Origin of the sequence: Microbacterium bovistercoris, assembly GCF_003387575.1 — a bacterium.
Taxonomy (GTDB): Bacteria; Actinomycetota; Actinomycetes; order Actinomycetales; family Microbacteriaceae; genus Microbacterium; species Microbacterium bovistercoris.
In genome coordinates, this window is record NZ_QUAB01000010.1 from 1 (window position 1) to 56,020 (window position 56,020).

At 68.8% G+C, this 56,020-nt stretch carries 57 protein-coding genes (1 of these 57 cut by a window edge); 38 read left to right on the forward strand and 19 right to left on the reverse strand.

The window, feature by feature from the left end; all coding sequences use genetic code 11:
* Nucleotides 1–36: 36 nt before the first annotated feature.
* Nucleotides 37–855, reverse strand: a complete 819-nt coding sequence (locus tag DY023_RS00560) for a M57 family metalloprotease (protein WP_116240401.1) — start codon at nt 853–855, stop codon at nt 37–39.
* A 227-nt stretch (nt 856–1,082) separates the two neighbouring features.
* Here DY023_RS00560 and DY023_RS00565 point away from each other — a divergent pair, with 227 nt between their 5' ends.
* Both DY023_RS00565 and DY023_RS00570 read left to right on the forward strand, forming a co-directional pair.
* Entirely contained in the window at nt 1,083–2,327 is a 1,245-nt protein-coding gene (locus DY023_RS00565) for a sensor histidine kinase (protein ID WP_116240402.1), read from the forward strand.
* Nucleotides 2,324–2,950, forward strand: a complete 627-nt coding sequence (locus DY023_RS00570; protein ID WP_116240403.1) for a response regulator — start codon at nt 2,324–2,326, stop codon at nt 2,948–2,950. Before DY023_RS00565 ends, DY023_RS00570 begins: the two co-directional genes overlap by 4 nt.
* A gap of 188 nt (nt 2,951–3,138) precedes the next feature.
* Here DY023_RS00570 and DY023_RS00575 read toward each other — a convergent pair whose 3' ends face one another.
* From DY023_RS00575 to DY023_RS00585, 3 genes are all read right to left on the reverse strand, one after another.
* Nucleotides 3,139–5,079, reverse strand: coding sequence for a glycoside hydrolase family 36 protein (locus tag DY023_RS00575; RefSeq protein WP_220347214.1), 1,941 nt, complete (start codon nt 5,077–5,079; stop codon nt 3,139–3,141).
* 212 nt (nt 5,080–5,291) lie between these two features.
* Nucleotides 5,292–6,773: a GH1 family beta-glucosidase gene (locus DY023_RS00580; protein WP_116240405.1), complete on the reverse strand. Its 1,482-nt coding sequence runs from the start codon at nt 6,771–6,773 to the stop codon at nt 5,292–5,294.
* A gap of 26 nt (nt 6,774–6,799) precedes the next feature.
* Entirely contained in the window at nt 6,800–8,416 is a 1,617-nt protein-coding gene (locus DY023_RS00585; protein ID WP_116240406.1) for an FAD-dependent oxidoreductase, read from the reverse strand.
* Between the two features lie 110 nt (nt 8,417–8,526).
* On the opposite strand from DY023_RS00585, the gene DY023_RS00590 reads away from it, so the two are divergent.
* The 8 genes from DY023_RS00590 (at nt 8,527) to DY023_RS00625 (ending at nt 17,436) form a co-directional block, all read left to right on the forward strand.
* On the forward strand, nt 8,527–9,567 hold the full coding sequence (locus DY023_RS00590; RefSeq protein WP_116240407.1) for a LacI family DNA-binding transcriptional regulator: 1,041 nt from the start codon (nt 8,527–8,529) through the stop codon (nt 9,565–9,567).
* Nucleotides 9,568–9,734: 167 nt separating this feature from the next.
* Entirely contained in the window at nt 9,735–11,036 is a 1,302-nt protein-coding gene (locus DY023_RS00595) for an extracellular solute-binding protein (protein WP_147303232.1), read from the forward strand.
* Nucleotides 11,033–11,965, forward strand: a complete 933-nt coding sequence (locus DY023_RS00600; RefSeq protein WP_116240409.1) for a carbohydrate ABC transporter permease — start codon at nt 11,033–11,035, stop codon at nt 11,963–11,965. The genes DY023_RS00595 and DY023_RS00600 overlap by 4 nt, the downstream gene beginning before the upstream one ends.
* On the forward strand, nt 11,955–12,917 hold the full coding sequence (locus tag DY023_RS00605; RefSeq protein WP_116240410.1) for a carbohydrate ABC transporter permease: 963 nt from the start codon (nt 11,955–11,957) through the stop codon (nt 12,915–12,917). Before DY023_RS00600 ends, DY023_RS00605 begins: the two co-directional genes overlap by 11 nt.
* Before the next feature lie 48 nt (nt 12,918–12,965).
* Nucleotides 12,966–15,236: a carbohydrate-binding protein gene (locus DY023_RS00610; RefSeq protein ID WP_116240411.1), complete on the forward strand. Its 2,271-nt coding sequence runs from the start codon at nt 12,966–12,968 to the stop codon at nt 15,234–15,236.
* A complete protein-coding gene (locus tag DY023_RS00615; RefSeq protein ID WP_116240412.1) occupies nt 15,236–16,294 on the forward strand; it encodes a hydroxyacid dehydrogenase in 1,059 nt (352 codons plus the stop codon). The genes DY023_RS00610 and DY023_RS00615 overlap by 1 nt, the downstream gene beginning before the upstream one ends.
* Nucleotides 16,291–17,112, forward strand: a complete 822-nt coding sequence (locus DY023_RS00620) for an SGNH/GDSL hydrolase family protein (RefSeq protein WP_116240413.1) — start codon at nt 16,291–16,293, stop codon at nt 17,110–17,112. The genes DY023_RS00615 and DY023_RS00620 overlap by 4 nt, the downstream gene beginning before the upstream one ends.
* 132 nt (nt 17,113–17,244) lie before the next feature.
* Nucleotides 17,245–17,436 (forward strand): hypothetical protein, encoded by a 192-nt coding sequence (locus tag DY023_RS00625; RefSeq protein ID WP_116240414.1) that lies wholly within the window; start codon nt 17,245–17,247, stop codon nt 17,434–17,436.
* A 16-nt stretch (nt 17,437–17,452) separates the two neighbouring features.
* On the opposite strand, the gene DY023_RS00630 is transcribed toward DY023_RS00625, so the two are convergent.
* Nucleotides 17,453–18,091, reverse strand: coding sequence for a GntR family transcriptional regulator (locus DY023_RS00630; RefSeq protein WP_116240415.1), 639 nt, complete (start codon nt 18,089–18,091; stop codon nt 17,453–17,455).
* A 110-nt stretch (nt 18,092–18,201) separates the two neighbouring features.
* Here DY023_RS00630 and DY023_RS00635 point away from each other — a divergent pair, with 110 nt between their 5' ends.
* The 6 genes from DY023_RS00635 to DY023_RS00660 all read left to right on the forward strand — a co-directional run bounded on the left by DY023_RS00635 (nt 18,202) and on the right by DY023_RS00660 (nt 25,249).
* A complete protein-coding gene (locus tag DY023_RS00635; RefSeq protein WP_116240416.1) occupies nt 18,202–19,479 on the forward strand; it encodes an NRAMP family divalent metal transporter in 1,278 nt (425 codons plus the stop codon).
* A gap of 4 nt (nt 19,480–19,483) precedes the next feature.
* Entirely contained in the window at nt 19,484–20,248 is a 765-nt protein-coding gene (locus DY023_RS00640; RefSeq protein ID WP_116240417.1) for a LamB/YcsF family protein, read from the forward strand.
* Nucleotides 20,249–20,308: 60 nt separating this feature from the next.
* Complete coding sequence (locus tag DY023_RS00645; protein WP_116240418.1) at nt 20,309–21,922, forward strand: 5-oxoprolinase subunit B/C family protein; 1,614 nt, start codon at nt 20,309–20,311, stop codon at nt 21,920–21,922.
* A complete protein-coding gene (locus DY023_RS00650; protein ID WP_116240419.1) occupies nt 21,919–23,631 on the forward strand; it encodes an acetyl/propionyl/methylcrotonyl-CoA carboxylase subunit alpha in 1,713 nt (570 codons plus the stop codon). Before DY023_RS00645 ends, DY023_RS00650 begins: the two co-directional genes overlap by 4 nt.
* Nucleotides 23,632–23,656: 25 nt before the next feature.
* Nucleotides 23,657–24,304, forward strand: a complete 648-nt coding sequence (locus DY023_RS00655) for an NAD(P)-dependent oxidoreductase (RefSeq protein WP_116240420.1) — start codon at nt 23,657–23,659, stop codon at nt 24,302–24,304.
* Nucleotides 24,305–24,601: 297 nt separating this feature from the next.
* On the forward strand, nt 24,602–25,249 hold the full coding sequence (locus DY023_RS00660) for a TetR/AcrR family transcriptional regulator (RefSeq protein ID WP_116240421.1): 648 nt from the start codon (nt 24,602–24,604) through the stop codon (nt 25,247–25,249).
* A 78-nt stretch (nt 25,250–25,327) separates the two neighbouring features.
* Here the strand turns inward: DY023_RS00660 and DY023_RS00665 are convergent, their stop codons facing one another.
* Together DY023_RS00665 and DY023_RS00670 are read right to left on the reverse strand one after the other, a co-directional pair.
* Nucleotides 25,328–26,656: a uracil-xanthine permease family protein gene (locus DY023_RS00665; RefSeq protein ID WP_116240422.1), complete on the reverse strand. Its 1,329-nt coding sequence runs from the start codon at nt 26,654–26,656 to the stop codon at nt 25,328–25,330.
* A gap of 74 nt (nt 26,657–26,730) precedes the next feature.
* The gene (locus DY023_RS00670) at nt 26,731–27,591 is read right to left on the reverse strand and encodes a phosphoribosylaminoimidazolesuccinocarboxamide synthase (protein ID WP_245958516.1); all 861 of its coding nucleotides are present in this window, start codon (nt 27,589–27,591) and stop codon (nt 26,731–26,733) included.
* Nucleotides 27,592–27,643: 52 nt separating this feature from the next.
* On the opposite strand from DY023_RS00670, the gene DY023_RS00675 reads away from it, so the two are divergent.
* From DY023_RS00675 to DY023_RS00685, 3 genes are all read left to right on the forward strand, one after another.
* The gene (locus DY023_RS00675; RefSeq protein ID WP_116240475.1) at nt 27,644–28,207 is read left to right on the forward strand and encodes a GNAT family N-acetyltransferase; all 564 of its coding nucleotides are present in this window, start codon (nt 27,644–27,646) and stop codon (nt 28,205–28,207) included.
* A gap of 211 nt (nt 28,208–28,418) precedes the next feature.
* Nucleotides 28,419–29,045 carry a PadR family transcriptional regulator gene (locus DY023_RS00680; protein WP_116240424.1) on the forward strand — a complete coding sequence of 209 codons (627 nt, stop codon included), beginning with the start codon at nt 28,419–28,421 and terminating at the stop codon, nt 29,043–29,045.
* 152 nt (nt 29,046–29,197) lie between these two features.
* Entirely contained in the window at nt 29,198–30,613 is a 1,416-nt protein-coding gene (locus DY023_RS00685) for a DHA2 family efflux MFS transporter permease subunit (protein ID WP_245958524.1), read from the forward strand.
* 101 nt (nt 30,614–30,714) lie between these two features.
* On the opposite strand, the gene DY023_RS00690 is transcribed toward DY023_RS00685, so the two are convergent.
* On the reverse strand, nt 30,715–31,206 hold the full coding sequence (locus tag DY023_RS00690; RefSeq protein WP_116240426.1) for a hypothetical protein: 492 nt from the start codon (nt 31,204–31,206) through the stop codon (nt 30,715–30,717).
* A 105-nt stretch (nt 31,207–31,311) separates the two neighbouring features.
* Here DY023_RS00690 and DY023_RS00695 point away from each other — a divergent pair, with 105 nt between their 5' ends.
* Together DY023_RS00695 and DY023_RS00700 are read left to right on the forward strand one after the other, a co-directional pair.
* Nucleotides 31,312–31,506 (forward strand): helix-turn-helix transcriptional regulator, encoded by a 195-nt coding sequence (locus tag DY023_RS00695; RefSeq protein WP_116240427.1) that lies wholly within the window; start codon nt 31,312–31,314, stop codon nt 31,504–31,506.
* On the forward strand, nt 31,493–31,921 hold the full coding sequence (locus tag DY023_RS00700; RefSeq protein ID WP_147303233.1) for a hypothetical protein: 429 nt from the start codon (nt 31,493–31,495) through the stop codon (nt 31,919–31,921). The genes DY023_RS00695 and DY023_RS00700 overlap by 14 nt, the downstream gene beginning before the upstream one ends.
* 172 nt (nt 31,922–32,093) lie before the next feature.
* On the opposite strand, the gene purD is transcribed toward DY023_RS00700, so the two are convergent.
* Entirely contained in the window at nt 32,094–33,371 is a 1,278-nt protein-coding gene (gene purD / locus DY023_RS00705) for a phosphoribosylamine--glycine ligase (protein WP_116240429.1), read from the reverse strand.
* A gap of 130 nt (nt 33,372–33,501) precedes the next feature.
* Complete coding sequence (locus DY023_RS00710) at nt 33,502–34,179, reverse strand: NUDIX hydrolase (RefSeq protein ID WP_116240430.1); 678 nt, start codon at nt 34,177–34,179, stop codon at nt 33,502–33,504.
* Nucleotides 34,180–34,346: 167 nt separating this feature from the next.
* On the opposite strand from DY023_RS00710, the gene DY023_RS00715 reads away from it, so the two are divergent.
* The gene (locus DY023_RS00715; RefSeq protein ID WP_116240431.1) at nt 34,347–34,703 is read left to right on the forward strand and encodes a sterol carrier family protein; all 357 of its coding nucleotides are present in this window, start codon (nt 34,347–34,349) and stop codon (nt 34,701–34,703) included.
* A gap of 46 nt (nt 34,704–34,749) precedes the next feature.
* A complete protein-coding gene (locus DY023_RS00720) occupies nt 34,750–35,067 on the forward strand; it encodes a potassium transporter Trk (RefSeq protein WP_116240432.1) in 318 nt (105 codons plus the stop codon).
* Here the strand turns inward: DY023_RS00720 and DY023_RS00725 are convergent.
* On the reverse strand, nt 35,064–35,663 hold the full coding sequence (locus DY023_RS00725; protein ID WP_116240433.1) for a zinc-binding alcohol dehydrogenase: 600 nt from the start codon (nt 35,661–35,663) through the stop codon (nt 35,064–35,066). The two genes, DY023_RS00720 and DY023_RS00725, sit on opposite strands and share 4 nt — an antisense overlap.
* 140 nt (nt 35,664–35,803) lie before the next feature.
* Between DY023_RS00725 and purM the strand changes: the two genes are divergently transcribed.
* From purM to DY023_RS00740, 3 genes are read left to right on the forward strand one after another with little or no spacing between them, the layout of a single operon-like run.
* Nucleotides 35,804–36,919 carry a phosphoribosylformylglycinamidine cyclo-ligase gene (gene purM / locus DY023_RS00730; RefSeq protein WP_116240434.1) on the forward strand — a complete coding sequence of 372 codons (1,116 nt, stop codon included), beginning with the start codon at nt 35,804–35,806 and terminating at the stop codon, nt 36,917–36,919.
* Between the two features lie 6 nt (nt 36,920–36,925).
* Entirely contained in the window at nt 36,926–38,410 is a 1,485-nt protein-coding gene (gene purF, locus DY023_RS00735) for an amidophosphoribosyltransferase (protein WP_116240435.1), read from the forward strand.
* Between the two features lie 54 nt (nt 38,411–38,464).
* Nucleotides 38,465–39,784 (forward strand): MFS transporter, encoded by a 1,320-nt coding sequence (locus DY023_RS00740; protein ID WP_116240436.1) that lies wholly within the window; start codon nt 38,465–38,467, stop codon nt 39,782–39,784.
* 28 nt (nt 39,785–39,812) lie between these two features.
* On the opposite strand, the gene DY023_RS00745 is transcribed toward DY023_RS00740, so the two are convergent.
* Together DY023_RS00745 and DY023_RS00750 are read right to left on the reverse strand one after the other, a co-directional pair.
* The gene (locus DY023_RS00745; RefSeq protein ID WP_116240437.1) at nt 39,813–40,274 is read right to left on the reverse strand and encodes a hypothetical protein; all 462 of its coding nucleotides are present in this window, start codon (nt 40,272–40,274) and stop codon (nt 39,813–39,815) included.
* Between the two features lie 12 nt (nt 40,275–40,286).
* Entirely contained in the window at nt 40,287–40,850 is a 564-nt protein-coding gene (locus DY023_RS00750) for an RNA polymerase sigma factor (RefSeq protein WP_116240438.1), read from the reverse strand.
* A gap of 103 nt (nt 40,851–40,953) precedes the next feature.
* Between DY023_RS00750 and DY023_RS00755 the strand changes: the two genes are divergently transcribed.
* From DY023_RS00755 to DY023_RS00765, 3 genes are read left to right on the forward strand one after another with little or no spacing between them, the layout of a single operon-like run.
* A complete protein-coding gene (locus tag DY023_RS00755; RefSeq protein ID WP_116240439.1) occupies nt 40,954–41,514 on the forward strand; it encodes a hypothetical protein in 561 nt (186 codons plus the stop codon).
* Nucleotides 41,515–41,565: 51 nt separating this feature from the next.
* Nucleotides 41,566–41,838 carry a type II toxin-antitoxin system Phd/YefM family antitoxin gene (locus DY023_RS00760; protein ID WP_116240440.1) on the forward strand — a complete coding sequence of 91 codons (273 nt, stop codon included), beginning with the start codon at nt 41,566–41,568 and terminating at the stop codon, nt 41,836–41,838.
* On the forward strand, nt 41,835–42,230 hold the full coding sequence (locus DY023_RS00765; RefSeq protein ID WP_116240441.1) for a type II toxin-antitoxin system VapC family toxin: 396 nt from the start codon (nt 41,835–41,837) through the stop codon (nt 42,228–42,230). The genes DY023_RS00760 and DY023_RS00765 overlap by 4 nt, the downstream gene beginning before the upstream one ends.
* Before the next feature lie 30 nt (nt 42,231–42,260).
* On the opposite strand, the gene DY023_RS00770 is transcribed toward DY023_RS00765, so the two are convergent.
* Together DY023_RS00770 and DY023_RS00775 are read right to left on the reverse strand one after the other, a co-directional pair.
* A complete protein-coding gene (locus DY023_RS00770) occupies nt 42,261–43,100 on the reverse strand; it encodes an MOSC domain-containing protein (RefSeq protein WP_116240442.1) in 840 nt (279 codons plus the stop codon).
* A gap of 112 nt (nt 43,101–43,212) precedes the next feature.
* Entirely contained in the window at nt 43,213–43,401 is a 189-nt protein-coding gene (locus DY023_RS00775) for a DUF3073 domain-containing protein (protein ID WP_116240443.1), read from the reverse strand.
* A 154-nt stretch (nt 43,402–43,555) separates the two neighbouring features.
* Between DY023_RS00775 and DY023_RS00780 the strand changes: the two genes are divergently transcribed.
* On the forward strand, nt 43,556–44,101 hold the full coding sequence (locus tag DY023_RS00780) for a universal stress protein (protein ID WP_116240476.1): 546 nt from the start codon (nt 43,556–43,558) through the stop codon (nt 44,099–44,101).
* Between the two features lie 118 nt (nt 44,102–44,219).
* On the opposite strand, the gene DY023_RS00785 is transcribed toward DY023_RS00780, so the two are convergent.
* From DY023_RS00785 to DY023_RS00795, 3 genes are all read right to left on the reverse strand, one after another.
* A complete protein-coding gene (locus tag DY023_RS00785) occupies nt 44,220–44,855 on the reverse strand; it encodes a PadR family transcriptional regulator (RefSeq protein WP_116240444.1) in 636 nt (211 codons plus the stop codon).
* On the reverse strand, nt 44,852–45,697 hold the full coding sequence (locus tag DY023_RS00790) for a DUF4097 family beta strand repeat-containing protein (RefSeq protein WP_116240445.1): 846 nt from the start codon (nt 45,695–45,697) through the stop codon (nt 44,852–44,854). Before DY023_RS00790 ends, DY023_RS00785 begins: the two co-directional genes overlap by 4 nt.
* A 109-nt stretch (nt 45,698–45,806) precedes the next feature.
* Nucleotides 45,807–48,218: a glycogen/starch/alpha-glucan phosphorylase gene (locus DY023_RS00795; RefSeq protein WP_245958517.1), complete on the reverse strand. Its 2,412-nt coding sequence runs from the start codon at nt 48,216–48,218 to the stop codon at nt 45,807–45,809.
* 41 nt (nt 48,219–48,259) lie between these two features.
* Between DY023_RS00795 and DY023_RS00800 the strand changes: the two genes are divergently transcribed.
* The 6 genes from DY023_RS00800 (at nt 48,260) to DY023_RS00825 (ending at nt 54,787) form a co-directional block, all read left to right on the forward strand.
* Complete coding sequence (locus DY023_RS00800) at nt 48,260–48,775, forward strand: hypothetical protein (protein ID WP_245958518.1); 516 nt, start codon at nt 48,260–48,262, stop codon at nt 48,773–48,775.
* 60 nt (nt 48,776–48,835) lie between these two features.
* Nucleotides 48,836–49,597 (forward strand): MerR family transcriptional regulator, encoded by a 762-nt coding sequence (locus DY023_RS00805; protein WP_116240447.1) that lies wholly within the window; start codon nt 48,836–48,838, stop codon nt 49,595–49,597.
* Nucleotides 49,598–49,739: 142 nt separating this feature from the next.
* Nucleotides 49,740–50,573 (forward strand): hypothetical protein, encoded by an 834-nt coding sequence (locus DY023_RS00810; RefSeq protein WP_116240448.1) that lies wholly within the window; start codon nt 49,740–49,742, stop codon nt 50,571–50,573.
* Nucleotides 50,574–50,646: 73 nt separating this feature from the next.
* Nucleotides 50,647–52,089: an alpha-L-fucosidase gene (locus DY023_RS00815; RefSeq protein ID WP_116240449.1), complete on the forward strand. Its 1,443-nt coding sequence runs from the start codon at nt 50,647–50,649 to the stop codon at nt 52,087–52,089.
* A gap of 19 nt (nt 52,090–52,108) precedes the next feature.
* On the forward strand, nt 52,109–53,293 hold the full coding sequence (locus tag DY023_RS00820; RefSeq protein WP_116240450.1) for a Gfo/Idh/MocA family protein: 1,185 nt from the start codon (nt 52,109–52,111) through the stop codon (nt 53,291–53,293).
* Between the two features lie 96 nt (nt 53,294–53,389).
* Complete coding sequence (locus DY023_RS00825; RefSeq protein WP_116240451.1) at nt 53,390–54,787, forward strand: flavin monoamine oxidase family protein; 1,398 nt, start codon at nt 53,390–53,392, stop codon at nt 54,785–54,787.
* A gap of 6 nt (nt 54,788–54,793) precedes the next feature.
* Here the strand turns inward: DY023_RS00825 and DY023_RS00830 are convergent, their stop codons facing one another.
* Entirely contained in the window at nt 54,794–55,432 is a 639-nt protein-coding gene (locus tag DY023_RS00830; RefSeq protein WP_116240452.1) for a Pr6Pr family membrane protein, read from the reverse strand.
* Nucleotides 55,433–55,513: 81 nt separating this feature from the next.
* On the opposite strand from DY023_RS00830, the gene DY023_RS00835 reads away from it, so the two are divergent.
* Together DY023_RS00835 and DY023_RS00840 are read left to right on the forward strand one after the other, a co-directional pair.
* Nucleotides 55,514–55,885 (forward strand): fluoride efflux transporter FluC, encoded by a 372-nt coding sequence (locus DY023_RS00835; protein ID WP_245958519.1) that lies wholly within the window; start codon nt 55,514–55,516, stop codon nt 55,883–55,885.
* Nucleotides 55,882–56,020 carry the start of a fluoride efflux transporter FluC gene (locus DY023_RS00840; protein ID WP_116240453.1) on the forward strand. 221 nt of this gene lie beyond the right edge of the window, so 139 of the gene's 360 nt are visible here — the first part of the coding sequence; it begins with the start codon at nt 55,882–55,884; the stop codon falls past the right edge of the window. Before DY023_RS00835 ends, DY023_RS00840 begins: the two co-directional genes overlap by 4 nt.

Here is a 56,020-nt window from a genome sequence, read left to right on the forward strand (position 1 = left end):
GGCCGCGTGCGCGGCCGGGCCCGGGGTCCTGATCGGTCAGTTGCCGTAGAGCGCGACGACCCCGGCACGGTCCGTGCTGGTCATCGACAGGTCGCCCGAGGTGCCGTTGCACTGCGGGTAGTGCATGATCGACGACGAGTCGTACGGGGTCAGCGGACGCCAGTTGCTGTCCTCGAAGCACGTGCCGGACTCGGGGCGGGTGTGCTCGTGCCGGAAGCCGAGGGTGTGCCCCAGCTCGTGGCCGATGATGTTGGTCGGCGTCCAGGCGCCGGAGCTCCAGATCGAGTCGTCGACGAGCACGTTCATCTGACGGTCGGGGGAGCTGGGGAAGAACGCCCGCGCGATGTACTGCGAGGTGTTCACCGGCTCGACCGAGAACAGCACGGACTTGTTGCGCGTGGTGCAGCTGCTGTCGGCACTGCTGACGTGGACGAAGTCGATCTTCGACGACGCCGACTCCCAGAGGGCGGCACCGCTCTGCATGGCCGCGACGACGTCGTCGTGGCGGGTGCCGAACTTCGTGCTCACGCAGTAGGTGAGGTTGCCCACCTGCGACGCGGACCACTTGTCGTCGGCGCCGTTCACCGTGTTGACGATCAGCCCGTCGGTGGGTGTATCGAGCCCGATGAGCCGGTCGTAGAACGCGCGCAGGTCCGTCTGGCTGGAGATCAGCTCGTCGCCGTTGACGACGTAGCCGCCGTCGACGTCCCGATACGTGGATGACGCGAACTCCTGGTAGCTGGGGGCGCCGGAGTCGACATCGGTCGGGGCCGCGACAGCGGCGGGGATACCGGCGCCGAGGCTGATCGCAGCAGCCGCGGTGGCGGCGAGCGCGAGTGTTCTGGTGAATCGCATGCACTGCTCCTTCTGGGGTGAGCGAATCGCCTCGCCGGAGCGGCGAGGAGACCTCGGCAGGAGGGCCGCGCATCCTCGCGGGGTCCTTCCGATGCCGAAGTGCGCCAAACGTAGCCGTGCGGTTTTAACGCTGTCAAGGGTTCCGCCGAAGGACGAGACGGATGCGTCCGACACCGGTAGCCGAACGGATGATGCCGCTCGCGGCGCGGCATCCGTAGGCTGTCGCCATGACAACGCCCGCAGCACCCGAGACCGACGGAGCGCGCGGCATCCTCGCGCCGGTCCGGTTCGGACCTGCGCTGCAGGTGGTGCTGATCGGCCTGATCATCGTCAGCGCCGTGCGCTACGTGCTGCGGCACGTGATCGGCGAGGCGGCCGACCAGGGGCCCTCCGGGTGGATCGTGCTCGCCGGCGCGGTGCTGCTCGCGGTCGTCGCCCTGCTGCAGCGGTTCGTGCCGCGCCGCGGCGCATGGCCGGCCGCGTGGACACTCGTGGTGTGCGTGCTGTGGGCGGTGCTCACGCTGATCGCGCCGTCGTTCGCCTGGTGCGCGGTGCCGCTGGCTTTCGCGGTGCTGCAGATCCTGCCGTTCTGGCCCGCCGCCGCGGTCGTGACCGGGATGACGGTGGTCGTGATCGCCGCGGAGCTGCGCATCGCGGCGCTGTTCGATCCGACGATCGTCGCCGGCCCCATCGGCATCGCCTTCGCGACGATCGTCGCCTACCGGGCGCTCGACCGTGAGGCCACCGCCAGGCAGCAGCTGCTCGACGAGCTGACCTCGACCCAGGCCGATCTGTCGGCCGCCCAGCACCGTGCGGGTGCCCTGACCGAGCGCGCCCGGCTGTCGCGCGAGATCCACGACTCGGTCGGGCAGGACCTGTCCAGCATCAACCTGCTGCTGCAGGCGGCCGAACAGGGCTGGGAGCGCCGTCCCGACGCCGCGCGCGATCAGGTGCGTGCGGCGGCCGATACCGCCCGGTCCGCCCTCGACGAGGTGCGGCGCGTGGTGCGCGACCTCGCGCCGACCGAGCTGGACGGCACCGCAGGGTCGCTGCGGGTCGCCGTGGAACGCGTCGTGACGGATGCGACTCAGCGGGGCCTCGCTGTCGAGTTCCGCAGTCATGGCGAAGCCGGCGACGTGCCGCTGCCGGTGGCATCCGCCATCATCCGCACCGTGCGAGGGGCGCTCGCGAACGTGGCCGAGCACGCGCGGGCGAGCCGCACGGTGGTGAGCCTGACCGCGCAGCCCGACGAGCTGCGCCTGGACATCCGCGACGACGGCGTGGGCTTCGACGCCCGTCCCGCGGCTCTGCGCGCCCGCACACAGCAGCGACGCAGCACCGGTCGCGGCCACGGCCTCCAGGGGATCGCCGAGCGCATCGCCGCGCTCGGCGGCACACTGGCGATCGAAAGTGCGCCGGGGGAGGGCACGACGCTGTCCGCGGTGTTCCCGGTGAGCGAGGGGGAGAGATGACACTGCGCCTGGTGCTGGTCGACGACCATCCGGTGGTGCGCGCCGGGCTGCGCGCGCTCGTCGAGTCGCAGGACGACCTGCGCGTGGTCGGCGAGGCCGGCGGCGCAGACCAGGCCGTCGAGGTCGTTCAGGCGGAGCATCCGGATGTCGTGCTGATGGACCTCAGCATGGGCGAAGGGCCCGGTGGCATCGAGGCCACGACCCGCCTGCGCGCGCTGCCCGAGCCGCCGGCGGTGCTCGTGCTGACCACCTACGACAGCGAGTCCGACATCCTGCGCGCGCTGGATGCCGGAGCGGGAGGCTACCTCTTGAAGGACTCCCCGCCGGATCAGTTGTTCGCCGGCATCCGCGCCGTGGCCGCCGGGCAGCCGGCGCTCGCGCCGTCGGTCGCGGCGGTGCTGATGCGCCGTGCCGCGTCGCCGGAGCCGCGGATGACCGAGCGCGAGGTCGAGGTGCTCGAGCTGCTCGCCGACGGGCTGGGCAACCGCGAGCTCGCGAAGGCGCTGTTCGTGTCGGAGGCGACGGTGAAGTCGCACCTCTCGCACATCTACACGAAGCTCGGGGTCGACACCCGCGCCGGCGCGGTCGCGGCGGCGATCGAGCAGCGCATCATCCGGCGCTGACCGCCGCCAACGGTGGACAAGCGCCTGTTCGCTACCGGTGGGACGCGCAGCGGCGAACCAGAGGAAGCGAACCCGGCACGGGCAAGAAGAACCCCTGGAAAGACGCCGGCGTCTGCTGACGTACCAGGTTGTGCGCGTGGGCGGATCCTCACCGGGGTCCGCCCACGGTTCGCCCGTGGTCCTCTCGGTCAGCAGCCGCGGATGAGTTCGACCACGACGCCTTCGAAGTCGACGAGGTCTTCGAAGCTCACCCCGTCTGAGGCGACGCTCACGTCACCGCCCGTCGAGCGAAGCACACCTGCGACGGACCATCCGCCTCCCTCAAGCGGAACTTCCGCACGGTTCGGTGCGTTCCTGAAGGAATGCAGCACGATGAGCGCGCGTCGGCCATCATCGCTGAGCCGGCGGACGGCTTGCCACCCTTCCGGCCGGCGCCATGAGTGACCTCGCTGACCGAACCGTCGGCTGGTACCCCGTTTGAGGATCGGGGTCGTCTTCCGATAGAGATGGATCGCTCGGCGCACGAGCGCCCATTGCTCCTCCCCGAGATCGGTGAGTGCTCCGGACAGGCATAGACGTCCCAGGAAACCGGCAGCGAGGCTGTAGGTGAGTCGATCTGGAGAGTCCTCCGCATGGATCACAGCCCACACCTGTGCCTGGCGCGGCAGAATGACTCGCTGCACTTCTGCCGCGATGATCGGGATCTCGACGACCTCGTGGGCATCTGAGCAGGACGTCATGGCAGTCCGCCCGACGAAGGACGGCTCCAGCCGATGCCCTCCGCTGGCGCAGTTCTCCACGACCAGATCCGGCATTCGATCCTGGATCCTTCGAAGCAGCCTATGACTCCCGAGGATCTGCTGTCGCAGGCCTTCTCCGAGTCCGTCCGCGTGGTCGCTGCCAAGGCCGATCGTCTCGTTGTAGTCGATCTTAAGGTAGCCGAACCCGGCGCCCTCGAGCAACTCGACGGCGGTGTCGACCAGATGATCGACGACCTCCGGTCGCGCGAGATTCCAGAACCGGCGTGAACCGACCGTCAGCGGAACGCCGTCGCGGTGGAGCAGCCGATCGACGCATTGGTATGCCATCGAGTCGGATCCCACGGTCTCCAGCTCGAACCAGAGCCCCGGGATGAGACCGCGTTCTCGAAGGGCGTCCGCGACTCCCTTCAATCCGGACGGGAACTGCTCGGTGTTGGGGATCCAGTCGCCGTGGGCACGCGCCCAGTCCTTCTCACCCTCGGGACGGAACCATCCCGCATCGATGACGAGATAGCGGACGCCCGATCCCACGAGGCGGTCTGCGAGAGCAACCAGGCTCTCGTGGCTCGGATTTCCCCAGCTCGAGCACCATTCGTTCACGACGATGGGAAGGTCGGCTTCTTCCCCCGGAGCGTCACCAGCGCTCCCGTCCTGCGCCTCGAGCAGTGCGTCGTGGAGCTCATCGACACCCCCGGACACCACGGCCACGATCGCGTCGGGAGAGGTCAGGGATTGACCAGGGGCGATCATCTTCGTCCAGTGCCCGAACTCCCGGTCAGCCAGGCCGCCGGCGAGTGCAACGTCGTCGCCCAGGCGTGCGACCTCGAGCTGCCAGCTGCCTCCCCAGGCGAGTTGCGCTCCCCAGGTGACGCCCGCGGCACGATCCTCGACGGCCACGAACGGCATCCAGCCACGCACAGGCATCGAACCGACCTGCCCGAACCGCTCGCTCATCCCCGCCACACCGAGCCAGGAGCGCTCGAGATGCAGGTCTTCCAGAGACTCGGAGACGAGTCGGCCCTCTGCACTCCATGCGCTGCGCATCCGGTGCAGGACAAGGCGCCCACTGGCGTCGTCTCGGGCGAACGGCGTGATCGCCGACAGGCAGAAGCTCGACAGGGCCTCGATGACCACCGGTTCTTCGGAAAGGTTCTCCACGGTGCAACGGAACACGAGCGCGCCGCCGGCGACCAGCTCGACCCTGTGCACGATCTGCAGACCGTCGGGGCTTCGCAGGACGGTGGAGACGGCGTCAAGCGAGGCTGTCTGCTCGAGCAGCGTGAACCGGCTCCCCGCGGGTGCCCAGCGCGTCGAGCGCCCCTGCGTGAACATCCCGGAAGCCGAATCCCCGCGAAGCTGCAGGGTCACCAGAGGATCGATCCTTCCGGCGGGCAGTTCCCCGCCGAATGGCAGAGCGTCCACTGCAGGCACATCGTCGATCCTCGATCGGCGGGGACGCCGGTCCCTGCTCCTCGCGGCAGGGACGATCTCCAGCCCGACGATCCCGCTCTGGCGGACGTACCGAAGTTCGGTGGGGCCCAGAGCATGCGCCAGAATCTCTTCCCGGTCCTCCACGACGCTCATTCCGCAGCCGGTTGCACGCGCAGCACGTCCTCCCCTTCCACCGGCGGGAGTGCTGCGGTGCGGCAGAGCTCGGAGTACCAGTACGCGCTCCTCTTCGGCGTTCGCACGAGTGTCTCGTAGTCCACATGGACCAGGCCGAAGCGCCGCTCGTAACCATGGGCCCACTCGAAGTTGTCCAGCAGCGACCAGGCGAAGTACCCGCGGATGTCGATGCCATCCTCGATGCCGCGATTCACCGCAGCGAGGTGCCTGTGAAGGTAGTCGACCCGCTCAGGGTCATCGACACATCCGTCGATGACACGGTCGTCCCTCGCCGCGCCGTTCTCGGTGATCGCCAACGGAGTGCCCGGATATCGCGTGCTGAGCGTCCGCAACAGCTCATCCAGCCCATCGGGCGCGATATTCCATCCCATCTGGGTATACGGTCCGGCCTGCGGGAGGAACTCCACATCCTCCGCCCCCACCCAGGGCGAGGCGCCCGGCTTGTGCCCGTCTTCCCCGAGCCGCGGCGAATGGCCGTCCCACATCCGAACGGAAAGCGTCGAGTAGTAGTTCACCCCGAGGAAGTCCAAGGGCTGGTGGATCGTCCCCAGATCACCGTCCTCGATGAAGCCCCAGTCAGTCACATGCGATGTGATGTCGAACAGTCGCTCCGGATACTGCCCGAGCAGGATCGGGTCGGCGAACGACCGGTTCGACATGACGTCGATACGCTCGACCGCCTCGCTTCCGGTCGGGCCCGAACCGCGAGCGCACTGGAAGTTGAGGGTCACGGACACCTCCCCGCCGGGCGCAATGGCAGAGCGAAGCTCCCGAGCGGCGCGTCCGTGCGCGAGGTTCAGATGGTGAAGCGCCTCCAGCGCCGCCAGCGGCTCGGTGATTCCGGGCGCCATCACCCCGGACGCGTGACCGAGATATGCGGCACACCAGGGTTCGTTGAGCGTGGTCCACTGGCGCACCCGGTCACCGAAATGGCGCCCCATGAACCCCGCATACTCCGCGAATCGTTCCGCTGTCTCGCGGTTCCGCCATCCGCCCCGTTCCTGGAGCGCCTGCGGCAGATCCCAGTGATACAGCGTCAGGTAGGGCACGATACCTCGCGCCAGGAGACCGTCCACGAGCCGGTCGTAGAAGTCGACCCCCGCTGCGTTGACCGGTCCGCGACCGTCGGGAAAGATGCGGGACCAGGAGGTGGAGAACCGGTACGCGGGAATGTCCAGAGCCGAGAGCAGATCGAGATCCTCGTCGAGGCGGTGGTAGTGATCCGCGGCGACGTCGCCGGTGTCCCCGTTGAGGATGCGGCCCGGCTGATGGGAGTACACATCCCAGATCGACGCTCCCCGGCCGTCCTCCGCGGCCGCTCCCTCGATCTGGTAGGCCGCTGTTGCCGCACCGAAGACGAAAGACGCGGGGAACGCGACGTTCTGATCACGGTAGTCAGCGCTGCGCTGTGCGCGCGCCAAGCGGAGATCGTGCATTGGTTCCTCTTTCCAGACGTGAAGACTCAGGCCAGCAGGGAGCGGTTCCAGCGCAGCTGTGCGCCACCGCGGGTCAGATCGTCCTGAAGGTCATCCAGGCGCCCCTCGTCGTCCAAGACCGCATGGGGTTCGCTTCGCTCACGAAGGCAGAAAGCTGCGAGCGCACCGGCCGCCTCGCCGATGCTCCATTCGACCGGATGCAGCCGGTAGCAGCCGTTCGTGATCTGAGTGGTGCCGATGTTCTTGCAGGCCGGGATGAGGTTCCTGACTCGCTGCGGGACAAGAGCGCCGAGTGGGATCTCGAACGGCTGCGGGAGACTCCCCGGATAGCTGTGGCCGCCTGTGGTCGGGTGGCGGTCGATCCAGAAATAGTGGCCGGTGCCGACCGTATCCCGATACTGCACGGCACCCTCGGGCCGGTAGGTGAGCGAAACCTCCTGCTCAAGGATCGTCTTGCGCGCGCGAATGCGACGTGATTCTCGGACATAGGGCATCATCGCGAACCCATCCGCGGTCCCTGCGACGTCCGGACGCAGCCGCAATCCAGGCCAGCCGGTGCCGCCATCGGGGCGTGCTGCTTCGGTCTGCAGCCAGTAGAGCGTCGCGGCACTCAGGTCCTTTGCGCCCTGCCAGTGCTGCTGCGCATCCGGCACACCGAACAGCGGGCCGTCCGTGTAGTCGTTCTGCAGCCAGTTCACTACGACGATGTCACTGGCGAAGAAGCCCGGCGTGAACTGTCGACGCGCGGTGACCCGACGATAGTTCCAGAGTTCGGGTGCTGCGCCCATATGGTGATGATCGAGGTCGATCGCGGACGGATCATCATCCATGTCAGGGTGGAATCCGTAGGTCACGGTTGGCGCTCCCGCGGCGTCGACCGCGGTGACGAAACTGAGCTGGCGGCGCGGGGTCGTGGCATGCGATGGAATTGCATCGCGGTACCGCTCGTAGTTCGCCGGGCGGTCGATCGTGTGGTCTTCGCCCGCTCGGTGATCCATCACGAAGCACCACGTCGCGCCCTGCATGTCGGTGGGATCCGCTGTCTCGGCCGCTCCCGGTTCGCCGGTCTCAGCCTGGGACTCGCGCCCGCTGGTGAACTCGACGCCGCCCAGTTCCAACAGCTCGCCGAGTTCGGTCGCGTCGAGGACGTACGTGCCGGTCAGCGTGGTTCGCTCGGCTGTGCCGATCCCCTCCACCACAACGGCGCGCACGATGTCTCCGTCACTCTCCACTGCGACCGGCCGAGTGCGGCGGAGGATCTGGAGCCGCCCGCTTGCCTCATAGGGAAGCAGCATCGACTCGATCACCGAGAGTGCCACTCTTGGTTCGACGGAGACCGGGCTGACCCAGGCAGCGCCCGGGTTCAGGTGCGCGTCGGCTCTCGCCGCGGGTGTCAGCGGATACCAGCGACGATAGTGATCGCGCAGAGCCTCGCGGAAGTCGCGATAACTCTGGTTCGCCCCGGTGCGCTCGATGTAGATGTGTTCGTCGGTCGGCACGAGCTGGCTGGTCAGCTGGCCGCCGAGCCAGGCGGTCTGCTCCGTCAGAATGACGCTGTACCCGCGACGGAGCACCGCCAGTGCCGCAGAGACTCCGCCGAAGCCCCCTCCGATGACCAGCACATCCGCATTCGTGTCAAGCATGGGTCTCCATTGGCGCAAGTTTTTCGAAAAGTTATCGGCAACGTTCGCAGAACCTGGGGCATAATGCAAGTCAGTGCGGAACAAGATCTTCTCCACACAGTAAGGACGTCATGAAGAGTCAGGCCGGCCCGTTGAGTCCCGTCGAGCCACAGCGGAGGCCCTCCCTGGCCGATATCGCGGAGCAGACGGGCGTATCGATATCAACGGTCTCCAAAGTGGTGAACGGGAAGTCCGATGTCTCTGAGGCGACCCGCCGGAGAGTTGAACAGGCGCTCCGCAACCGCCAGTACGTGCCGCCTCGCGACCGACGAGGCGACAGTCGCCTGTCCATCGCCGTGCTCGCGCGCAGTATGACCTCGCCATACACGCTGGAGATCCTCCGCGGTGCCGCAACCGCGGCCGAGTCTGCCGATGCAGATCTGGTGCTCTCGCTGTACCACGATGACAGCGACGACCGATCCTGGATCGAGTCGATGGTTCGTGGCGGCCGCGACGCCGTGATCGCTGTCACATCGATGCTCGACGGCGAGGAGATCGATCGGTTGAACGAAGTCGGACTCCCGCTGGTGATCGTCGACCCGTTCAACGATCCGCAGCCGGACACCGTGAGCGTCGGCAGCACGAACTGGAACGGTGGACTCGCCGGGACGGAGCACCTGCTTGCCCTGGGGCACAGTCGGATCGGCCTGCTCATCGGCGTCCGTCACGCGCTGGCGTCACGCGCGCGCGAGCACGGTTATGTCGCGGCGCTGACCGCGGCCGGCATCGCCGTGGACCCGGGCCTGATCCTGCCCGGGGAGTACACCTTCGAATCCGGAGTCGAGAGGGCGCTGGAGTTGCTGGCGCTGCCTGAGCCGCCTACTGCGATCTTCGCCGCGAGCGACCATCAGGCGCTCGGCGTCATCGAGGCGGCCAGGCGGCGCGCCGTCCGTGTTCCTGAGGACCTCAGCGTGGTCGGGTTCGATGATCTCCCGATCGCGCTGTCCGCATCCCCGCCGCTCACGACCGTGCGCCAGCCTCTCTCCGAGATGGGAGCACTTGCCATGCGCACGGCTATCGCGATGACCGAAGGCGAGGAACCTGCGACGCACCATACGGAACTCGCCACGTCTCTCGTCGTCCGGGCGTCCTCACGGAGCACGTCAGACTGACGATTCGAAATATTTGTCGCAAATTTGGCTTGCGATTATCGGGAACATCGGTACAGTGGATTTCGGAGCGCCGTGATCCTTCCGGAACAGGATGTTTCGAGCGATCAGGCTGCTCCGCTCGTCAGGCCCCCGCCTGCGAGGGATGACAGTACAAAGGAGCACTGATCGTGAACAAGAGCCCTCGTGGCATGCGATACGCGGCCGCGGCCGCCATCGCCTGCGGCGCGCTGACGATGTCAGCCTGCGCCGGCGGCACAGATCCCGCGGCCGACGGCCCCGTCGACCTCGTGATGGCGGTGTGGACGACGAACGAAGCGCATCTCGCCCTCTTCGATGAGATCGCCGACGCATACGTCGCCGATCACGGTGACGAAGTCTCGTCGATCACCTTCCAGCCCCTCGCCGGAAACTACCTGACCACCCTCACCACGCAGATAGCCGGCGGAAGCACCCCCGATCTGGCCTGGGTCGCCGAGGCCAACGCCACTGAGTTCGTCAAGAACGGTGTGCTGCTCGATGTCGCCGACTACTTCAAGGAGTCGAAGGACTTCGACCTCGACGATGTTGTGCCGAGCTCGCTGGAACTCTGGAGCGACGACGGTGGAATCTACGCCTACCCCTTCTCCACCAGCCCGTTCGGCGTGTTCGTCAACCGCGACCTCGTCGCGGCCGCCGGACAGCCGCAGCCGGCTGACCTCCTCGCCGAGAACAAATGGACTTGGGACGCCGCGGCAGAGATCGCCGCTGCCACGGCCGCAGCCACGCCCGGCACCGGCCCGATCGTCATCGGCACTGCCCCGGACAAGCAGTGGGACGGTCTGACGACGGTCTGGGCCGGCTGGGGCGCGGCCCCCTGGGATGCGGCCGGCACGACCTGCACCTTCGACTCCAAGGAGATGACGGATGCGGTCAGCTGGTATCACGACCAGATCTACTCCGCATCGGCGTTCGCCAAGCCGGGCGAGACCTTCTCCTTCGGCTCGGGTGGCTCTGCGATGCTCATCGCTCAGATGAGTTCGTCGGGTGGGATCGATGAATCCATGCAGTGGGACTTCCTCCCACTGCCCGCCGGTCCGGCAGGACAGACCGACGTCGTCGGCCAGGCGGCCATCGGCGTGATCGCGAAGAGTGCGCACCCGGAAGCAGCCGCGAACTTCCTCACTTACTTCACCGATGCCCAGAACGCTGCAAAGCTCGCACAGTTCTTCCCCGCTCCGCGCACCTCGCTGTTGACGGTCGATACCTTGCAGCAAGCGGCGCCGGCGTTGTCCCCCGAGCAGATCCAGCAGACCGTGATCGATGCGATCCCTGACGCGATCACGAAGGCCAACTCGAGCATCTACAGCCAGGTGAGCCCAGTGATCCAGACCAACTTCGACTCGCTCTGGACCCCGGATGCCGATGCTGCTCAGGTGCTCGGCGATGTATGCACGGCAATCCAGCCGGCACTGGAGAAGAGCGCGGGATGACGTCCGTGAAAGCGCCCGGCGTCGGGCGAGCAGCCCGCGCCGGGCGCCTTCTTCCCGACGCGAGGGCGGATCGCGTTCTCGGGCTCGCCTTCGTCGCTCCTCAGGTGCTGGGCATCATTCTGCTGGGGATCATCCCCTTCGGTTTCGTGATCTGGTACAGCTTCCACGACTGGAACGTCTTCCTCGGCTCGTTCGACTTCATCGGCCTGGACAACTACGTCCGCATGTTCACGGACAAGACGGTGGCCCAGTCGCTTCAGGCGACCGGCATCTTCGCCCTGGGGTTGGTCATGACGAACGTCGCGGTCGCACTGGCGCTGGCGTCTCTCCTGAACCAGGGACTGCGTGGGACCGTGGCGTTCCGATCGTTCTTCTTCTCGCCGGTGGTGGTTTCCATCGTCGCGTGGGTCATCATCTGGAACTTCCTGCTCGCGTCGAACGGCGGCATCAACGGTGCGCTCGCCATGTTCGGAATACAGGGACCCAACTGGCTCGCCGAGCCAGGCTGGGCCATGGTCTCCCTCATCGTCGTCCAGGTGTCCAAGGGCGTCGGAATGAACATGATCCTGTTCCTGGCGGCACTGCAGGGGGTTCCGTCGGAGCTGAAGGAGAGCGCCCGCCTCGACGGTGCGAGCCCGTGGCGGACCTACCGTTCGATCACGCTGCCATTGATCAGCCCGACCATTCTCATGGTCCTGATCATCACGACGATCTCCGCCTTCGACGTGTTCGCACCGGTCCAGCTCCTCACCGGTGGCGGGCCCGGAAACTCCACGCTGGTGTTCTCGTACTACATCTACCAGACCGCTTTCGGCCAGCAGCAGTTCGGCTACGGCGCGACGCTGGGTGTGCTTCTCTTCGTGATCACGCTCGCTATCACCGCGCTGCAGTGGAAGGTGCGCAAGACATGGGTACAGGATGAGGTCTGACGTGCTCGACACTGCCACAGACGCAGTTCCCGTCATCGCGGAGGCGCGGCCCCGCACGCGATCGCAGCCGCGACAGCCCCGACAGGCGCGCCCGCAGCGGGACTCGCAGAGCGCACGGCGCCGACGGATCATCAGCAGGGTCATCCTTTACGGCCTGCTCGTCGTGCTGGCCATTCCCTTCCTCTACCCGACGCTGTGGATGGTCTTCTCCTCCTTCAAACCGACCAGCGAGATCTTCGCGATTCCGCCGACGCTGTTGCCGCAGACGTGGACCCTGGACGGCTGGTCCAAAGTGTTCACCGCGAATCCATTCGCGCGTCAGTACGCGAATTCGCTGGGGCTGGCCGCGATCATCACCGCAGGCACCGTGCTGGTGTCCGCGCTCGCCGGCTATGCGTTCGCGCGAATGAAGTTCCCGCTCGCCGGGCCACTGTTCATCCTGACGCTCGCCGGAATCATGGTGCCCGCGGATGTGACCATCATTCCGATCTTCCAGGTGGTGAACTCCTGGGGCCTGGTCGACACCTACTGGCCGTTGGTCATCCTGCCGATCTTCGGCCCCGGCGCCGTGGTCTCGACGTTCATCTTCCGACAGTTCTTCCTCGGCCTCCCCTTCGAACTCGAAGAGGCGGCCCGGTTGGACGGGTTGGGGCGGGTGGGGATCTTCGCCCGGGTGGCGATGCCGTTGGCCGGTCCGGCGATCGCCACGGTCACGATCATGACGTTCTTGAAGAGCTTCAACATGTACTTCGAGCCGCTCATCTTCCTCCGCTCGGCCGAACTGTTCCCGATCGGCCTGGGCTTGACCCGGTACCAGGACGGCTACGGCGAACCGCTGTGGACGACGCAGCTGGGCGCCACCACTCTGAGCGTCATCCCCGTGCTGATCGTGTTCTTCTTCGCGCAGAAGCAGTTCGTCGAAGGACTCACCCGGTCTGGTCTCAAGGGCTGACCGGATCCAGCAACATCCATCTCGCAAGTCACGACAAAGGAGTCATCGATGACCGATCCGTCCCCCTCTGCCGAAGCTCCGCTGCTTCAGCCGATCTCACGCCGTACTCTCCTGCTCGCCGGCCTCGGCGCGGCAGCGGTCACCGCACTGGGCGTCTTCGAACGCTCGCCTGCTGCGTCAGCAAGTGCCGGGACGGTGCTCCCGCTCGTCGCTCCACTGCCAGCAGCACCCGACCGGACCCTGTTCGCTCCCCAGGAGCAGGTGCTCGCCGCCTACCTGATGATCGTCGCGCCGATGGCGAACGACATCGTCGACGACGACCCGGACCGATTCGGGTTCATGGGCGGAGGCTGGTGGCGCACCCCGAGCGAGCCATTCAACGCGCGGGTGCAGGAGCACGTAGCCACGCTCAGCTGGTTCTACGCGAACGAGCGCTCGTGGAACCCCTACTACCTCGACGGCGCTCTGCTCGGTCGGCTAGACGCCGCCATCGGGCACTATCTGCGCATCCAGCACCCCAACGGTTCGTTTCCCGAGTACACGACGACAGAATTCTCCCGTGCGGCGACCGCGTTCGGCATGGTGGCGTTGTCCGAAGCTCTCGCGAACCTCCGAGCCACGAATGCACTGCCCGAGCGTCAGGTCGAGCTGGAGGCATCGTTGCGCCGTGCGGCCGTCTGGTTCATGGATCTGACCAACGGCCATTGGAAGATCCCCCTCCCGTTCGTGAATCAGACGGTGGGCGGGCTCGCCGGCATCGCGCGAGCGGCACGCGTTCTGGACGACGCGGATCTGGCGGCCGATCTGAGCGATCGGATCGACTTCATCGCCGAGCACGGGCAGGCGCCAGCCGGGTTCTTCCACGAGCCGTTCGGCTTCGACTTCGGGTACAACTTCTTCGTCATGCTCCCCGACCTCGCCGACCTGCACGCCATCACGGGCAATCCCGTGGTCCTCGACATGGCCCAGAAGTGGACGGACTTCGCTCGACACGCCGTGGTGCGCGAGCCGGACGTGTCCGGCTACATCGCGCACTCCGCCGCGTGCTCGCGGACGGCGGACTGGAACTTCCTGACGAACTTCGCAGACGATGCCGACCGCGGCGCGCTGAGCGCGGCGCTCGCCCCCGATGCCCCGGAGCTCGCGGCCTTCCTCACGACTCTCGAGGAGAAGCTCGCGTCGCGGGGTGCGTGGGCCGCAACACCGGATCCCGTTGTCGCCCGTGCCAAACAGGGGACTTCGCCGCGGCTCTGGATGCACGTCATCGAGCGACCCGATGTGCCGTCGGATGCCGACCGCGCTGCGTCCGAGGCATCGCTGCCATACATCATGTCCGAGAGGTTCACCGAGCGACGGGTGGGCACACTGGCCCAGGACTATGTCTTCGCCCGGCGCCCTGCGTACTACCTCTCTTCGTTCTTCGGCACGCGCTCCCAACCGATGAACCGAATGGGGCCGGGCCTGCTCTGGCACCCGCAGATGGGCACGGTCCTTGCAGCGACGAACACATCGGTCGGTGCGGCCTCGTGGGGGTTCGCCGACACCGCTGGAACCGAATCGGCCATGTCCGACATGGCGGTCGTGTATCGCCGCGGCAGCAGCGGTTCCGGCGCGGTGATCGTCCCGGATGCCCTCGACGCGGAGACGGGCGTCATCACCTTCGACGCGACCAGCTCTGCGAGCGGCGTCAGGACCCTGACCACGCTGCGAGACACAGGGGCGACGCTGCGTACGGAATCCGCCGTCACAGGTACGTTCCGGCTGCCTCTCGTACTACGCGCGACAGACGAGGTCATCTACTCGGATGGTGCGACGGGACAGTTCAACGCAACGAGCGCCGCGGAGGCGACGTGGCTCAGCGTGCAACGCAACGGAGTACGCATGCAGATCTCCTGGGGCATCGAGTCTGCGGTGACGCTCTCCGCTACTCCGATGAGCATGCTGGGCGGCACCCGGCGCGTTCACCAGCTGTCCATCCCGGTGGGTGTCAGCGCCCAGATCGAGATCGAGTTCGCGGCCCCATGGTCGTCGACCAGCACGTACACCACGGGGGACAGAGTGAGCTTCGACGGCAGCTTCTGGGTCGCCCAGTGGTGGACGAGAGATCTCCGGCCAGGGGACCCCACAGGACCCTGGTCGCAGCTGGGCCGCGAACTCGAAACAGCTGACGGCCCGGTACGGACCTGGACTGCGAGCTGGATCTATGGGGGTGGCGAGAAGGTGCTCCACAATGGCGTGATCTATCTCGCCCGCTGGTGGTCACGCAACCAGGCCCCGGACGGCACCGGAGGCGCATGGCAAAGGGTCGGTGAGATCTGATGGCGGAGGCCGGCCGGGACGACAGGCGCGGAAACGCGTTGTGGGGCAGCTCCCGTGCCGGCAGCGACAGAAAGGACGCTGTCGTGCGGCCGCGGGCGGTTCTGTACGCAAGTGACGAGGATGCCGACGGGGCATTCTCGCCGGACCTGCTGGAGAGAATGACGGAGCTCGTCGACTGGATCCACATCCGTCCCGGCGAAGCTCCGAGCCGCACCGACCACACCTTTCTGCTGACAGGCTGGGGTGCTGGCAGAATCCCGGCGGAGCTGATCATGCCTGGAGTCTCGGCGGTCTTCCATATCGGAGGCAGCCTTCACGGCCTCATCCCGGAGGACGCCTGGCATCCCGACCTGATCGCGGTCTCTGCGAGGAGGGCCAACGCCGTTTCCGTCGCCGAGTACGCCCTCGCGTGCGTGATCATGGCAGCGAAGCGCGCTACCCTGTTCGCGCATCGGCTCCGCACGGGGGACGACTATTGGAGTACTGCGGTTCGACCCACCACCGGACTTTACGGCTCCCGGATCGGCATCGTCGGGCTATCCGCGACGGCTCGGCATCTGCTGACCTTGCTGCAGCATCTCGACGTGAGTATCTCCGTGTACGATCCGACGCTCAGCGAGGGAGAGATCGCGACCGCCGGCGCCGAACCTCGAGATCTCGACGAGCTCATTCGCTGGTGCGACATCCTGTCGCTGCATGCGCCATCTGTCCCTGTCACACGAGGGATGATCGATGCCCGTCGCCTCGCAGCGCTTCACGACGGCGGAACCGTGATCAACACCGCGAGAGGGGACTTGATCGACACCGAGGCGCTGGCCGCGGAGTGCGCCAGCGGGCGCCTCTTCGCCTATCTCGATGTGACCGAACCGGAGCCCCTTCCCTCGGACAGCGCGCTGCTCACGATGGAGAGTTGCTTCGTCACCCCTCACATCGCGGGCGCTATGGGGCGTGATGTCCACCGGCTGACCACATTCATCCTTGAAGAACTGAACAGGGTGATCGCCACGGGCTCGACGCCATATGCCACGAGCCGCGACGAGCAAAGGCTCCTCGCATGATCGCCGCCTCCGCCGAGAACGCACCAGGATCCCGTCGACCGACGATCGTCCGGTGGGGCGACTCGCTCACGCAGCAGGGAGACGACGCTCGGCTGAGCGCACTGACTCGCGCTGCCGTGCTGAACGCTGGCGTGGGTGGCGAGACTTCGACGACAGTCGCCGCGCGCATGGGAGCCATTCCGGTCACGGCTCACGTCTCGGCGGGGTCCCGACCCGGTGAACATCTTCTCTCGTTCATCTCGCCCGCAGACTTTCGCCCGCTGCTGCAAGGGAGCGGCACTGCGAACAGCCTTCTGGCTGGCTGGCTGGACGGCGTGCCCGGGGTGGTCTTCCCTCGCGAAGACGTCGCGGGGGATCATGTCTTCGTTGCAGACGACGAATCACGAACACCTCGCGCCGGGCGCGCCGCGTTCATTCCAGATGTGCACGATGCCTATCTCTCGGGCATCGGAGTCCTATGGGTCGGCAGGAACAACTTCAGTGACATGCGCACAGTGATCGAGGACCTCGGCGCCATGGTCGCGAGGTTGACGACAGATCGCTTCCTCGTTCTTACAGTCCTCCACGGCGAGGGAGATCATCCGTTGTCAACGACGGGGCGAGCCATCACCACTCTCAACGCTGCCATCTCGGCAACCTGGACAGATCATGTGCTGGATGTGGACGAGGAACTGCGACGGGTCTACGCGGTTCAGGAGGAGGAGGCCTGGGTGGTTCCAGCGCGCATCCGGAAGGATGCTGTGCATCTGACCGCCGAGGGCCAGTCCGCAGTCTCGGAGCTCATTGCGGCTGCCTGCCGTCAGCGGGGCTGGGTGTAGCTGCCTAGCTATCGTGGGCGCTTCGGCCCGGCACTGCGGATCCCCATCCCGCATGGCGAAGGCGCCCATGGTGGCGGCGATGCACAGCTGCTCCGCGATCTGTTCGCGGGCGGCGCTGATCCGGCGGGCCGGGTGGCATCCTGGGCCGACGGTGTCAGGTCGATGGCGGTCGGGCTTGCCGGCAACCGTTCGCTCGCGACCGGTCAAGCGGTCGCCGTCGTCGACCTCGATCTCAGGGAGGGAGCGACGGCACTCGAGGGAGCGACGGCACTCGAGGAAGCGACGGCACTCGAGGAAGCGACGACGCGAGTCGCCCGGATCTAGCGCGGCACGTCGCCGTTCAGATGCGGCCCATGCGGGCGAATGCGCCCAGTACAGTGCGCTCCGAGCGGATCAGATACTTCTCCAGCTCGTCGGCCGCGGCATCGGGTCCGTGCTGCAGGAACGCGTCGAGCACCGCGCGGTTCTTCCGCACGAACGGTTCATGCAGGGCGCGCGGATCGTCGATCTCGAGGAACGCCAGGCGCAGCTCGGCGGCCACGTCGCGGTAGGTTCGGGCCAGGCGCGGACTGTCGGCGAGGGCGACGATCGCGTCGTGGAACGCCATGTTCGCGCTGCCGATCAGGCGCCAGTCGGTGCCGGTCAGGTGAGTCTCGGCCTCGTCCACGGCCGCGCGCATCAGTTCGACGGCCGGATGCTCGGGCTCGGCCTGCCGCAGGGCGGCGCACTCGATCACGCGGCGGGCTCGGTAGATGTCGACCACGTCGGCCATCGAGGGCGACGCCACGGAGACGCCGCGGTGGGGCACGTGTTCGATGAGCCCCTGCTCGGCGAGTACCCGGAAGGCCTCGCGCAGCGTGTTCCGCGACACATCGAGGCGCTCGGCGAGTGCAGCCTCGGACAGCCGGGAGCCTGGAGCGAAGTCGCCGTCGATGATGCTCTGCCGCAGTACATCGGCGAGCGGAGCCGCGTTGGTCATGGATCCAGCGTATGCGTCAGTCGGTGAGAAATATTGTTCAACAATCAATCTCTGCTTGCCCTACAATCATGAGAATCCCCTACCCGCCCACCAAAGACGATGGGATCCCCATGTCCGACTCCTCCCGCACTCCCGCGAGCACCGAAGACGCTCCACGCCTGGCCGCGACCAAGAAGCGCGTCGGCCGCAGCGCCGTGATCGGCGCGATCTTCCTGATGGCCACCAGCGCCATCGGCCCCGGATTCATCACCCAGACCGCCACCTTCACCGCCACCCTCGGCGCTTCCTTCGCCTTCGCGATCCTCGTCTCGGTGATCATCGACATCGCCGTGCAGCTGAACGTGTGGCGCATGATCACCTCCTCCGGCAAGCGCGCCGGCGAGCTCGCGAACAGCGCCATCCCGTTCTCCGGTCACGTGATCGCCGTGCTGGTGATCATCGGCGGCCTGGCGTTCAACATCGGAAACATCGCCGGCGGCGGGCTCGGTCTGAACGCCCTGCTCGGCATCGACCCGAAGCTCGGCGGCCTGGTCACCGCGGCGATCGCCATCACGATCTTCCTCATCAAGAAGGCCGGCAAGGTGATGGACGTCGTGCTCGTCATCCTCGGCGTCGGCATGATCGTGATGACCGTCATCGTCGCATTCATCTCGCAGCCGCCGGTCGGCGATGCGCTGCGCCAGACGTTCCTGCCCGACACCATCAACTTCGCGACGATCACCACGATCGTCGGTGGTACCGTCGGCGGGTACATCACCTACTCCGGCGCACACCGGTACCTCGATTCCGGCAACACCGGTCCCGAGCACGCAGGCCCCGTCATGCGGGCCGCCTCGAACGGCATCTTCGTCACCGGCATCATGCGGTACGTGCTCTTCCTCGCGATCCTCGGCGTCGTGGCATCCGGCGTCACGCTCGATCTGACCACCCAGGCGGCCAACCCCGCCGGACAGGCCTTCGGCGCCGTGCTCGGCGATGCCGGCATGCGCATCTTCGGTGCGATCTTCTGGGCCGCCGCGATCAGTTCGGTGATCGGCGCCGCCTACACGTCGGCGACGTTCCTCTCCACGTTCCACAAGCGGTTCCTCGGCGGCTGGTCGCTGCAGTGGGCGACCGTGGTGTTCATCGTCGTGTCGCTGATCGTGTACCTCTCGATCGGCACCGCTCCCGCCGCGATCCTCGTGTTCGTGGGAGGCTTCAACGGACTGATCCTGCCGATCGGTCTCACGGTGTTCATGTACATCGGATGGTTCCGCGCCGACCTGCTCGGCGTGAAGCGGTACCCGCGCTGGCTGCTCATCGCCGGCACCCTGGTCACCGCCCTCACCTGGTACATGGGCGCGGTCTCGATCGGCCCGATCTTCGCCTTCCTCGGGATAGGAGCATAGGAACATGGCATCCATCGACCTGAACTCGGACCTGGGCGAGAACGTGCCCGACCGCATCGTGTCGGACGACGAGAGCATGCTCGCGATCGTCACCAGCGCGAACGTGTCGTGCGGCTTCCACGCCGGCAGCCCGGAGGGCATCCGGCGTACCCTCGCCGCGGCCGTCGCGAACGGCGTCACGATCGGCGCGCACCCCGGCTACCGCGACTACGAGAACTTCGGCCGCACGAAGGTCGACATCGACTCGGCCACCTTGCAGGCGCACGTGGAGTACCAGCTCGGGGCGCTCGCCGGCCTGACGAGGGCCGTCGGCGGCGCAGTCGCCTACGTCAAGCCGCACGGCGCGCTGTACAACACGATCGCCCGCGATGAGCGGCAGGCGAAGGACGTCGTCGCCGCGATCCGCGCGATCGACCCGAGCCTCGTGCTGCTCGGCCTCGCCGGTGGCGTCGTGCTCGACGTCGCCGAGCGCGCCGGCCTGGCGGTCGCGGCCGAGGCGTTCGCCGACCGCGCCTACCTGCCCGACGGACAGTTGGTCTCGCGCACCGAGGCGGGGTCGGTGCTGCACGACGCGAACGCCGTCGCCGAGCGGATGCTGCGCCTCGCCGAGTCCGGCGTCATCCGCGCGATCGACGGCACCGACGTGCACGTCGAGGCGCAGTCGATCTGCGTGCACGGCGACAGTGAGGGATCGGTCGCCATGGCGGCCGAGACCCGGCGCCTGCTCGAGGCCTCCGGCGTGACGATCGCCCCGTTCGCCGGGGCCTGAGATGACCGTCGTCGCCGCCCCCGCCCGCACCGACATCCCCGATGCGGAGTACGTGATCTGATGCGCATCCTCACCGCCTCCGACCGAGCGCTGCTCGTCGAGGCCGCCGACCTCGACGAGGCGATGCGGCTGAACCTGGCTTGGGCCGGGACGCCCGGCGTCGTCGAGCTGATCCCCGGGGCGCGCACGGTGCTGGTGCGCTTCGACCCGCTGCGGGTCGAAGCCGAGACGCTCGCCGACGTGCTGTCGTCGACGACGGTGGATGCCGCACACGTGCCGCACGTCGGCGAGGTGGCCATCCCGGTGCGTTACGACGGCGAGGACCTCACCGACGTGGCCGCACTGCTCGGCGTCTCGGTCGATGAGGTCATCGCCCGGCATCTCGCCGCGGAGTGGCAGGTCGCGTTCTCGGGCTTCGCTCCCGGGTTCGGGTACGCGGTCGGCTCGGACCCGCTCTTCGACGTGCCTCGGCGGTCCTCGCCGCGCACACGGGTGCCCGCCGGTTCGGTCGCCCTCGCCGGCCACTTCACCGGCGTGTACCCGCGCGAGAGCCCCGGCGGCTGGCAGCTGATCGGTCGCACGGATGCGGTGATGTGGGACATCGACCGCGACCCGCCCGCGCTGTTCTCGCCCGGAACCCTGGTGCGGTTCGAGCGAGCCGAGCGTGAGGTGGTGTCCTCTCCTCCGGGTCCTGAGCGCCCTTCGTCTCGCTTCGCTCGCTCAGGATCCGCGGAACAGCGAGACGAAGGGCGCCCCGCGCCCGGCACCCTGGAGGTCCTCCGCCCAGCCCTCCAGCTGCTCGTGCAGGACTTCGGTCGCCCGGGCCACGCCGCGCTCGGCGTCTCCGCCTCCGGCGCCGCCGACCGCACGGCGATGCGCGACGGGAACCGCGCCGTGGGCAACACCTCGGATGCCGCGGTGCTGGAGATCGTCGGAGGGGCCGCGCTGCGCTATCGCGGCGTCCCCACCGTCGCCGCGATCGCAGGGGCTTCCGGCGAGATGAGGCTGTATGCCGCGGACGGCATGGAACGCGGCATCCGCCTGGGTGCTCCGTTCGCACTCGACGACGGGGACGAGATGCGGCTCGGACACCCCGACCGCGGACTGCGGTACGCGCTCGCCGTGCGGGGCGGCATCCTGACCGCGCCGGCGCTCGGCAGCGCGGCATCCGACACCCTCGCCGGACTGGGACCCGCGCCGCTCGCCGCGGGCGACGTCATCGCGGTGGGAGATCCGCGCACAGCCCCGCATCCGGTCGATCCCGAGCCGCTCGTCCGCGAACTGCCGGCAGTCGGGGAGGCCGTCGAGCTGGGCATCGTGCTCGGCCCGCGGGACGACTGGTTCACCGACGCGGCGATCGCCGCGCTGACCGGCCAGGAGTGGGACGTCACTCCGCGGTCCGACCGTGTCGGCATCCGCCTGCACGGCGAGACTCCGCTGGAGCGCGCCGTCGCGGGGGAACTGCCCAGCGAGGGCGCCGTGACCGGGGCGATCCAGGTACCGCCGGACGGCCAGCCGGTGCTGTTCCTGCCCGACCATCCGCTCACCGGCGGCTATCCGATCATCGGCGCGGTCATCGATCGCGACCTCGACATCGCCGGACAGCTGCCGCCTGGGGTGCGGGTGCGGTTCCGGGTGCTGGGGACCACCACGAGGGAAGGGACCCCATCATGAAGAAGATCCTGATCGCGAACCGCGGCGAGATCGCCGTGCGCGTCATCCGCGCATGCACCGAGGCCGGCTACGCCTCGATCGCCGTATACGCCGACCAGGACGCCGACGCACTCCATGTGCGCCTGGCCGACGAGGCGGTGGGACTGGGGGGCTCCACCGCCTCGTCGACATACCTGTCGATCGACGCGCTGCTCGACGCGGCCCGCACGAGCGGTGCCGACGCCGTGCACCCCGGCTACGGCTTCCTGTCGGAGAGCGCGGCGTTCGCCCGCGCCGTGGAAGACGCGGGACTGGTCTGGATCGGGCCGTCGCCCGAGAGCATCGAAGCGCTCGGCGACAAGATGACCGCTCGCCGCATCGCGCAGAAGGTCGGCGCACCGCTCGCCGCGGGCACCGACCACGCTCTCGAGGGCCCCGCCGAGGCAGTCGCCTTCGCCGAGGAGCACGGCCTGCCGATCGCGATCAAGGCCGCGTTCGGCGGCGGCGGCCGCGGGCTGAAGGTCGTCCGCGAGCTGGACGAGGTCGCCGACGCGTTCGACGCGGCCACGCGCGAGGCGATCGTCGCCTTCGGGCGGGGGGAGTGCTTCGTGGAGCGGTTCCTCGAGTCGCCCCGGCACGTCGAGGTGCAGGTGCTCGGCGACGGACAGGGCGGAGTCGTCGTGGTCGGCGACCGGGACTGCTCGATGCAGCGCCGCAACCAGAAGCTCATCGAGGAGGCGCCGGCGCCCGGGCTCACCGACGAGCAGCGCGAACGCATCCACGAGGCCGCGCGGCGGATCTGTGCCGAGGCCGGCTACCGCAGCGCCGGCACGGTCGAGTTCCTGCTCGCAGCCGACGGTACCATCTCATTCCTCGAGGTGAACACGCGGCTGCAGGTCGAGCACCCTGTGACCGAGGAGGTCACCGGCGTCGACCTGGTGCGCGAGCAGTTCCGTATCGCCTTCGGTGACGGCCCCTCGCTCAGGGAGACCCCTCGGCCGCTGGGTCACGCATTCGAGTTCCGCATCAACGCCGAGGACCCGGGGCGCGGATTCCTGCCGAGCCCAGCCCGCATCGACGTCCTCCGCATCCCCGGCGGCCCCGGCGTGCGCTGGGACTCCGGCGTCGAGGCCGGCGACACCGTACAGCCCGCCTTCGACTCGATGATCGCCAAGCTCATCGTGTACGCCGACTCCCGCGAAGCGGCATTGGTCCGCGCGCGCCGGGCGCTGCGCGAGCTGCACGTCGAGGGCCCGGCGACAGTGGTCGGCTTCGGCCGCCTCGCCGTGGACGCGCCGGAGTTCTCGACCGACGGCTTCGCGGTGCACACGCAGTGGATCGAGCAGGTGCTGCTGCCGCGGCTCGAGCCGCAGCTGCGGCCCGCGCCGGTCGAGGATGCCGGACTGGCGCGCTTCCCCGTCGAGATCGACGGTCGCCGTGTGATGCTCGGCCTTCCGACGGCCCTGCTGTCCGGGTTCGCCGGCGCGGCGGCATCCGCTCCGCAGCAGCCGACGGCCGACCCGGCTGAGCTGCGCGCTCCGTCGCCGGGCACGCTCGTGCGCTGGCTGGTGGACGACGGCGCGGATGTCGCAGAGGGCGACGCGGTCGCCGTGCTGGACGCCATGAAGATGGAGACTCAGGTGATCGCGCATCGCAGCGGGACCATCGCGCACCGCGCGGAGGTCGGCGCGGCGCTGGCACCGGACGGGCTGCTCGCGACGATCGCGTAGCGGCGGACTGCGGGAAGGGGCTGACATGCGGATCGCTGTATTGGGCGCAACCGGGCGGACCGGGCGCGCCGTGGTCTCGGCAGCGCTCGACGCGGGCCACGAGATCGTCGCGTACGTGCGCCGACCGGAGGCGGTCGTCCGTGCAGACGGTGTGCGCGCGGTCGGCGGAGCGCTGGACGACGTCGACGCGATGGCTGCGGCGCTGACCGACTGCGACGCGGTGGCCGTGGCACTCGGCACGACGGTCACCCGGCCGATGGCACCGGTCCTGCGCACGGCGATGCCTGCCGTGATCGAGGCGTGCCGGGTGGCCGGCGTCAGGAGGGTCATCGTGCTCTCCGCGCTCGGGGTGGGTGAGACGCTCATCTCCGTCCGCTTCCCCTATCGGCTCGTCGTCAGGACGGCGCTCCTCGCGCCGTTCCACGACCACGTCGCCGGCGAGGGCCTGCTCGCCGGGAGCGGCCTGGAGTGGACGACGATCCACCCTGGACTGCTCGGAGACGGTGCGGCTACGACCGATCCGGTGGTGGTCGACGCCGCGACGCGACGCGCGATGCCCGGCTGGCCGCGTACCGAGAGAGCGGATGTCGCCGCGGTGATGCTGCGCGTCATCGACGATGGCAAGACGTTCGGCAGGCGGCTCATCGTGCTGTCGGGGTCGCACGCATCCTGATCCGGGCTGTCCGGGAGGAGGGGAGAGGACTCCCCATCCTTCCCCCCTCCCGGTGCCGCGGGCAGGGCCCCCATGCCTCGCAGCCACTCCTCGCGGACGCACGCCGAAGCGGCCACGGAGAGTTTCCCTGTTCCTCGGAGCACGATCCCGTCGGGTGCCGGGCGTCGTCGGAACGATCGGACGGCGATCCCCATCGCCGACCATTGATTTGTTGATTGAGGGTCCAATCAATGAACACGATAGCATCATCGGGGAACATGGAGGAGCAGCGTTCGAGCATCGGGAAGGAGGCCGAGGATGCCGCGTTCCGCGGAGCAGAACCGCGACGCCCGCGAGCGATCGCAGGCCGCCATCCTGGAGGCCGCTCTCGAGGTGTTCGGGGAGAGGGGCTATCACGAGGCGAGCCTCGCCGAGATCGCCCGTCATGCGGGTGTCGCGCAGGGGCTCGTGAGCTACTACTTCGGCGGCAAGGAGCAGCTCGTCGGGGCCGTGCTCGACGCGTACTTCGAGAAGATGACCGCGATGGCGTTCGGCGACGAGAGCGCCGACGACCGGCTGCGCATGCTCATCGACATGTCACTGATCGGCGCCGACCAGACCCTGCCGCAGCAGCGGATCACGCTCGGCCTGTCGATCCTGCCGACGACGCATCGCATCTATGCGGAGTCCGAGCAGCGCAACCTCGAAGCGGTGCTCGCCGCGGGCGGGCTGATGCAGGACCTGTTCCGCGAGCGCGGAGCATCCGATCCTGCGCTCGAAGAGGTCATGCTGCGCAGCGTGATCGAGGGCGTGATCGTGAAGCGAGCCGTGTATGGGAAGACCTACCCGCTGCAGGCCGCGCGCCGCTGGCTGCACCGGATGTACGGACTCGGCGACCCCGCCGAGCCGCTGCCCTTCGTAGCGGCCGATGCCCCGCAGATCGCGCTGCGCGCGATCGACGCGTAGCCCTCACCTGCTCCGGAGCTCCGGGGGCCTGAGCGAGCGAGGAACGAGCGAGACGAAGGGCGTTCGACGGTCGGGAGGTCACTCCTCCGGGTCGCCGCCGATCGGGCCGACCGCTGCGAGCGGCTTCGGGTCGTCCGCCCCGGTCCTGCGCAGCCGGGCGATCGCGTTGCCGCCGTGGTAGATGACGATCGCGGCGACCGTGGCGATGACGATGCCGCCCAGCTCGAAGCCGTTCTCGCCCTTGATGGCGAAGCCGCCGACCGCGACGATCAGCGCGACCGCGGCGGTGTACTGGTTCACCGGGCGGGCGAAGTCGACCCTGTTGTCGACCCAGATCTTGACGCCGATGACGCCGATCAGACCGTACAGGGCGGTGGTCACGCCGCCGAGCACGCCGGCCGGCACCGAGTTGATGACGGCGCCGAACTTCGGCGACATGCTCAGCAGGATGGCGGTGATGCCGGCCACCCAGTACGCGGCGGTGGAGTACACCCGGGTGGATGCCATGACGCCGATGTTCTCGCCGTAGGTCGTGGTGCCCGATCCGCCGAAGAAGCCGGCGAGCGTGGTCGAGATTCCGTCGGCGATCAGCGCCTTGCCGGTGTTCTCATTGATCGCAGGGTCGCCGACCATGGTGGCGACGCCGCGCACATGGCCGACGTTCTCTGCGATGAGCACGAGCACGACAGGCAGGAACATCGCCATCGCCGACCAGGTGCCAGGGGTGGCGAAGTCGGGCAGCTGGAAGGTGGGCAGGCCCACCCAGTCGGCCTTCTCGACCGCGGTGAAGTCGAGTTCGCCGCGGATGCCGGCGAAGATGTAACCCGCGATCACGCCGAGGAAGATCGAGATGCGGCCGAGGAACCCGCGGAAGACGACCGCGAACAGAATGGTCAGTGCGAGTGTGACGGACGCGGTGACCGGCGCCTGGGAGAAGTTGTTGTGCGCGGCGCCCGCGAGGTTGAACCCGATCAGCGCGACGATCGTGCCCGCCAGCACCGGCGGCAGGAATCGGTCGACCCAGGCGACGCCGGCGGTGTGCACCACCACGCCGATGATCGCCAGCAGGACGCCGACCGCGACGATGCCGGCCAGCGCCGATCCCGTCCCGGCGCTCGTCGTCGCCGCCGTGACCGGCGCGATGAACGCGAACGACGAGCCGAGGTAGCTGGGGAGCTTGTTGCGCGTGACCAGTAGGAACAGGATCGTTCCCACGCCGCTGAACAGCAGCGTCGTCGGCACCGGGAAACCGGTGAGGATGGGCACCAGGAACGTGGCGCCGAACATCGCGACGACGTGCTGCACGCCGATCGCGATCGTGGCGGGCCAGTTCAGGCGCTCATCGGGACGGACGACGGCGTCGGGCGCGACAGCGCGGCCGTTGCCGTGGATCTTCCACAGCGACATGCGGGCTCCTCGGGGGTAGGGGTGGAGGCTGGGGAAACACTATCGGTTCCCCCGTCCCGGCCGAGAAGGTGCGATCAGGTCGTCAGGCGCTCGATGAGCTCGCGGTAGCGCGCGGCCGTCTGCTCGACGATCTCCTCCGGCAGCGCCGGAGGCTCGCCCTGCTTGTCCCAGTTGGCGGCGAGCCAGTTGCGCACGATCTGCTTGTCGAAGCTCGCCATCCGCTCGGCCGGCGTCGTCCCGGTGCGCCACGCCTCGGCATCCCAGTACCGCGACGAGTCGCTGGTGAGCACCTCGTCGGCGAGGCGCAGGGTGCCGTCGGCATCCGTGCCGAACTCGAACTTCGTGTCGGCGAGGATCAGGCCCTTCGCCTCGGCGATCTCGGCCGCACGGCGGTAGATCGCGAGGGACACGTCGCGCAGCTGCTCTGCGCGCTCCCGTCCGACGATCTCGACGGCGCGCTCGAAGGAGATGTTCTCGTCGTGCTCGCCCATCGGCGCCTTGTAGGCCGGGGTGAACAACGGTTCGGGCAGGCGGTCGCCGTCCTGCAGGCCGGACGGAAGCGGGATGCCGCAGACGGTGCCGGATGCCTGGTACTCGGCCCATCCGGAGCCGGTGAGGTAACCGCGCACGACGCACTCGATCGGCAGCATCTCCAGCGACTGCGCGAGCATCGCGCGCCCGGCGACCACTTCGGGCACATCGCCCTCGATGAGGTGGTTGGGGAAGTCGAGCTGGTCGAACCACCAGTTGCTCAGCGTGGTGAGCAGTGCGCCCTTCTGCGGGATGGCGGGGGAGAGCATGAAGTCGAACGCGCTCACCCGGTCGGACGCCACCATCAGCCGGCGCGTGTCGCCCGGGTCCTCCGAGGCGTACAGGTCGCGGACCTTCCCTGAGTAGAGGTGCCGCCAGCCGGGGATGCTCAATGCTTCGCTCACGCGTACATCATCGCATCCCCGACGTCGGAGGCCAGGCGTACTGTCGGAGACGATGCCTGACGAGAGACTGACCGACCGACTGATCCTGCGCCGACCGACCGATGACGACATCGATCCGATCCATGAGATCTTCTCCGACCCGCGGGTCTGGGAGCACTTCCCGACCCTGCGTCACGTCGAGCGTGCGACGACCGCGCACATGCTGGCGCGCTGGCAGGAGCGGTGGGACGAGACGGGGCTCGCATCATGGACCGTGCGGCTGCGGGAGACAGGTGAGGTGATCGGCACGGGCGGATGCACGGTGCTCGCCGGGGCATCCCCTGACGCCGATGTGTGGAACCTCGGCTATCGGATCTCGGCGGACCACCACCGCCGCGGCTACGCCACCGAGATCTCGCGGGCCGGCATCGCCGCCGCGCGCAACCTGCGCCCCGAGACGCCGATCATCGCGTTCCTCGTCGAGCACAACACGGCCTCGGCGGCGGTCGCCGAGAAGGTCGGGTTCTCGCTCGTCCATCGAGCGCCGGATGCCGGAAATCCCGGCCCCGCGGTGATGCGGCTGATCTACGCCGACCGGCCGCTGACCGACGCCCAGCTCGCCACTGCACTGCGCTGATCCCGCTCGCCGCGCTGCATGCGACCGCGGCGTAGAACGCCTGCGCCACTGCGATGTCGAGCTCGACTTCCGCGCAAGATTCCGTCGAGACCGTGTTTCCGGCGTGAGACCCGTGTTCTGCGCACGGGTCTCACGCAGAAGTCGGGAAGTCGCGGAGATCTCAGGGCAGTCCGGATGGTATAGTCCGTATGGACTAATCGGGATGGGGCATATGGCTGCGGATGTGAAGCTCACGCCATTGGGTGCCATGGTGCTCGCGCTGCTGCGCGAGGGTGACATGCATCCGTACGAGATGATGCGCCTGCTGCGGCAGCGCCGCGACGACCGCATGATCAAGGTGACCAACGGCACGTTCTACCACACGGTCGGGCGCCTCGAACGGGAGGGGCTCATCGCCGAGGTGGGCGTGGACCGCGACGGCAACCGGCCTGAGCGGACGACGTACACGCTTCAGCCCGCGGCCTCCGACGTGCTCGAGGACTGGGTGCGCGGGGGCCTCTCGCGCACCGATCGCTCCCCTGAGTTCCGGGTCGCTCTCGCCGAGGCGCACAACCTGCCGCGCGCCGAGGTCCTCGAGCTGATCGGCGGGCGCCGGGCCGCGCTCGCCGCAGAGGCCGACGCGCTCGGCACCGCCCTCGCCGGGGCTCACGACCGCGGTGTCCTGCCGCAGTACCTCATCGAGGCCGACCGGCACGTGGCTCTGCTGCGCGCCGAACTGGTCTGGACCGACGGCTTCCTCGCCTCGCTCGCGGACCTCTCCTACGCCTGGGGAGACGACGAACTCTCCACTGAACATCGCGCCGCCGAGGCGGCCAAGCGAAAGGCAGCATCCGAATGACAGACAAGACTCCGCCGGGAGCCGACGCCACGGCATCCGCACCTCGTGCCGGCGCGTCGAAGGCCGGCGCGCCGACGACCGGCACCTACGCCGTCGGGCACAAGCCGCGCAGCCCCTGGCCGGCCCTCTGGGCGCTGGTCATCGGTTTCTTCATGATCCTCGTCGACACCACGATCGTCTCGGTGGCGAACCCCGCAATCAAGGCGGCCCTCGACCCCGACACCAACAACCTCGACAACGTGGTGTGGGTCACCAGCGCGTACCTGCTCGCGTACGCGGTGCCGCTGCTGATCACCGGTCGCCTCGGCGACCGGTTCGGCCCGAAGAACATCTACCTCATCGGCCTGGTCATCTTCACGCTGTCGTCGCTGGCCTGCGGCCTGTCGACGAACCTGGAGATGCTCATCGCGTTCCGCGCGGTGCAGGGACTCGGCGCCGCGTTCATGACGCCGCAGACGATGGCCGTGATCACCCGGACGTTCCCGCCGGACCGTCGCGGTGCGGCGATGGGGCTGTGGGGCGCGACCGCCGGTGTGGCCACCCTCGTGGGCCCGCTGCTCGGTGGCTTCCTCGTGGACGGCCTCGGCTGGGAGTGGATCTTCTTCATCAACGTGCCCGTCGGCATCATCGGCTTCGTGCTCGCCGTCATCCTGGTGCCGCGGCTGAAGACGCATCCGCACCGCTTTGACTACGTCGGCGTGGTGCTCAGCGCCGCCGCACTGTTCCTCATCGTGTTCGGCCTGCAGGAGGGCGAGAAGTACGACTGGGGTCCGATCTGGGGACCGATCACGGTGTGGGGGCTGATCATCGCGGGCGTCGCGCTGCTGATCGTGTTCGTGCTGCAGCAGTGGAAGACCAAGAGCGAACCGCTGGTTCCTCTGGGCCTGTTCAACGACCGCAACTTCTCGGCGTCGAACGTCGCGATCGCCGCGGTCGGGTTCACGGTCACCGGCATGTCGCTGCCGTTCATGTTCTTCCTGCAGCTGGCGCGCGGGTTGACCCCGACCGAGGCCGCCCTGCTGATGGTGCCGATGGCGATCATCTCGGGTGTGCTCGCGCCGTTCGCGGGGTCGCTGCTCGACAAAGTCGACCCGCGCTTCATCCTCATCCCTGGTCTGCTCTGCGTGGCCGGCGGTCTGCTCTGGAACGCCTCGCTGATGAACATGGACTCCCCGATCTGGATGTTCCTGCTGCCGTCGGCACTGATGGGCATCGGCAACGCCGGCATGTGGGGTCCGCTGGCGACGACGGCCACCCGCCGCCTTCCTCCGCGTCAGGCCGGCGCGGGTGCGGGCATCTACAACACGACCCGCACCATCGGGTCGGTGGTCGGCTCGTCGGCGATCGCCGCGTTCATGCAGGCGCGCCTCGAGGCGAACCTGCCCGGCCTCGACCAGGCGCCGGGCGGGATCGGCGGAGGCGGCCAGCTGCCCGACTTCGTCGCCGAGGGATTCTCCACCGGCATGGCACAGACCATGCTGCTGCCCGCCGCCGTCATGGCCGTCGCCCTGGTGGCATCCCTGTTCCTCGGCAAGTACACGCCGAAGTCGGAGGACGAGCTGCGCTGAATTCCTTGCGGATGGCGGACGGATGTCCGGATGGCGGACGAAACGCCGCAGGATCGTCCGCCATCTGCAGGATCGTCCGCCGTCTGCAAGTGGGTCCGGCCTCACTTCAGCAGCATGACACCCGCCTGCGCGATCAGCGCGAAGACGGCCGACCACAGCACGATCGACACCAGCGTCCAGACGATGACCCTGGTGCGGTTCGCACCCAGCGAGACCAGGATGCTGGACGTGAACTGGTTCGGTACGACCATGGGGCCGAGCAGACTGACGCCGGGAACGCCGAAGCGCTCCAGCATCCGCTTGACCCTCTGCCTGCGTGCGGAGGGCTCCTCGGCGTCGTCGGCGCCGGCGGCGCCGCGTCGGGCGAGCACCTTGTTGCGCGCTGCCGAGGTGGTGAACACGAACGCGAGCATCGAGATCGCGTTACCCGCGATCGCGGCGAGCATGGCGACCGGCACGGGAACGCCTGCGACGACGCCGATCAGCGTGCCGAAGTGCGACTCGACGAAGGGGATGGCGGCGGCGGCCATGACGCCCAGCCACTGCAGCCAGGCGGGAAGGGACTGGGTGAACTCGACGAGTGCGTCGTGCATGATTGCCTCCGGTGTAAAGTGCATTTGACATGGAAAGCATGCTTTACATCGGAGGGCGTGTCAAGCACGCTTTACATTTCGGGCGTGTTGTCCTACGTTTGAGACGTGCACAGCAGGGTCAAGGAGCTCAGAACCGAGCGCGGGCTCTCGCAGCAGGCGCTCGCGGTCGCACTCGGCGTCTCGCGTCAGACGATCAACGCCATCGAGACCGGGCGCTACGACCCCTCGCTGACGCTCGCCGTGCATCTCGCACGTCATTTCGGCTCCACTGTCGAGGAGGTCTTCGATGTCGACGCATGAACCTGAAGAGGCCCCGCGTCGCCGCTGGCCCATGTCGCGGGTGAACACCGCCCTCGTCGCGCTGTGCCTCATCGGTGCGGTGCTCGGGTTTGTGCTGGGCGAACCCGTCGTGGGCACATCGCTGCTGGTGGGCGGGCTCATCGGCGGCGGAGGAGCGATCGCGGCCCGCCGTGGCACCTCCGGCGATCTCGAACGCCTGAACGCCCTGGAGTGGGCGGATGAGCGAGATCGCACAGCCGGGGTCAAGGGCCTCGCCGTGGTCGGCGCGGTCGCACTGGTGCTGGGCATCGTGCAGCTGGCGATCGTCGCGATCGCCGGCGTCGAGCAGACGGCGCGGTTCATGGCGGTAGGGATGTTCCTCGCGCTCGCCGCCAGCTGGTTCTTCGCGAACTGGTACTTCGTGCGCCGCGGCTGAGACCGCCCTGCGCCGCTATTCGGTCGCTCTCGTACTCTCGGCCGCTGAATCGGTCGCATCGGGTGTCACGGATGCAGGCAGCGTGCACGCCCGCAGGCGGACACGCCGCGGGACACGCCTGCATCCGCTCGTTGTGCCTGCATCCGTGGCGATCACCAGGCGCGAATGCCGGTTACTCCGCGACGCGCGCCGCGATGTCGTGCCGGAAGTGCCCGCCGTCGAGCGAGATGCGGCCGAGGGCGTCGTAGGCGCGCGAGCGCGCGGTGCCGAAGTCGGATGCCGTGGCGACGACGTTCAGCACGCGGCCACCGGATGCCACGAGGGCGCCGCCCGGAGCATCCGGTCCGGCCGTCGCGGCGTGCACGAGGCGAACGCCGTCGACCGCCGCGGCATCCGCGAGTCCTTCGAGAAGGCGTCCGGTCTGCGGTGCCTCGGGATAGCCCTCGCTCGCGAGCACGACGGTGATCGCGACGTCGTCCGAGAAGGAGGGCTGCGGCTCGTTCTCGAGGGTTCCGGATGCCGCGGCCAGCAGCAGCCGCGACAGCGGCGTGCGCAGCCGAGGCAGCACGACCTGCGTCTCGGGGTCGCCGAAGCGCGCGTTGAACTCGATGACCTTCACACCGGCATCGGTGAGGATGAGGCCGGCGTAGAGAAGGCCGATGAACGGGGTGCCCTCGGCGTCGAGCTGACGGATGACGGGCAGCGCGACGTCCTCGGTGACCTGGGCGACGAATGCCTCCTCGCCGCCGAACCGCTCGTCCAGCCACGGCAGCGGCGAGTACGCGCCCATGCCGCCGGTGTTGGGGCCGGCGTCGCCGTCGTAGGCGCGCTTGAAGTCCTGCGCCGGGCTGAGCGCGCGCACGGTGTCGCCGTCGCTGAGGAAGAACAGCGAGACCTCTTCGCCCGAGAGGAACTCCTCGATCAGCACCGGTCCATGCGGCAGGTAGTGCTCGGCGTGCGCGAGCGCCTCGGCGCGGTCTCCAGTGACGATGACGCCCTTGCCGGCGGCGAGGCCGTCTGCCTTCACCACGTGCGGGGCGCCGAGGTCGTCGAAGGCCTGCTCGACCTCGGCCACGGTCGCGGCGCGCACCGCGCGGCCGGTCGGCACGCCTGCGGCATCCATGATCCGCTTCGCGAACGCCTTCGATCCCTCCATCTGTGCGGCCGCCTTTCCCGGGCCGAACACGGGGATGCCGCGCTCGCGGAGCACGTCGGCGACGCCGGCGACCAGCGGGGCCTCGGGCCCGACGACGACGAGGTCGATCCCGTTCTCGTTCGCGAACTGCTCGACGGCCGAGCCGGACAGCATGTCCAGGTCGGCGAGAGTGGCGTCCTGCGCGATGCCGGCGTTGCCGGGGGCGGCGTAGATCTCGTGCGGGGTGTCCTCGGAGCGCAGGGAGAGGATGATCGCGTGCTCACGTGCACCGGAGCCGAGGACGAGGATCTTCATGCCGTCAGCCTACCGGCGGGGTCTGTGCACGTTTCCTTCCATTCCCCGGGCCCTGAGCGCCCTTCGTCTCGTCGCTGCGCTCCTCGCTCAGGATCCGCGGAGCGAGACGAAGGGCGTGTGGCGTCCTGCGTCAGAGCTCGATCGGCCGCTCGTCCGCGGCATTCCAGGGGATGGTCCAGCCGGCGGCGTCGAACAAGCCGTCGAGGACCATGGCGGTGAAGCCCCACACGATCGTGCCGTCCACATCGAACGCGGGGCCGCGGAACGTCACGCCGCCGCGACTGAGCGTCGAGGTGTAGCGGGTCGCCGGATCGAGCAGCTGTGCGACCGGGACACGGAACACCTCGACCGTCTCGCGATGGTCGACCGCGGCGACCCGCGACGGAGACCGCCACCAGGCGAGCACGGGCGTGACGATGTGGCCGCTCGCCGCGAGCGGAAGCTCCGGCAGCGTCGCGAGCACTTCCACGCCTGCGGGGTCGAGCCCGGTCTCCTCCTGCGCCTCGCGCAGCGCCGTCGCGATCGCGTCGGGATCCTGCGCTTCGCGCCTGCCGCCGGGGAAGGACACCTGCCCGGGGTGCGACGACAGCGTCGCCGCGCGCCGCTGCAGCAGCACGTCGAGATCGGCCGCGACGGTCGCCTGATCGGATGCCGCGGGGATGCTGTCCAGCCGTCCGAAGAGCATGAGAACGGATGCCGGATGCGCGCGACCGATGTTCCGCGGATACTTCGCCGCCCAGTCGGCACCGTGCTCGGCGGCGGCGATCAGCTCGGCGCGGGCTCCGGTAACCGTCTTCTGCGAAGTCACCCGTCGAGCCTATGCCCGACCGCGGCCGGATGGCCCGGCACGGCCCCGGGCATCCTGCCTCCCCGGTTCCGGTCTCACTCGTTGTGGGTCGTCCGCATGTGGCACCCGCAACGAATGAGACCGGAGCTGCCGGGAGGAGGAGCAGGGGCGCGCGTACGCTGAAACGCATGCCACCACGCAGGATCGACACCGCCGACGGACGCGCCGCGCTCGCCGCGGTCGCGAACGGCGACGCCGCGCGCCCGCAGATCGCCACCGCCGTGCGCTATCTGCTGCAGCTGCTCGACGAGAAGGCGCCGGGCAACAGCGTCGAGGTGCGGGTGCCGCCGTTCGGAGCCGTCCAGGTCGTGCAGGGGCCGCGGCACACCCGTGGCACCCCGCCGAATGTCGTCGAGATGGACGCCGCCACCTGGATCGCCGTGGCCACGGGCGCCGAGCAGTGGGCCGACGCGGTGGCCGCGGGCCGCGTCGCGGCATCGGGCATCCGCGCCGACATCGAGGCGCTCCTGCCACTGTGGCCCTGAGGCGGCTGATGGCGAGCACATATCCGGGTCGTGGGACAATGGATGCATGGCACGCAACGCATCCCGTGAGACCGTCGAGGCGAGGGTTCGCCCTGTGCCGCGCTACGGCGTGTTCATGGGTCTGGGAGCCGTGCTCGGCGTCATCGCCGCGCTGATCCTCACCGCAGTAGGCAGCTACGAGCCCTCCGAGGCCGCCGGTGTGGCGTACCCCGCAGGCCAGGTGTTCGGCTTCATGCTGCTGTGGACCGCGCCGATCGGCGTCGCGCTCGGCGGCGTCGTCGCGCTGATGCTCGACCGCCGCGCCCGCCGCCACGCCCGCGTCGTGCGGGTGCAGCACGAGCACGTCGCGAACCCCGAGGCCTAGGCCAGCTCGCCGATCACCGGCCTGATCGCCGAGTCGAAGGCCACGACGTCGCGTCGCAGGCCGTCGGTGACGGCCACGGTCAGTGCGCCGATCCACCAGATGCCGCGCTGCGAGAGCGGCAGCACCTGCACGTTCAGCTCGAACGAGTGGGCCCGCCGCCCGATCTCGCGCTCGAACTCCGCGATCGCGCTCGCGTAGGCGCGGTACGAGTCCCCGGACGAGTTCACGGTCGCGACGTACCGCTTGTGGGCGTCCTGGGCGTACCGCAGCGCGGTCGCGGCGTGCGGCTCGATCGCCGCTCGCAATTCGTCGGCGCCGGATGCGGGCAGGGCGACCATCGTGTCGAAACCGTCGACCAGCTCCAGCGGCACGTCGCTGCGATGCGCACGCGGTTCGACGGTCATGTCCCAGTACGCGCGCCACTGCTCCTCGACCTTGTCGCTCGCATCCGGAGCATCCGGCGCGCGCACCTCGAGGCCGCGCAGAGCGGGCATCTCCTCCGGTTCGCGGACGCCGAGCAGCTGCCGCAGCGCGAGCGCGATCAGCACCGGTGTGCCCGCGTCCTCGCGGATCAGCCACTGCGGCTTCTCGCTCATGGCCCCCATCGTAGGAGGTCGCCTTCGTGAGGGGTCAAGATCTGCGGCATCCGACCCCGTGAACTCGACGTTTTCCGACCCCTCAAGAGAGCAGGTGGATGCCGGGAAACCGCACAGGCCGGGGCCGGTAGACTTGCCGGGTGGCAGACTCCACCACCAATCCCTACGCAGCAGCAGGCGTCGACACCGCTGCCGGCGATCTGGCCGTCGAACTCATGAAGTCCTCCGTGCGCGCGACGCACGGACCGGAAGTGCTCGGGGGCGTCGGCGGATTCGCGGGCCTCTTCGACGCCAGCGCACTGCGCGACTACCGGCATCCGTTGCTCGCGACCTCGACCGACGGCGTCGGCACGAAGGTCGCGATCGCGCAGGCGATCGACAAGCACGACACGATCGGGCAGGACCTGGTCGGCATGGTCGTGGACGACATCGTCGTGGTCGGCGCGAAGCCGCTGTTCATGACCGACTACATCGCGTGCGGCAAGGTCGTGCCGAACCGCATCGCCGACATCGTGCGCGGGATCGCGGATGCCTGCACCGCGACCGGCACCGCGCTGGTCGGCGGCGAGACCGCCGAGCACCCCGGCCTCCTCGGCCCGGACGACTACGACGTCGCGGGCGCCGCCACCGGCGTCGTCGAGAAGGACGCCGTGCTCGGCGCCGAGCTGGTGCGCGACGGCGACGCCGTCATCGCGCTGGCCTCGAGCGGCCTGCACTCCAACGGCTTCTCGCTGGTGCGCCACATCCTCACCGGCGCCGGTATCGGCTACGGCGACCGTGCGGACGACCTCGGTGCGACCTGGGGCGAGGCGCTCCTCGAGCCGACCCGCCTGTACACGCTCCCGCTGCTGAAGCTCATCGAACAGCTCCCCGGCGCCGTGCACTCGCTCAGCCACGTCACCGGCGGCGGCATCGCCGCCAACCTCGCCCGCGTGCTGCCGCAGGGCAGCTGGGCCGAGGTCGACCGTGCGACCTGGTCGCCCGACCCGGTGTTCCGCGTGCTGGCCGACATCGCCGGCACCCCGCTCGAGCAGACCGAGGGCACCTGGAACCTGGGCATCGGGTTCCTCGCGATCGTGGACGGCGCACAGGCGGATGCCGCGATCGCGGCGATCGAGGCGCAGGGCATCGCTGCCTGGCGTGCCGGCACGGTGCACCTCGGCGCCGTTCCCGGAGAAGGATTCGAACAGGGCGCCAAGGGCGTCGACGGCGGAGCGGTGCGCCTGGTGGGCGGCTACCGGGACGGAGCGAAGTAACACCCCATGTGCGGCATCGTCGGAATGGTCGGCAACGGCCCGGTCAACCAGGACATCTACGACGCTCTCCTGCTGCTGCAGCACCGCGGGCAGGATGCCACGGGCATCGCCACGGCGGAGTCGACCGGTGTCATGCACATGGCGAAGGCGCAGGGCATGGTACGTGAGGCGTTCCGCACCCGCGACATGCGCTCCCTGCTCGGCAGCGTCGGCCTCGGCCACGTGCGCTACGCCACGAAGGGCACCGCGTCGAGCGAGGAGGAGGCGCAGCCCTTCTACGTGAACTCGCCGTACGGCATCGTGCTCATTCACAACGGCAACCTCACCAACACGCGTGAGCTGACCGCCGAGATGGAGCAGCGCGACCGCCGTCACCTGAACTCGTCGAGCGACACCGAGCTGCTGCTCAACGTGCTGGCGCACGAGCTGCAGACCACCACGTCGCCGGTCGACCTCGACCCCGACCGCATCTTCGAGGCGGTCGGCAACACGCACCGCCGCATCGAGGGCGCCTACGCCGTGATCGCGATCATCGCGGGCTACGGTCTGCTCGCGTTCCGCGATCCGTTCGGCATCCGGCCGCTGATCCTCGGCCGCCGCAGGGCCGCAGACGGTTCGACAGGCTCACCGACCCAGCCGGGGGACGAGTGGGTCGTGACCAGCGAGTCCCTCGTTCTCGAGAACGCCGACTACGAGGTCGTGCGCGAGGTCGCCCCCGGCGAGGCCGTGTTCATCAGCAACGACGGCGAGCTGTTCTCGAAGCAGTGCGCCGACAGCCCGGTGCTGGCGCCGTGTGCGTTCGAGTACGTCTACCTCGCCCGCCCCGACTCCGTGATGAACGGCGTCTCCGTGTACGAGTCGCGCCTGCGGATGGGTGAGAAGCTCGCCGACACGATCGCCAAGCACGTGCCGCGCGAGAAGATCGACGTGGTCATGCCGATTCCGGATTCCTCGCGCCCCGCGGCGATGGAGGTCGCGCGCAAGCTCGGCATCGAGTATCGCGAGGGCTTCTACAAGAACCGCTACGTCGGCCGGACGTTCATCATGCCGGGCCAGGCGGTGCGCAAGAAGAGCGTGCGACAGAAGCTGAACGCCATGTCGACCGAGTTCAAGGGCAAGAACGTGCTGCTCATCGACGACTCGATCGTCCGGGGCACCACCAGCAAGCAGATCATCCAGATGGCCCGCGACGCCGGCGCGCTGTCGGTGACGTTCGCCTCGGCTGCGCCGCCGGTGCGCTATCCGCACGTGTACGGCATCAACATGCCGTCCAAGCACGAGCTCATCGCGCACGGTCGCACGATCCCCGAGATCGCCGAGGAGCTCGGCTGCGACCACATCGTCTTCCAGGAGGTGGACGACCTCAAGGCGGCGATCACCGAGGGGACCGATCTCGACGATCTCGACATGAGCTGCTTCGACGGTCGCTATGTCACCGGCACGGTCACCGAGGAGTACCTGGACTGGGTGGAGAGGTCGCAGACCTCGTGACGGCCGGCCGCCGGTGACTGGGTCCCTGCCCTTCGACAAGCTCAGGAACCGCACATGAGCGTGCGCCCGCTCTGGCAGGGGCGCGCGCTGGCGGTGCTCGGCATCGTGCTGCTGGCGTTCTCGCTGCGCTCGGCGGTGGCCTCGCTCTCGCCGGTGGTCGGCCTGATCGCGGCGGACTTCCCCGTCCCGCCCGTGGTGCTCGGGCTGATCGGCGCCGCGCCCCCGGTCTGCTACGCCGTCTTCGGCCTCGCGACGCCGTGGCTGGAGCAGCGGCTGGGGCTCGAACGGCTGACCGTCGTCGCCACGGCCCTGATCACCCTGGGTCTGGTGGCGCGCGGGTTCGCCGTGGACTCGGTCACGCTGATCGCGGCGACGGCCGTCGTGTTCGCGGGCGTCGGCGCCGGCAACATCCTGCTGCCGCCGCTGGTGAAGAAGTACTTCCCCGACCGGCTCGGCCTGATGATGACCGTGTACTCGGTCGCGATGGCGGCGTCGACGTTCCTGCCACCGCTGGTCGCGGTGCCGGTGGCGGATGCCGCGGGCTGGCGCGTCTCGCTGGGCGAGTGGGCCGTGTTCGCCGTGGCGTCGATGGTCCCCTGGATCGTGCTGATGGTGCGGGGTCGCGCTTCGACATCCTGGGTCCCTGAGCCTGTCGAAGGGCCGGACGACGCTTCGACGAGCTCAGCGCCCCAGGAGGGAACGCGCGATCGCGAACTCGAGGCCGTCACCGGTCCCGTTGTCGTGGCGCCCGCCGATTCCCGCATCCTGAGTCGTCTGCCGCGGCTGCCGCTGGCCTGGGCGATGACCCTCGTCTTCGGCATCTCGGCGTCCATGGCCTACGTCACCTTCGGATGGCTGCCGCAGGTGCTCGTCGACATCGGTGGCGTCTCGGCGGCCGAGGCCGGGTTCCTGCTCGGCGTGTTCTCGGTGATGGCGCTGCCCTGCTCGCTCGTGGTCCCCGGCCTCACCGTGAAGTACGCCTGGGCGACGCCGGTGCTGCTGATCACCGCGGTGGTGACGGGTTCCGCCGGGCTGCTCGGTCTGACCCTCGCCCCGCAGGCGTTCCTGTACGGCTGGGTCGTGCTCTACGGACTGACGGGCATCATGTTCCCGATGAGCCTCGCGCTGCTCAGCATCCGTGCCCGCACGCACGAGAGCGCGGTCGCACTGAGCGGATTCGTGCAGAGCGTGGGCTACGGCTTCGCCGCGATCTTCCCGATCCTGTTCGGGGTGCTGCACGGCGCCACGGGCGGGTGGCAGATCCCGCTGCTGATGATGGTCGTGCTGCTGGTGGCCGCCGTGCCGGCGGGCATCGTCATCGCGCGTCCGATGACGATCGAGGATGCCTGGTCGCGTCGTCACGGGAAGTGGTGACCCGTGGGTCGCTGAGCCCGTCGAAGCGTCAAGGCTGGGCCAGGCGGAGGGTCAGGCAGTCGGCGTCGCCTTCTTCGGGGAAGACCCCGAGACGGCCGTCGGCCAGCACGCACGTGAACAGCTCCGGCACCCGGCCATCGGTCCGGCTGAACTCACCGAGCTGCCAGGACGCCGCGCACTGGATCTCGGCTGAGGTCACGCGATCCGCCATCGCGGGCAGGGCGCCGGTGACACCTTCTGCCGGCGCTGCGGACACCTCGATGGAGGCCGCGGACGTGTCCGCCGCCTGATAGCAGACCGATGCCGTCTTCTCGATGTCGGTGGCCTGGACCACGGCGAGTGCGCCTCCGGTGAGCAGCACCGCGGCGAGCGTGCTCCCTGCCAGGGTGATCACGCGCGACCGCCGACGCAGAGCAGCATCCCTGAGCGAGATCCGCATGCGGATCTGCTCGAACTGGGTCGCGTAGTAGTGCTCGTCGACCTCAGCCATCGCCGGCCTCCCTCAGAACGTCGCCCCACCGCGACGGCGCAGCAGCCACTCCCGGATCATGCCTCCGTTCGGCCGTACCTTGCGCACGGCCTCCTTGTACGTCAGCCCGTGCACGAGGCACTGGCAGACGATCTCCTGGTCGACCGCGTCGAGGCGAGCGACCGCGGCTTCGAGCGTAGTGGTCAGGGCCTGTTTCGCAACAGGGTCGATCGAGGTGAGCGGCCCACCGGCGGGGACGGCCAATGCCGCGGGTCGGGTCGATGCGTGCGCGGCGGCGTGCACGCTGTTCGCGCTCGTGATCTGCTCCTGACCGATCGACAGCATCCACGGCAGCGCGGAGCCTCCGGGCATCCGGTTCTCATCGAGCCTTTCCCACGCGAAGGCGAACACCTGCTGCAGCACCTCGTCGACGGCGTTCTCATCCGTGAGCTGCGACTGGATCATGGCGTGCACGGCCGGCACATGCCGGCGGAACAGCACCTGGAAGGCGTCCGCGTCGCCACGACGGAACGCCGCCACCAGGGTGCGATCGGTCGCGAGGTCGGCGGGGGCGGAGTTCTCGGGTATGCCCTCCATCACCTCTATTCTGTCCCGAAATCGGGAAAGCGGGTGCCCGAGCTTGTCGACGGGGCCTCGGCACGGCACTCTGAAAGGACGTGTGACAGGGAAGAGGAGTGCGATGAAGCGCAAGACGGGTACCAGGGCAGCGATCGCGGCGATGTTCGGGGCGGCGATGCTGCTCGCGTCGGCTCCGGCTGCAGGGGCGGGAACGATCGCACCGGAGGCCACGGAAGCGGCGGAGCCGGAACAGCACTGCGTGCAGAATCTCGACACCGGCAGCCTGGTGTGCGGGGCATCCGACGAAGCGCTGGGCGGGCTCGTCTACGACGAGACCGGGAAGGTGCTGATCTACCAGCCGAACGGAACGCTGTCCCGCGCGGCGGCGAGCACCGCCGCGACCTACGTGATCGGCGTGCTCTACTCGTATCCGAACTACGGCGGGAGCACACGCGTGCTCACAGGCTCGACACCGTGCAGTTCGGGCGGCGCCTACAACTACCGCGATCTGTCGCTGATCGGCTGGAACAACGACATCGACTCTTTCAAGAGCTACGCCGGCTGCATGACGAAGATCTGGGACGCCACGAACTTCAGTGGCAGCGCCGCTTACGGCTACTTCACGAACAAGGCAGACCTCGGTTCGTGGCGCAACAGGGCGTCGTCGATCCGCTGGCAGTGAGATGGCCAGCATGGTCTGGTCAGGCTGACCAGACCATGTCACACTGGATGCATGGATGTGACGGTCAATGTGCAGGAGGCGAAGACCCGCCTCTCTGAGCTGCTGCGCCGTGTGGAGGCCGGCGATGAGATCGTCATCGCGCGGGCAGGCAAGCCGATCGCGCGCATCCAGGCGTCGTCGCCGCGTGGTCGGAACCTGAATTCTCCACTGCTGCCCGAGTTGCCGCCGATCCCTGCCGACAGTCTCTTCGAGGAGATGACCGAGCAGGAAGTCGCCGAGTGGGAGGGTGGGGATCCCTCCGACCCGCTGGTCTCGGCCGCATGACCCGGTACCTGCTGGACACGCATGTCCTGCTGTGGCTGGCCACCGACCCTGATCAGATCCCGCAGCGCCTTCGCGATGAGCTGAGCGAGGCCGAAGAGATCTTCCTCTCGGCTGCGAGCGCATACGAGATCGCGCAGAAGTCGCGTCTGGGGCGGTTGCCGCACGGCGAGCGACTGCTCGCGCGCTGGTCAGCCCTGCGGGCAGCGCTGCTCGCCGACGAGCTCCCCCTGAGCGTGGATCACATGCGGGAGTCGGGCGGACTCGCATGGGAGCATCGTGATCCGTTCGATCGGATGCTGGTCGCGCAGGCGCGCCTGGACGGGCTGGTGCTGGTGACCAAGGACGAGCGGATCCTCGCCTACGAGGAAGTCACCTGCGCCCGCTGGGAATGAAGCGCTACGTCTGCTTTCGCAGCCGGTTCGTCAGCCGACGACGACCTCGTCGCCCACGCGGATCACGCCGCCGTGGCCGCTGAGGTCGTCGACGTCGCCGCTCACCACACCCGCCTCGCTCTGGAGCAGCAGCAGGGTGCCGAGGGTCGGCTCCGCCTGGCCGACCCGGCCGGTGAGCGTGGTGAGCACCTTCGCGTCGCGCTCGCCCGTGTCGGGGTTCGCGTGCGTGGCGAGACAGCGGCCGATCGGCTTGTGCACGGTGAAGCGCACATCCCCGATGCGGACCTCACCCGACCACCGCAGCTCGTCCCAGGCATCCACCCCGTCGATCACGACGTTGGTGCGGAACCGGCGGTCGTCGATCCGCTTCTCCAGGGCATCGCCGAGCGCAGCGATGCTGGCGGTGCTGTGCACCGAGACGAAGCCGCGCGAGCGGTCCTGGAAGCGGGACTGCTCGCCGTCGCCGACGAGGGCGAGCGGCAGCCGGCCGGGGCGGCCGAGGTGCTTGGCATCCGGCGTCGTGAGCACGAACTCGGTCAGCGCCTCCACGAGGTCGGCGCGGCCGTCGTCGTCGAGGCCCGCGTCGGCGAGCACGACGTCGTCGTGGCTGATCTGCACGCGCAGGGCCTCGCGGTCGTAGTGCAGCCGCAGCGCGGCCAGCGCGGGGAACGACTCCAGCGCGAGCCCCTTCGACTTCGGCCAGTAGTGCAGGCCCGCGTCATCGAGCTCGGGGGTCGCGGCATCCGCGAACCGGAAGGCGAGCACGCGGTCGCCGGCGATGCGCCCGTCGGCCTGCACGGTCAGCTCCTCGCACTGCTCAGGGGTGAACCCCTTGACGGGATGACGGTACAGAGCAGCGACGCGGGGCATGCGACCTATCCTTTCAGGTCGGCGATGCGGCGACCTGAGCGGAGGCACGACGAAGCCCCGGGCGGACAGCATCCTGTCCGACCGGGGCTCACGTCATGATGAAACGGAGAGCTCAGGCTTTCTCGAGCTCGTCCTCGTCTTCGTCTGCGTACTGATCAGCCCACTTGTCGACGTACTGGTCGTCGTCGGAACTGGGGTGTCCGAGTTCACGCTCCAGGGCGGAGTAGTTCACATCCGGACTGTACGCCTTGAGTTCGCGAGCGATCTTCGTGTGTTTCGCCTTCTGACGGCCACGGCCCATGCGCGAGACCCCCTTACGAGTTCAGCAACGGGCTGTGCGGGGCCCGATGTCTTATCCACGGCACCGGCTCGAGGCCGGTAAGAGTAGCATTCAGGATAGCACGCACGCCAGGGCATGAGCCCGCTTGGCGGCACCGGTGAAGGGAGAGATCGCCATGACAGAACCCACCTCCACCCCGTCGGACGAGGGCGTCCCGAACGACGCACTCCAGAAGGCCGTCATCGTCGGCCTGCAGCCCGGACAGCCCGGGCACGTGCTGGACGAGGCCGTCCGGTACGCGAAGCTGCTCGGCTCGCCGCTCGTCGTCGTGCACGTCGATGTCAGCCGTTTCGTGACCTACGAGGACCCTGACGGATACGTGCACTCCGCACCCATCGACCTCAACGTCGATCTCGGCGCCGCCGAGTTCGAAGAGGTGCAGAAGGTCGCGGGTGCCGCGCTGAAGGATGCCGGGATCACCTGGACCGCGCGGCAGCTCGTGGGGGACCCGGCGCTGGCCATCAAGCAGCTCGCGGACAAGCTGGATGCCGAGCTGCTCGTGATCGGCACGCGCCGTCGCGGCTTCGGCGAGTCGGTGCGGGAGTTCTTCACCGGGTCGGTCGCCGCACGCCTCGCCCACCGTCAGCACCGCAACATCCTCGTGATCCCTCAGGAAGAGGAATCCGGCAAGGAGAACAAGGACCTCTGGCCCGAGGAGTGACGTCCGTCCCGTCGCGCAGGACTCCGGGTCCTGAGCGAGCGGAGCGAGACGAAGGGCGCTCAGGGCCCGGATACGACTGACTCCGGGTCCTGAGCGAGCGCAGCGAGACGAAGGGCGCTCAGTGACCAGGCAGTCCCGCGAGCGCGTTCGTCACCGCATGAGCTGCGGCATCCATCGCCGACTCGAGTTCGGTGACCACCTGCGTCGGCAGCGCGCCACCGCGGGCGACGTGCGTGCGCAGGTCGCTGCGCACCCGGGCGCGGAAGGCGTTGATCGAGGCATCCGCTCGCGCGAGGTTCTCGCGCGCGATCACCCGTTCGTCGTCGTAGCCGGGCGCACGCGGCGGCGTGCTTCCGGCGGCCTTGCGGTCGTCCTGTGCGGCGGCGGCGAGGTCGGCCCGCAGGCTCTTCATCGCCTCCTGCACGCTCTGACGCACCTCGTTCGCGATCAGGCGCACCGAGTCGGCGAGGCCGTCCTCGATGCCGGCGAGGTCGTCCTCACGGGAGGCGAGCTCGGCGCGACCGGCATCCGTGATCGAGTAGATCGTGGTGCGGCCGTCGACGGTCTTGGTGACCAGCCCCTCCTCCTCGAGCTTGGCGAGGCGGGGGTAGATCGTGCCGGCGCTGGGCGTGTACGTGCCGCCGGTGCGGTCGGTGAGCGCCTGGATGATGCCGTAGCCGTGCTGCGGCGCCTCGGCGAGCAGCGACAGCAGGTACAGGCGCAGATCGCCGTGCGAGAAGACTGCGGGGCTCATGCTCCCTCCTCCCACTCCGGGTCGTCGGCGACCGTGGTCAGCGGCTTGCGCAGCACGGTGATGCCGCCCGAGACCGTATTCGCGCGCACGTCGACGAAGCTGCCGGCGAGTTCACCTGTCGAGCCGGTGAAGTTGCTCGGGCCGCTCTGCGAGCGCTGCACGCCGTCGACCATCATCCGGCCGCTCATCGAGCGCAGCACGTAGTTGGCGGGCAGCGTCTCGTCGAGGCGGATCGTGGTGGCGCCCGACACGGTGTTGAGGTTGATCGTGTTGACGTTGCCGGACGCGTCCACCAGCGTCGCGCCCGAGACGGTGTCGACCGTGACCTTGCGCACGCTGCCCGTGACGGCCACGTCGCCCGAGACGCTGTTCGCGTTCAGGGTGCCGGTGAGGCTGCGGATCTGCACGTCGCCCGACACCGAGTTGACCGTGAGGTCGCCGGTGAGGGTGTCGACGATGATGTCGCCCGAGACGGTGTTCAGGCGGGTGTCGTTGCGGATGCCGGAGATCAGGGCGCCGGCGCTGACGACGCCCAGGTTCAGGGCGATGGCGCGGGGGACGGCGACGCTGATCTCGGCCTTGGGGCCGCCGGTGCCGAAGTTGCGGAACACCTCGAGGAAGTTGTCCCAGCCCAGCTGCGGGTGGTCGATCTCGACCTGGGTGCCGTCGGACTCGACGCGGAGATCCTTGATGGTGACGCCGTGCACCTCGATGCGGATGCCCGGCTCGTCGTGCGCGACGATGTCGACCTGGCCGCCGACGAGGCCGACCTTGAGACGGGTCGCCGAGGCGATGTCGATGACGCGTTCCTCGCCCGGGGCGATGAGCCACTTCTCGGTCATGTGAGTTCTCCTGGTGTGATCGGCGATATCGAGATATATCGCGTGATTCGAGAGTAACACGATATATCGCGACTCTGTCAAGAGGTGAGGCTGAGAAGTCCCTGGGGCCTCAGCCCCAGACGCGCTCCTGATAGTCGCGGATGGCCCGATCGGAGGAGAAGTAACCGCAGCGCGCCACGTTCAGTACGGCGGCTCGGGTCCAGGCATCCGGATCGGCGTACGCGGCGTCGACGCGCGCCTGCGCGTCGGCGTGGGCGCGGTAGTCGGCGAGCACCATGTACCGGTCCTCGGTGAGCAGGTTCGTGACGATCGGCTCGAACACCGAGCGGTCGCCTCCCGAGAACGCGCCGGAGGCGATGAGATCGAGGGCGCGCCGCGCGCCGGCATCCACCGACTCTCCGGGCCGGTAGGCGGGCGCGAGTGCGGCGACCTCCGGCTCGGTCATGCCGAACAGGAAGAAGTTCTCGTCACCCACCAGCTGGCGGATCTCGACGTTCGCGCCGTCATCGGTGCCGATCGTCAGCGCGCCGTTCAGAGCGAACTTCATGTTGCCGGTGCCGGACGCCTCCTTGCCTGCCTGCGAGATCTGCTCTGACAGGTCGGCCGCGGGGATCACGCGCTCGGCGAGCGTCACGTCATAGTTCGCCGGGTAGAGGACCCGCAGTCGGCCCTCGAGCCGTGCGTCGTCGTTCACGACGCCCGCGACGGCATTGATGAGATGGATGATCCGCTTCGCCATGACGTACCCGGGTGCCGCCTTCGCGCCGAACAGCACGGCGCGCGGCTGCAGAGCGGATGCCGCGACGCGGCCCGAGACCACGCCCTCGTAGGTGTCGACGACGTGCAGCAGCCTCAGCAGCTGCCGCTTGTACTCGTGCAGTCGCTTGACCATGACATCGAGCAGGTGCTCCTCGTCGATCTCGGTCCGGTCGCGGACCCGCAGCACGTCGTTCAGGCGCTTCTTGTTTCCGGCCTTCACCTGCGCGAACGCGTCGCGGAACGCGGCATCCTCGGCGAACGGCTCGAGCTCGCGCAGCCGCTCCAGGTCGGTGACCCAGCCGTCGCCGATCGCCTCGGTGATGAGTGCCGACAGTGCGGGGTTCGCCAGCCGCAGGAACCGGCGCGGAGTGACGCCGTTGGTGACGTTGGTGAACTTCTGCGGGAAGAACTCCGCGAAGTCGGGCAGCACGGCATCCCGCAGCAGCTGCGAGTGCAGTTCGGCGACGCCGTTCACCTTCACGCCTGCGATCGTCGCGAGGTGCGCCATCCGCACCGCTCGCACCGGGCTCTCCGCGATGATCGACATCGCGGCGACGCGCTCCTCGCCCAGGCGCTCGCGCACGGTGAGCAGGAACTCCTCGTTGATCCGGTAGATGATGTCGAGGTGCCGTGGAAGCAGCCGGCGCAGCAGATCCACCGGCCACACCTCGAGCGCCTCGGGCAGCAGAGTGTGGCAGGTGTAAGCGAAGCAGCGCTGCGTGATCGCCCACGCGGTATCCCAGCCCAGGTCGTGTTCGTCGATCAGCAGCCGCATGAGTTCCGGGACGGCGATCACGGGATGCGTGTCGTTCAGCTGGAAGATCGCCCGCTCGGGCAGGTCGTCCAGGGTGCCGCCGCCGGCGAGCAGGTCGTCGACGACATCGCCGACGGATGCCGCCGCGAAGAAGTACTGCTGCTGCAGCCGCAGCTCCTTGCCCTGTGGGCTGGAGTCGTCGGGGTAGAGCACCTTCGAGAGGTTCTCCGCGAACGTCTTCGCGCGCACCGCGCGCTCGTAGTCGCCGGCGTTGAAGGCGGGCAGGTCGAGCGGCTCGAGAGCCTCCGCGCTCCACAGCCGCAGGATGCCGGCGCCGCTGCGGTATCCGGGCACGACGAAGTCGTACGGCACGGCGCGCACCGCCCAGCCGTCCTCGGCGCCGCCGAACCGGATGATCCGCGCCCGCTCCGGGCGGGGGAACTCCCACGGTGATCCGCCCCGCATCCAGGCATCCGGATGCTCCACCTGCTGTCCGTTCTCGAAGGACTGCCGGAAGATGCCGTACTCGTAGCGGATGCCGTAGCCGATGCTGGATACACCCAGCGTGGCCATCGAGTCGACGAAGCACGCCGCGAGGCGGCCCAGTCCGCCGTTGCCGAGCCCGGGCTCGATCTCGTGCGCGCGCAGCTCGTCGAGGTCGACGCCGCAGGCGGCGAGCGCCTCGGCCGCGATGTCTTCGAGACCGGTCGCGAGCAGACTGTTGTCCAGCTGGCGGCCGAGCAGGTACTCGGCGGAGAGATAGCAGATCGTCTTGCGCTCGCGCGGGGCGCGCTCGGTCTCGAGTCTCCGCGCGGCGAGGTGGCCGCGCACGGTGCGCACCAGGGCGAGATAGCGGTCGTCGACCGTGGAATCCTGCAGAGTGACGCCGCGATCCTGCGCGAGGTTCAGCAGGAACTCGGTCACGAAGCCGTCGACTGTCGTCGGCGGGGCGATCACGTTCGCGAGGGCGAGCGGATGCCTCGGTCGCGGAGTCTCGGATGCGGTCACCCTATGACCGTAACCCGCACCGGCCTCGTATTCTTGGGTGCGTGCCAGAACGGACTCCCGAATCACCCGCCGCGCGGTTGCTGCGCGCGAGCTTCACCACGGAGGAGGCCGTCTACGGCGTGATCCTCGTCGCCGGCATGATCGCCGTCTCCGGGGCGCACGGGGCCACCTCGCTGAGCGTCTTCTGGACCGTGCTGGTCACCGTCGTCGTGTTCTGGCTCGCGCATCTGTACGCGGGCACCGTCGCCGGGCACGGCCTGGACAAGGATCGGATCGTCGGCCTCGGAGAGTCGTTCCGGCATGCACTGCGCAGATCGCTCGGGCTGCTGCTCTCGTCGCTGATCCCGCTGGTGATCCTGCTGCTGGGCGCCGGGCGCCTGATCAACGACAGGCTCACCATCTGGCTGGCGCTGTGGATGTGCGTCGCGGTGCTGGCGGTGCTCGGGTACATCGCGTTCCGGCGGCGCGGGGCGCCCTGGTACATCCGGCTGCTCGGGGCACTGACGACGGCCGCTTTCGGGATCGTGATCATCCTCGCGAAGGCGCTGATCCACTAGCGCTTGACATTGACGTTGCGTCAACTTCTACCGTGGAGATATCGACGGAAGGAGGACGCCATGGACTGGTCGATCCAGGAGATCGCCCGGCTGGCGGGCACCACCAGCAGAACGCTGCGGCACTACGACGACATCGGACTGCTGAAGCCCACACGGGTGGCATCCAACGGCTATCGCCACTACGACGACGCCGCCCTGGTCAGGCTGCAGCGCATCCTGCTGCTGCGTGAGCTCGGGCTCGGGCTGCCCCAGGTGACCGAGGTCATCGAGAGGGAGAAGTCCGAGGCGTCCGCTCTCGAGACACACCTCGCCCTGCTGCGGCAGGAGCAGGAGCGCCTCGCCAGGCAGATCGCCTCCGTCGAGAACACCATCAACACATTGAACGAAGGAGGAACCCTCATGGCAGAGAACATGTTCGACGGGTTCGATCACACGCAGTACAAGGAAGAGGTCGAGGAGCGCTGGGGCAAGAAGGCCTACGCGGATTCGGACCGCTGGTGGCGCGGCATGTCCGACGCCGAGCGGGCCGACTGGCAGAAGCTGGTCTCCGACCTGGGCCGGGACTGGATCGCCGCCGCCGAGAGGGGCATCGACCCGGCATCCGACGAGGCGCAGGCGCTCGCGCGCCGTCACGTCGAGTGGCTGACCGGCATCCCCGGCACTCCCGCCGCCGCCGCCCCAGGCGGCGATGTCAAGGGCTACGTGATCGGCCTCGGGGAGATGTACGTCGCCGACCCGCGTTTCGCCGCGAACTACGGCGGCACCCAGGGCGCGGAGTTCGTCCGCGACGCGCTGCGCGTGTACGCGGACGGCAACCTCTGAGCGCTCCGGCGCAGCTGATCCGGATCGCACTTCGTCCTGATCACGGCCGCACTCATCCACTCAGGTGGCAGTTCGTCCCGGTAACCACGTCGGCTACCGGGACGAACTGCGATCCGGGTGCTGCGCTGTGCCGCAGAGTGGGATGAACTGCGACCTGAACGCTGACGATGGCACCGGCATCACGCTGAGCTCGGCCGGCGGAGACGCCCCGGTGATCCTGGTCAACCACGGCTCGGATCACGCCGAGCTCGCCGTGCAGCCGCACGGCATCCCCGACCCGGATGACCCTCATTACGCCTCGTTCGCCTATTCCACGCACACGGCGCCCGAGGTCGGCGACGGATGGCTGGAGGTGGTCGACGGGCACATCACCCTGTTCGACGACGCCGGCCGCCCGAGCCGCCGCGCGAAGCTCCGCGGACAGAACGCCGACGGTCCGATGAGCGCGTCCGTGCATTACCCCCAGATCGACGGCAAGCTGCTCGTCGGAGCCTGCATCGTCACGGCTTCGGTGGTGAACCGGGGCGCCGAGGTGCGCGCGCACTTGGTGATGGCGCCCTCCTCGCATGACCGGATCCGCGAGGGATCCTTCGCGCTCGCCGCCGGCGAGCCTCTCGCCGGCGCAGCCACCGGCGTACGCGCCGAGGTCTCGAACGGTGCACATCGCGCCGTGCTCATCGGCCTGCACGGCTGGCAGGCCGCGGACACGGTCGTCCATCAGGGGACCAATGCGATGGGGGAGTACTCCCGCATCCCCGTCCTCACCGCCGCGCGGGAGAGCGATGAGACCGTCGACGTCTCGCTGCACCGCCTGCTGCGGGAGGGCGATCGTCCGTCCGCAGACCCGGTGGTCGAGATCGACGGCACGCACCTCACCGTCGACTGGCCCGAGGACGGCGTCCACGTCGAGCTCGACCTGCGTACCGTCGTCGAATGGGACGGCCAGCCGGGCCGACCCGGCGGGCGCCGGGTCTGAAAACGTCCTGCCCCGACGGTGGGTGTTCACCGTCGGGGCACGCGAACTGCACGTACACGAAGATCGGAGCCGTATGTCCGCGATCACGAACCCCTGGACCACCCGCACCCGCAGTGCGGCGCCGTCCGCCGAGGTGCGTTTCGGGCCCCTCGTCGGGCACCGGGAGGATGACGCGATGCGGCGCTTCCGCCGCTACGGACTCGGGCAGTTCATCCACTTCGGGCTGTATTCGATCCCCGGCAACGAATGGCACGGCGAGCGGCCGGCGAGCCTGGCTCCGGAGTGGATCCGGGCCTGGTCGGGACCGAACGCGCCGGAGAACTGGCCGGACACCTACGACCGGCTGAACGAGGTTTTCGACCCGAAGGCGCTGGATGTCCGGGAGTGGGCGCGCCAGGCGAAGCGGATGGGCGCGCGGTACGTGATCTTCACGACCAAGCATCACGACGGATTCGCGCTCTGGCCCTCGGTGCACTCCGACTACACAGTCGCCCAGTCTCCGTGCGGACGCGACTTCGTCGGCGAGGTGGTCGATGCGTACACGGCCGAGGGCATCGATGTGTTCCTCTACTTCTCCGTGCTTGACTGGCATCACCCCGGCTACACGACCACGGTGCCGGTCGACGAGGTCGGGAGGGCCGGCTGGCAGGACTTCCTGGAGTACACCCGCGCGCAACTGCTGGAGCTGCTCGACCGCTATCCGGCCGCCCGCGGGCTGTGGTTCGACGGCACCTGGGATGCCTCCTGGGTCGCTTCGCACGAGTTCACCTACCGGCTCGAGCAGGAGCTGCGCGAACGACGGCCGGGCCTGATCATCGGCTCGCGGTTCCGCAACGACGAGCACGGCGCGCGGCACTTCGATTCGAACGGCCGTCTGCTCGGCGACTACGAGCAGGGCAGGGAGCGCAAGCTGCCCTCCGACCATGCGATGCTCGACGGGCACGACTGGGACGGCGTCATGACGATCGGGCCGAATGCCTGGGGCTTCATGCGCGACACCGGCGACGAATACCAGAAGACCGCCGATGACCTCATCGACCTGCTCATGCGGTGCCGGTCGATGGGCGGCAACCTCGTGGTGAACTTCGGACCCGACGGCGAAGGCCGGATGTCGGCGTACGAGGGCGATATCGCCGAGCAGCTGGGCGGCTGGGTGCGAGCGAACGCGGATGCGATCTACGACTGCGGGCACGTCGACATCGACCCCACAGGTGTCGGCTGGCTGACGGGCGACCGCGATCGCGTGTTCCTCACCGTCATCAACCGCCCTGTGACGGGCGTCGCCCGCCTGCGGCTCCCTGCGGACGCATCGCGGGTGCCGGTGACGGCCAGACTCCTGGCATCCGGACGGGAGCTGGAGCTGCGTCGAACGGACATAGGCTTCGACCTGGACGACGCGATCTACTACGACGTCGTGATCCCCCGAGACTTCACCGCCGACCGCGCCTTCGTGATCGAACTCACGCTCGGTGCGGCCTTCGTCGGCGTCGCGGATCGCGCCGACGCCCGCATGTGACCACGAGACAAGGACAGACATGGATCTCAACATCGGCATCATCGGCTTCGGACTGCGCTCCTCGCTGCGCAAGGAGGTCCATCGTCCGGGAGCGGGGTCGCGGATCTCGGCCGTATGCGACCTCTCGGAGCGCGCGAGGCGAGAGGCTCGCGAATTCGCGCCGGACGCGCTGATCACGGACTCGCTGGACGAGCTGCTGGCCTCCGGCGTCGACGCCGTGATGGTGCTCACCCCCGACGACCTGCACGCGTCGATCACCATCCGGGTGCTCGAGGCGGGCATCCCCGTGTTCTGCGAGAAGCCGCTCGCGATCGACCTGGCAGATGCCGACGCGATGCTCGAGACCGCTCGCCGCACCGGGAGCAGGCTCTACATCGGTCACAACATGCGGCACATGCCGGTGATCACCCTCATGCGCCAGCTCATCCAGGACGGACGGATCGGCGAGGTCAAGGCCATCTGGGTGCGTCACTTCGTCGGTCACGGCGGTGACTTCTACTTCAAGGACTGGCACGCCGATCGGCGCCGCACGACGTCGCTGCTGCTGCAGAAGGGCGCCCACGACATCGACATCATCCACTGGCTGGCCGGCGCCTACAGCGAGAGGGTCTCGGCGATGGGCGCGCTCAGCGTGTACGGGGGTGTCGAGGATCGTCGCGATCGAAGCGATGAGCGCATGCCGGACTGGTACAGCCTGGACAACTGGCCGCCGGCTGCTCTGACGGGACTGCATCCGGTGGTCGACGTCGAGGACGTCTCGCAGGTGAACATGCGCCTCGCCGGCGGCATCCTTGCCTCGTATCAGCAGTGCCATTTCACGCCGGACTACTGGCGCAACTACACCGTGATCGGCACAGAGGGGCGCATCGAGAACTTCGGCGACTCTTCCGGCGCCGAGGTGAAGCTGTGGAATCGGCGCCACAGCGGCTATGCCGACGCCGACGAGACGTTCATCGTGCCGGCGGTCGCGGATTCCGGGCATGGCGGCGCCGACGGATTGCTGGTGAAGGAGTTCCTGCGCTTCGTGCGCGACGGCGGTCTCACCGAGACATCCCCCGTCGCCGCGCGCGAGGCCGTGGCAGCGGGCATCCTCGCCACGCAGTCGCTGCGCGGCGACGGCTCGGCGATCGACGTTCCGCCGCTCGATCCCGACCTTATCGCGTACTTCGAGCGCGGACAGGTCGAGGCCGTCGCCGCAGAGTGAGGGGCCAGGATATGCGGCATCCGCACGCTCGGATGCCGCATCTTCCGACCCCTCGACGGGTCTCACGGAGCGCAGGCCGGATAGGCTGACACCACGATGGAGATCACGCGGCGCACTCTTCTCGTCGGTGCCGGAGCCGGCGCCGTCGCTGTGCTCCTCGCGGCCTGCACATCGGAGCCCGAGCCGACGCCGACGACGCCCTCGCCCACCGCGAAGCCGACCATCCCGACCGGCGCCGTGCCGAAGCCGGCCGACTGGAGGCGCAGCACCTGGTCGACCGACCCCTACTCCCGAGGGGCGATGAGCTACCTTCCCGCCGGCGCCACGCCCCAGCATCGCGCCGACCTCGCCGAGCCGATCGGGGACCGCCTGTTCTTCGCCGGTGAGGCCGTCGACGCCGAGCGCCCCGGCACCGTGATCGGCGCCATCGACTCCGGACGACGGGCCGCCGTCGCCGCGTCCTCCGCCTCACGCGAGGGGGAGCGCATCGCCGTGATCGGCGCCGGCGCCGCGGGGGCCATGGCGGCCAAGGTCCTCGCCGACAGCGGCCGCGACGTCACGATCTTCGAGGCCCGCGATCGCCTCGGCGGTCGCATCCAGTCGATCGCCGACGACGACTGGCCGATCCCGGTGCAGCTCGGAGCCTGGCTGTCGCCCGCCGACGACACCGTGTCGCTGCGCGACCGTCTCGCCGCCCTGGGCGTGGAGGGCATCGACTTCAGCACCGCGACCGGATGGTCAGAGGACGGCGCCCAGCCGACCGTCGACGGCGCACCGATCGCCGCTGCGGTCAAGCGCGCAGCCGGAGGGCCCACGGACGTGTCCATCTCCGCCGCTCTCGAGGGCGACGGCGCCGACCCCGCCGACCCCGCGCTCGCCGCAGCCCTCGCCTGGCTCGCTGCGACCTCCGGCGTCGACGTCGACAAGGCCTCCAGCTGGTACCCGCCGGCGTTCGCCCCCGACATGCTCGCAGGCGCGACAGGCGACGTGGGCGCGATCGTCGACACCGCCCTGAAGGGGCTGAAGGTCGCACAGGCGTCACCGGTGATGCGGATCGCCTACGACGACTCCGGCGTGAGCCTCCGTCTCGGCACGGGGGAGTCGCTGTCCTTCGACCGCGTGATCGTCACGGTGCCGCTGGGTGTGCTGCAGAAGCAGTCGATCGAGTTCGCCCCCGCCCTGCCGTTCGCGCATCGCGGCGCGATCGCCGCGCTCGGCTCCGGGTACGTCGAGACCGTGTGGCTGCGCTTCGACGAGTCGTTCTGGGACGCCGACGCCGAGATCTGGCATGTCGTCGGCGGCGCCGGCCCGATCCGCACCTGGCTCAACCTCGAGCCGGTGACCGGGGAGCCGGTGCTGGTCGGCCTGGTCGGGGGTCCGGATGCGGCGGCGTTCGCGAAGCTGAACGACGCCGACGCGGAGGCCACCGCACGCGAGTCGCTGATGTTCTTCGCTCGCGAGACGCCGTCGCCCACGCCGACCGCGACGCCCTGACGCACGTCAGAGTGCGGAGGCCTCCGTCGTGTGCATGCGGCTGAGCAGCACGAGTCCGCACGCGACCATCGCGAAGATCCCCAGCGCGATCATGCAGGTCAGCACCATCTCGGGGATGCCGGACACCTGCCGCGGGTCGAGGAAGTAGTACGGGTACCAGCCGATGATCCCTCCGCGCCAGATCGTGAACAGCCCCCAGGCCACGGGGTAGAGCAGCACGTAGGGAACGATCCGCCAGCTCGCGCGGCGGCGGCCCGGCCCGAAGACCCACGCCAGGATCGCGTACGCCGGCAGCACGAAGTGCAGTACGACGTCCGACCAGGGAACGGTGATCGGGATGCCCCGGACTCCTGCCTGCCAGACGATCAGCGCGAACGCCAGCCCTGCGGTGATGGTCCAGCTCAGTACGATCGCGCGCGCCGTGGTGAGCCAGGGCGGATCCTCGGGCATCCGCAGCGCGATGACGCCCGCGACCACCCCGAGAACCGTGTACGCGATGTTCGACTCGATCGTCAGGTACGCGAAGAAGTTCTGTCCGGCGATGGTCTGCGACCCCAGTCCCCAGAACATCCGATGCACGAGCGCGACCCCGCAGACGGCCGCGGCCAGCAGGCGCGACCATCCGAACGCCGTTCTCGAGATCACTCGCGCGTCGCCCTCCTCGTCCGGGTCGGCGGGAACGTCACCCGGCCGAGTCTACGGAACGCTCGCGCGTAGAGTTGCCGGGTGATCCTCGTCCGCGCCCTGATCGTCGCCGCGGGCGGCACGCTGGGCGTCGCGTTGCGGATGCTGCTGGGGCTGGCGATCCCGGACGCCGCGGGCATCCCGGTCTCGGTGCTCGTCGCCAACGTGCTCGGCGCGTTCCTGCTGGGAGTGCTCACCGCCCGGCTGCCGGCCGCCGTGCTGAGGCTGTTCCTCGGCACCGGCATCCTCGGCGGGTTCACCACCTACAGCTCGTTCATGGTCGGGACGGCAGAGCTCTGGGTGACGCAGCCGCTGCTCGCCGCCGGCTACGCCCTGGGCAGCCTCGCTCTCGGCATCGTCGCGGCGGCCGTCGGCCTGCACCTCTTCCGCCGCGAGCCGGGAGTGGCGCGATGAGCCCGCTGGTGTTCCTGTTCGCCGCGCTCGCCGGGGGCCTCGGCGCGGCCGTCCGGTACCTCGTCGACGTCGGTGTCGCAAAGCTCACCGGCACCCGGTTCCCGTGGGGCGTGTTCGCGATCAATCTCACCGGGT

Coding starts and splice junctions, on each gene's coding strand:
- DY023_RS00755 (WP_116240439.1), top strand. CDS start 40,954: ATGAAGCGCAAGACGGGTACCAGGGCAGCGATCGCGGCGATGTTCGGG.
- DY023_RS00765 (WP_116240441.1), top strand. CDS start 41,835: ATGACCCGGTACCTGCTGGACACGCATGTCCTGCTGTGGCTGGCCACC.
- DY023_RS00590 (WP_116240407.1), top strand. CDS start 8,527: ATGAAGAGTCAGGCCGGCCCGTTGAGTCCCGTCGAGCCACAGCGGAGG.
- DY023_RS00805 (WP_116240447.1), top strand. CDS start 48,836: ATGGACTGGTCGATCCAGGAGATCGCCCGGCTGGCGGGCACCACCAGC.
- DY023_RS00775 (WP_116240443.1), bottom strand. CDS start 43,401: ATGGGCCGTGGCCGTCAGAAGGCGAAACACACGAAGATCGCTCGCGAA.
- DY023_RS00820 (WP_116240450.1), top strand. CDS start 52,109: ATGGATCTCAACATCGGCATCATCGGCTTCGGACTGCGCTCCTCGCTG.
- DY023_RS00685 (WP_245958524.1), top strand. CDS start 29,198: ATGATCCTCGTCGACACCACGATCGTCTCGGTGGCGAACCCCGCAATC.
- DY023_RS00565 (WP_116240402.1), top strand. CDS start 1,083: ATGACAACGCCCGCAGCACCCGAGACCGACGGAGCGCGCGGCATCCTC.
- DY023_RS00760 (WP_116240440.1), top strand. CDS start 41,566: ATGGATGTGACGGTCAATGTGCAGGAGGCGAAGACCCGCCTCTCTGAG.
- DY023_RS00665 (WP_116240422.1), bottom strand. CDS start 26,656: ATGTCGCTGTGGAAGATCCACGGCAACGGCCGCGCTGTCGCGCCCGAC.
- DY023_RS00715 (WP_116240431.1), top strand. CDS start 34,347: ATGCCACCACGCAGGATCGACACCGCCGACGGACGCGCCGCGCTCGCC.
- DY023_RS00750 (WP_116240438.1), bottom strand. CDS start 40,850: ATGGAGGGCATACCCGAGAACTCCGCCCCCGCCGACCTCGCGACCGAT.
- DY023_RS00700 (WP_147303233.1), top strand. CDS start 31,493: ATGTCGACGCATGAACCTGAAGAGGCCCCGCGTCGCCGCTGGCCCATG.
- DY023_RS00640 (WP_116240417.1), top strand. CDS start 19,484: ATGGCATCCATCGACCTGAACTCGGACCTGGGCGAGAACGTGCCCGAC.
- DY023_RS00610 (WP_116240411.1), top strand. CDS start 12,966: ATGACCGATCCGTCCCCCTCTGCCGAAGCTCCGCTGCTTCAGCCGATC.
- DY023_RS00630 (WP_116240415.1), bottom strand. CDS start 18,091: ATGACCAACGCGGCTCCGCTCGCCGATGTACTGCGGCAGAGCATCATC.
- DY023_RS00560 (WP_116240401.1), bottom strand. CDS start 855: ATGCGATTCACCAGAACACTCGCGCTCGCCGCCACCGCGGCTGCTGCG.
- DY023_RS00680 (WP_116240424.1), top strand. CDS start 28,419: ATGGCTGCGGATGTGAAGCTCACGCCATTGGGTGCCATGGTGCTCGCG.
- DY023_RS00810 (WP_116240448.1), top strand. CDS start 49,740: ATGAACTGCGACCTGAACGCTGACGATGGCACCGGCATCACGCTGAGC.
- DY023_RS00690 (WP_116240426.1), bottom strand. CDS start 31,206: ATGCACGACGCACTCGTCGAGTTCACCCAGTCCCTTCCCGCCTGGCTG.
- DY023_RS00580 (WP_116240405.1), bottom strand. CDS start 6,773: ATGCACGATCTCCGCTTGGCGCGCGCACAGCGCAGCGCTGACTACCGT.
- DY023_RS00770 (WP_116240442.1), bottom strand. CDS start 43,100: ATGCCCCGCGTCGCTGCTCTGTACCGTCATCCCGTCAAGGGGTTCACC.
- DY023_RS00645 (WP_116240418.1), top strand. CDS start 20,309: ATGCGCATCCTCACCGCCTCCGACCGAGCGCTGCTCGTCGAGGCCGCC.
- DY023_RS00620 (WP_116240413.1), top strand. CDS start 16,291: ATGATCGCCGCCTCCGCCGAGAACGCACCAGGATCCCGTCGACCGACG.
- DY023_RS00790 (WP_116240445.1), bottom strand. CDS start 45,697: ATGACCGAGAAGTGGCTCATCGCCCCGGGCGAGGAACGCGTCATCGAC.
- DY023_RS00655 (WP_116240420.1), top strand. CDS start 23,657: ATGCGGATCGCTGTATTGGGCGCAACCGGGCGGACCGGGCGCGCCGTG.
- DY023_RS00785 (WP_116240444.1), bottom strand. CDS start 44,855: ATGAGCCCCGCAGTCTTCTCGCACGGCGATCTGCGCCTGTACCTGCTG.
- DY023_RS00600 (WP_116240409.1), top strand. CDS start 11,033: ATGACGTCCGTGAAAGCGCCCGGCGTCGGGCGAGCAGCCCGCGCCGGG.
- DY023_RS00720 (WP_116240432.1), top strand. CDS start 34,750: ATGGCACGCAACGCATCCCGTGAGACCGTCGAGGCGAGGGTTCGCCCT.
- DY023_RS00660 (WP_116240421.1), top strand. CDS start 24,602: ATGCCGCGTTCCGCGGAGCAGAACCGCGACGCCCGCGAGCGATCGCAG.
- DY023_RS00725 (WP_116240433.1), bottom strand. CDS start 35,663: ATGAGCGAGAAGCCGCAGTGGCTGATCCGCGAGGACGCGGGCACACCG.
- DY023_RS00815 (WP_116240449.1), top strand. CDS start 50,647: ATGTCCGCGATCACGAACCCCTGGACCACCCGCACCCGCAGTGCGGCG.
- purF (WP_116240435.1), top strand. CDS start 36,926: ATGTGCGGCATCGTCGGAATGGTCGGCAACGGCCCGGTCAACCAGGAC.
- DY023_RS00585 (WP_116240406.1), bottom strand. CDS start 8,416: ATGCTTGACACGAATGCGGATGTGCTGGTCATCGGAGGGGGCTTCGGC.
- DY023_RS00780 (WP_116240476.1), top strand. CDS start 43,556: ATGACAGAACCCACCTCCACCCCGTCGGACGAGGGCGTCCCGAACGAC.
- DY023_RS00615 (WP_116240412.1), top strand. CDS start 15,236: ATGGCGGAGGCCGGCCGGGACGACAGGCGCGGAAACGCGTTGTGGGGC.
- DY023_RS00825 (WP_116240451.1), top strand. CDS start 53,390: ATGGAGATCACGCGGCGCACTCTTCTCGTCGGTGCCGGAGCCGGCGCC.
- DY023_RS00570 (WP_116240403.1), top strand. CDS start 2,324: ATGACACTGCGCCTGGTGCTGGTCGACGACCATCCGGTGGTGCGCGCC.
- DY023_RS00650 (WP_116240419.1), top strand. CDS start 21,919: ATGAAGAAGATCCTGATCGCGAACCGCGGCGAGATCGCCGTGCGCGTC.
- DY023_RS00605 (WP_116240410.1), top strand. CDS start 11,955: ATGAGGTCTGACGTGCTCGACACTGCCACAGACGCAGTTCCCGTCATC.
- DY023_RS00740 (WP_116240436.1), top strand. CDS start 38,465: ATGAGCGTGCGCCCGCTCTGGCAGGGGCGCGCGCTGGCGGTGCTCGGC.
- purD (WP_116240429.1), bottom strand. CDS start 33,371: ATGAAGATCCTCGTCCTCGGCTCCGGTGCACGTGAGCACGCGATCATC.
- DY023_RS00675 (WP_116240475.1), top strand. CDS start 27,644: ATGCCTGACGAGAGACTGACCGACCGACTGATCCTGCGCCGACCGACC.
- DY023_RS00635 (WP_116240416.1), top strand. CDS start 18,202: ATGTCCGACTCCTCCCGCACTCCCGCGAGCACCGAAGACGCTCCACGC.
- DY023_RS00745 (WP_116240437.1), bottom strand. CDS start 40,274: ATGGCTGAGGTCGACGAGCACTACTACGCGACCCAGTTCGAGCAGATC.